Here is a 53325-nt window from a genome sequence, read left to right as displayed (position 1 = left end):
ATGCATTGCCGGTGGCGGTGGCTGACATCGAAGACATCTACCCGTTGTCGCCCATGCAGCAGGGCATGCTGTTCCACACGCTGTCCGATGAAGGCAGCGATCTTTACGTCAACCAGCTCAGCCTGCCGGTCGAGGGGCTCGACGCCGAGCGGTTCCGTGCCGCCTGGCAGCATGTGATCGGGCGTCACGACATTCTGCGCACCTCATTCCACTGGCAAGGCGGGCAGAGCGCGCCGCTGCAGGTGGTGCATCGCCATGTCGAGGTGGCGATGAGCGTGTTCGACTGGCGCGCACGCAGCTTCACCGATGCCGACCTTGAAGCGCTGGCCCGCGCCCAGCGGGGGTTCGACCTCAGCCAGGTGCCGTTGCAACGCCTGCTGCTGGTACGCACCCACGACAGCGAACACCGCCTGGTGTGGACCAGCCACCACATCCTCATGGATGGCTGGAGCAGCTCGCAGTTGTTCGGCGAGGTGTTGCAGCACTACGCCAGTGGCGAGGTGACCGGTGACAGTGGCCGCTATGGCGACTTCATCGCCTGGTTGCAGGCCCAGGACCAGAGCCGTCTGCAGGGCTACTGGCAGAAGCGGCTGCGCCTGCTCGACGCCCCCACCCAACTGAGCCAGGCCATCCACCCTCGGCACAGTGCCGAGCTGCCAGGCCACGAGGCGCTCTACACGCGTTGGGATGCGCGGCGTACCGCAGCGTTGCAGCAACATTGCCGCAGCCAGGGCATCACCGCCAATACCCTGATCCAGGGCGCCTGGCTGTTGCTGTTGCAGCGTTACACCGGACAGCGCAGCGTGGCCTTCGGCGCAACCGTGGCCGGGCGCCCGGACAGCCTGCCCAACGCGCAGAACATGCTGGGCCTGTTCATCAATACCCTGCCGGTGATCCAGACCCTGGACCCGGCGCAGCGCCTGGACCTCTGGTTGCAGCAGCTGCAGGCCGACAACCTCGACCTGCGCGAGCACGCCCATGCGCCACTGGCGGATATCCAGCGCTGGTCGGGGCAGGGCGGGCAGGCGTTGTTCGACAGTATCATCGTGTTCGAGAACTACCCCATCGACCAGCGCCTGGAGCAAGCCCAGGGCGGGTTGCGCTTCGGCGAGTCGAGCAGCCACGACGTCACCAACTTCCCCATGGACCTGGCGGTGACACTTGGCGAGACGCTTTCGATCGAATACCTGTTCCTGCGTAGCCACTTCACATCAGAGGCGGTGCAAGGTATCCGCGAGCTGATGGAAACCCTGCTGCAGTCGATGATCGAAACGCCGGCGGCGCCCATCGGCAACCTGCAGCGCCTGACCCCTGTACAAGCCCAGGCGCTCGATACCTGGGGCGCGGTGCCTGCACAGCAATACCAGCCGCTGCTGCTGCCCGGCCTGATTGCCCGGCAGGCGGCTGCGCGGCCCGAGGCGATTGCCGCTGAGTGCGCAGGCCAGGCCATCAGCTATGGGCAACTGGAGGCGCGTGCCAGCCAGCTGGCGCGCCATCTGCTGGCGCGCGGCGCAGGGCCGGAAGTGTTGGTCGGCGTTGCCCTGGAGCGTTCGCTGGACATGCTGGTGGCATTGCTGGCGGTGTTCAAGAGCGGCGCGGCCTACGTTCCGCTTGACCTGGACTACCCGGCCGAACGCCTGGCGTTCATGATCCAGGACAGCGGCATGGCCCAGCTGATCGGCCGCGCCGACCTGGGCCGGCGCCTGGCCTTGCCCGACGGGCTGGTGCCGCTGGATCCGGCCACGCTGGCCGATGCCGCACCCACGGCGCCCGCGCTGCTGCCGGTGCTGCACGAACATAGCCTGGCCTATCTGATCTACACCTCAGGTTCGACCGGCGTGCCCAAAGGGGTCGCCGTCAGCCATGGGCCGTTGAGCATGCATTGCCAGGCGATTGCCGAGCTGTACGAGATGCAGGCCGGCACCCGTGAGCTGCATTTCATGTCGTTCGCCTTCGACGGTGCCCACGAACGCTGGCTCACCACGTTGTCGGTGGGCGGCACCCTGGTGCTGCGTGACGATGAATTGTGGACCCCGCAGCAAACCTGCGAGGCTTTGGGGCATGGCCGCATCGATATTGCCTGTTTCCCACCGGCCTACCTCAAACAGGTGGCCGAGTATGTGCAGCTCAGCGGCTGCCAGGCGCCTGACGTGGGCATCTACTGCCTGGGCGGTGATGCGGTGCCGGAGCGCACCCTGGCTGAGGTGCGCACTGTGCTGCGACCACGGCTGATCACCAATGGCTACGGCCCGACTGAGACGGTGGTTACGCCGATGCTGTGGAAAGCGCCGGCAGAGGAACCCTGTGGAGCGGCCTATGCGCCCATCGGGCGGGTGGTCGGACAGCGTTCGTTGCAGGTGCTGGACGATGACCTCAATCCGCTGCCGGCCGGTTTTGCCGGGCAACTGTTCATTGGCGGCCGTGGCGTTGCTCGTGGCTACTACCAGCGCCCGTCGGCCACTGCCGAGCGCTTCGTGCCGGACCCTTTCGGCGCTCCGGGCGCGCGCTTCTATCGCTCCGGCGACCTGGTGCGGCTGCGCCAGAGTGGCGTGCTGGACTATGTCGGGCGGTTGGACCACCAGGTCAAGGTGCGAGGGTTCCGCATCGAACTGGGCGAGATCGAGGCTTGCCTGCGTCAGCAGCCCGGTGTCGTGGATGCCGTGGTCATCGCCCGCGATGGCGTTTCGGGCAAGCAACTGGTGGGCTATGTGGCAACCACCGAACCGTTGCGCGGTGACGCGCTCAAGGCGGCCCTGGCCGAGACCCTGCCGGCCTACATGGTGCCGTTGCAGGTGATCTGCCTTGAGCGCCTGCCGCTTTCACCCAATGGCAAGATTGACCGCAAGGCCCTGCCGGAACCGTCGTTCGATGTTGCCAGCCATGTGCCGCCGCGCAGCGACGAAGAACAGTGGATGGCGCAGATCTGGGCCGAGGTGCTGCAGGTGGAGCAGGTCGGCATCACCGACAACTTCTTCGAACTGGGCGGTGACTCGATTCTCAGCCTGCAAGTGATTTCGCGGGTGCGCAACCACGGGCAACTGAAGCTCGAACTCAAGTTGCGCGACCTGATGCGCTGCCAGACCATCGCCAATCTGTTCGACCAGCAGGGCGTGTCGCGGGCAACCGGCGAGCACCAGGCTGCGGTGGTGGAGGGGGCCTTCCCGCTGATTCCGATCCAGGAATGGTTCTTCAGCGCCCAGACCCACTCGCCCGAGCATTTCAACCAGGCTTTGTTGCTGCGTGCCAACCAGGCGCTGGATGTCGATGCGCTGCAACGCACGTTGACTTGCATGCTTGGCCAGCACGATGCCCTGCGCCTGCGTTTCAGCCAGCAGCAGGGGCGATGGATCCAGCGTTATCAGCCGTTGCAGGAATGCCTGCAGGGCCTTGCGCACGACCCGCTGTTATGGGTGCGCGAGGTGGCCGACGAGGACGCGCTGGAGGACATGGCCAACCAGGTGCAGCGTAGCCTTGACCTGGCTCAGGGCCCGCTGATGCGTGGCTTGCTGGCAACCTTGGGCAATGGCCAGGTGCGGCTGTTGCTGGTCATCCATCACCTGGTCATCGACGGGGTGTCCTGGCGGGTGCTGCTGCAGGATCTGCAACTGGCCTACCAGGCTTGCCTGGCGGGGCGCGAGCCCCAGCTGCCGGTGCGTACCAGCAGCTTTGGCGAATGGGCTGCCGGCCTTGCCGGGCACGCCCCGGTACTGCGCGAGCGTGAGCTGGACTACTGGCTGGGGCAACTCGACCGCGAGGACGCGCCGCTGCGTTGTGACAACCCGCGCGGCGGCAACTTGATGTGCCACCGTGACGAGGCATCGTTCAGCCTTGATGCCGTCGCCACCGGGCAATTGCTCAAGCAGGCGCCGGCAGCCTATCAAACCCAGATCAACGACCTGTTGCTGACCGCCCTGAGCCGGGCCCTGTGCCAGTGGGGCAGCACTGACTCGGCGTTGGTGTTGCTGGAGGGGCACGGCCGCGAGGACCTGTTCGAGCAGTTGGACCTCAGCCGCACCTTGGGCTGGTTCACCAGCATGTACCCGGTGCGCCTGAGCCCCGGCACGGGCCCTGGCGAATCGATCATGGCGGTCCGTGAGCAACTGGCGGCGGTGCCGAACAAGGGGATTGGCTACGGCGTGCTGCGGCACATGGACCAGCCGTGGGTGTGTGAGCGCCTGGCCGAGCTGCCGCAGGCCCAGGTCACCTTCAACTACCTGGGCCAGCTCGACCAGAGCTTCGATGCCGAGCATGCCTTGTTCTTGCCGGGCCCGGAAAGCGTCGGTGACAGCTTCTCGCAACAGGCGAGCCTGGCCAACTGGCTGGAGGTGGTTGGGCAGGTGTTCGATGGCAAGTTGTCGTTCCGCTGCATCTACAGCAACCGGCGCTTCCGCCAAGGCACTATCGACGCCTTGATGCAGCAGTTCGAGGCGCAACTGCTGCTGTTGATCGAGCACTGCCTGCACGTCCAGGGCGACTGAACCTTTTCTTTCTTGCACAGAGGCCCGGCGCAGCTGCGCCCGGCCTGGGACCCATGTCATGTCACTGAACCGCGAAATTGCCGAATTCCTCGATCTGATCGAGGCCAGCCCAGGTGATGGCCAGTCGATGGCTTTCCACCAGAGTACCCCTGCCCAGGCCCGCGAAGCCTTCGAACAAGCCTCGCTGCGCATGCGCTGGAACGTGCCGCAGGTCGACACCGAGGACCTGTACTGCCGCGCCCGCGATGGCGCGCAGTTGGCGCTGCGCCTGTATCGTCCACAGGGCGCCAGCGCGCAGCCGTTGCCGGTGCTGCTGTACTTGCATGGTGGCGGCTTCGTGGTGGGTAGCATTGCCTCCCACGATGGCGTTTGCCGCGAGTTCTGCGCGCGCACCCCGTGCGCGGTGCTGACGGTTGATTACCGGCGTGCCCCGGAGCAGCGTTTTCCGGTAGCGCTTGACGACTGCGCCGATGCCTTGGCCTGGCTTGAGGCCAATGCCTGCGCACTGGGGCTCGACGCCAGCCGCGTCGTGGTGGGCGGTGATAGTGTTGGGGCAACGCTGGCCAGTGTGCTGGCGATCGATGCTGCGCGTAGCGGCGGGCCGATCCAGCCGCGCTTGCAACTGCTCTGCTACCCGGTGGCCGATGCGTCGCAGTGCGCCGAGTCACGCACCTTGTTTGCCGAGGGCTACCTGCTGGAAAGCGCGACCCTGGAATGGTTCTACGACCACTATGCCCGCAGCCCGGAAGATCGCGCGCAGTGGCGCTTCTCGCCGCTGCTGGCCACCGGCCTGCAAGGCGTGGCGCCGGCGTACCTGGGGCTGGCTGGGTTCGACCCTTTGCTCGATGAAGGGCAGGCGTACGCCCAGCACCTCAAAGCGCAGGGTGTGACGGTGTGCTGTGAGGTATTCGAGGGGTTGGTGCACGACTTTCTGCGCATGCGTCTGGTAACGGCAGAAATCGATGAGGTGTACGAAAGGTTGGTGCACGTCGTGCGCGAGGCGCTGCGCTGAGTCGCTACGGGGGAAGCTGCACTGTGCATGTGCCTCCCCGGTTCAAGGCGTTTGTCTTGAACCGGGGAGGCAAGTGCAAGCCTTGGTTCAGAACTTGTATTGCACGCTGGTCATGAAGTTGCGCGGCGCGCCATAGACGCCCCAGGCATCGACGTAGGAATAGTACTTGCGGTCGAAGACGTTGTTCAGGTTCAGCGAAGCACTCAGGTTCTGGGTGATGTCGTAGCGTGCCATCAGGTTGGCGACGGCGTAGCTGCCCTGGGTGAACGTGTGCAGGTCCTGGCCAGTCTTGCTCTGCCAGTTGACCCCGCCGCCAACGGTCAGCTTGTCATCGAAGATGCCAGGCAGGCGATAGGTGGTGAAGGTCTTGGCGCTGTGGCGCGGCGTGTTGGTGACGATGCGGTTGTCATCGGCGTCGGTGCTGACACTGTAGGCGTAGCCTGCAAAGGCTTGCCAGCCCTCGGCCAGTTCACCATTGAGCTCCAGCTCGACACCGTCGGTGGTGGTGCCTTGCTCGGCTCGGTAGATATCCGGCGCGCGCTCATACACCGCCAGGTTGTCCTGGTCGATGCGGAACAGCGCAAGGCTTGCGTTGAGCTTGTCGTCGTTGAAGCTACCCTTCAGGCCCACCTCGTACCCGGTGCCCTCTTGGGGATCGAGCGGCTTGAAGTTGGCGTCGCGCACGCCATAGGGCTGCGGGTTGAAGATCTTGGTGTAGCTGCCATAGACCGACCAGGTTTCATTGAGGTCGTAGACCACGCCGGCGTAGGGCAGGAACACGCCGTGGCGGTTCTCGTCGCTCTTGGTATCGAGGGTTGGGTCAACCCAGTTCTGGTAGTCGCTGGTCCGTCTCCAGTCGGTGACGCGGCCACCGAGGATCACGGCCAGGTCGTCGGTGACATGGAAGCGCCCGGTCATGTAGGCAGCGTACTGGTTTTCCTGGATGTAGGTCTTGCCCTTGGTGGTGGTGTCGGGGCGCGCGCCGCTGCCATCCCAGTCCCAGATATTGCCGATGGTGCCGTCGTAGCCGGTCCACGGGCCGAACCAACCGCCATGGTCGGGGGTATTTTCGGTGTAGCGCGACAGGGTGACGCCGGTGATCAACTCATGTTCGCGGCCAAACAGGCTGAACGGGCCGGACAGGTAGGCATCGAGGTTGTTCTGCCGAGGCTTGCCAGACCAGCGGTTGGGGTACAGGTACGCGCCCGAACCGTCGACTGCGCTGATCGAGCCGTTCATGTAGGTGATCAGCTCGTCGAAGTCCATGACGCTATGGCTCACTTCGACCTTGCCGCTCCAGCCGTTATCGAACTGGTGCTCCAGCGAGGTGAACACGTTGGTCTGCTTGCGGTCGTTGTACGACCAGTTCGCCGCGCTGTTTTTCGAGCGGCTGAAGTCAGTCTTGCTGCCATCGGCATAGCGCACCTGGAAACCGGTACGCAGCGGGTCATCGACCTGGCTGTTGAGGTAGCTGAAGCCGACGGTGAGCATGGTCGCTTCGCTCAGGTCGAACTCGGAAATGCCGTAGACCAGCTGGGTGTCTTGCTCCAGGCGGTCAACGAAGGAGTTCTGCGTCTTGTAGTCCACCACCAAGCGCGCGCGGATGTTGCCCGTCTCGGTGAGCGGGCCGGAGACGTCGAAGCCGGTGCCGTAGCGGTCCCAGCTACCGGCCTCGGCGGTCACGCTACCCTGGAAGGTTGCGGTGGGGCGCTTGCGGATCATGTTGATGGTCGCCGACGGAGTGCCGGTGCCGCTGATGAGGCCGGTGGCGCCGCGCACGATCTCGACGCGGTCGTACATCGCCGTGCTCTGGGTGGTGTTGTCCAGGCGTGGCGAGGTCGGTACACCGTCGACTTCGAAGTTGTTGATCTGGAAGCCGCGCGACCAGTAGGTATCGTTCTCGGCGCCGATGCCGGTACGCAGAACAGTAATACCGGGTGTGGCTTCCAGAACTTCGGTCAGGTTGGTGAGCTTCTGGTCGTCCAGGCGCTGACGGGTGACCACGGTGACCGACTGCGGGGTTTCCTTCTGGGTCAGGTTCAGGCGCGTCGAGCTACTGGACATGTAGGTGGTGTACAGACCGGTGCCTTCGGTGACCGAACCTGGCGCCATGCCGGAAATCGACGTCGGGCTCAGTTCCAGCGCAGCCTCCCCGGCAGTGGGCGGAGCCATCAGCAGGACGGTATTGCCATCGACCCGGTAGGACAGGCCGCTACCCTGCAGCAGGCGCTGCAGGGCTTGCTCGGTGGACAGCGACCCGGAAACCGGCGCGGACTTCAGGCCCTGCACCAAGTCAGGGCTGTACAGGATCTGCAGGTTGGTCTGTTGACCCAACTGCTGCAGGGCGCTGGACAGCGGCTGTGCGGCGATATTGACCGAGACCTGTTCGGCGTGCGCGGCGCTGCTCCCCAGCAGCATCAGCGCAAGCACGGCGCCAGGCAGTACCGCGCGGTGGCTGCGCGATGAACGTAGGGCTCGGGCCAGTGGGGACAAGTTCAGGTGAGACATGAGTGGAACAACTCCTGAAGGAAGCGGGCAGTTTTTCTTCTAGATTGACCAGTAAGTGATAATTAGACGCATCACGATGTAAAAACCGGAAAACACAACTGCACGGGCCGTGGACGCTCGTTTGGCAGTAGGGCTGCAGTGCAGCCCCGGCGAGGGCTGCAGTCAGGCCGGCACGCTCTGGGTGATGACCCGACCGGCTTGCATGCGCACCAGTTGGTCGGCGATGTCGAAGTAGCGGTCATCGTGGGAAATCACGATGATCGTCTTGCCCATGCGTTTGAGGTCCGGCAGCAGCTCGGTGTAGAAAATCCGGCGGAAGGTCGGGTCCTGGTCGGCTGCCCACTCGTCGAACACCAGCACTGGACGCTGCTCCAGCCAGGCATTGACCAGCGCCAGGCGCTTGCGCTGGCCGGTCGACAGGTCGGTGGTGGTGAACTTGCCGTCCTCGACTCTGACCTTATGCGAAATCTCCAGCCGCTCCAGGTACTGGTTTGCATCTTCGGGGATGGATTGCTCACCCTGGATGACATCGTCGAACAGGTAGTAATCGGCGAAGATGGTGGTGAACAGTTGCCGGTACTGGTCCCGGTCACTGGCCTCGATCACCTGGTCATCCAGCAGTACCTGCCCCTGTTGCGGCGCATACAGCCCCAGCAGCAGCTTGATCAGCGTGGTCTTGCCACATCCGTTCTCGCCGACGATGAAGATGATCTCGCCCTGTTCGATGCGCAGGTTGACCGGCCCCAGGCGAAACGGCGCGGCATCGCCCACTGGCGCGAAGGCGTAGGTGACGTCGACCAACTCCAGGCTGCGCACCGAGGCGGCAGGCGCCGGTGCGTCGCTGAGCAGCAGGTGCGGTTCCGGCGAGGAAAACTGCCGGGACAGCTCGGCAATACGCTGGAACGCGATGCCGGCGCGGCCGACGATAGGCAATGTGCCGATCAGGTGTTCAAGCGGCCCTTTCATGTACAGCAGCACCAGCACGAAGCCACTGATCACCGCCTTGTCCTGGCCTGGCCCTGAGGTGTGCATCATCAGCGCCACGCCGATCACCACGAAGAACAGCATCGAGCCAAAGGTCTTGGCGATGACGAAGGTATTGATCGAACGGATCTGCGTCCTGCAGATGAAGTCGGCGGTGGCCTGGATGCCGTGGACGAACATGCGGTGGCGGCGCGGGCGATGGATGCGCAGCTCCTTCGCGCCGCCTGCGACCGCGTTGTACTGGCGTTGCAGATCGTCCTCGGCGTCGCGCGCGGCCATGAAGCCGCGCACCCCGACCGACTGGGCGAAATACTGGGCGGTGGTGCCAATCGCAATCGCCGCCAGCATCAGCAGGAACATCGGCCATGACAGCATCGCCAGGTAACCGAGGCACCCCAGTGTCACCGTCAGCGAGATTGCCAGCGGCGCGAAGGCGAAGGCAAAGTCGCTTATGGTGTCCACGTCGTGGGTCAGCACCGGGATCAGCCGGTGGCTGCGAAAGCGTTCAATCTGCTCGATGGGTGCGGCGAGTACCTTCTCGCCAAGCGTCTTGCGTAGCTTGGCGATGATGTGCTGGCCGACATAGTTGGTGCCGATGTCCGACAGAATCGTGCTGACCAGCGCCAGCAGGCACAAACCGGCGAAGCCCAGCATCAAGCTGTGCCCCAGGTCGCCTTCGGCATGCAACGCGCCGTTGATGGTGGCCAGCAGCGTTGTCACGCTCAGGCCGCCGAGCATGCCCAGGGCAATGGATAGGGTGACGATCGGCCAGAACGGCTTGAGCAGGACCAGCAGCTCGCGCAGGGCCCCACGGTTGGAAGTGCTCATCGGTGGGTTCCCGTGGTCAGGCGCTGGTTGCGCGCAGGGCGGCCGGGGCGTTGCTGGCCTGGTTGCCGAGATGCTGGTACAGCGACTGGCCAATTTCCAGGGCGCGGGCCGGCAGTACCGAAAGCAGCGTGTCGGAAAGCCCGTGGGAGGCCTCGCAGAAGCCTTGCAGGTAAACGCCGGCAGCGAACTCGGGGCTGGCCAGGGCGCGGTAGTCGCGGTCCACCTCGAAGTCCTTGAGGTGCTGTTGCAGCGGCGCCAGCAGCTCGCGGTGCGAGCGGCGCTCGTAGCCGGTGGCCAGAATCACGGCGTCGTAGCGGTGGGTCTGGCGCACATCGGTGGCCAGGTCGCGCAGGGTCAGCTCGATACCTTCGGCAGTGTTGACCACTTGTTCGATATCGCGTCGGCACAGCACGTGGTGGCGGTACTGATGGGCGACTTTCTGGCGATACAGAATGCCGTAGATGCGCTCGATCAGGTCGACGTCGACCACCGAATAGTTGGTGTTGTGGTACTCGTTGACCAACTTTGCCCGCTCGGCGTGGGGCTGGTTGAACACCAAGTCGGTGTATTCAGGGGCGAAGATTTCGTTGACGAACGGGCTGTCGTCGGCAGGCTTGAGTGCCGAGGCGCGCAGGATCATGTCGACCTTCACCGACGGGAAGCTGTCATTCAGGTCGATGAACGCTTCGGCGGCGCTCTGGCCGGAGCCGATGACGGCAATGCGCATGGGCTTGCCCTGGGTGCACGGCAGTTTTTGCAGGCCGGCCAGGTATTGCGAGTGGTGGAATACCCGCGGGTCATCCTTGAATGCGCGGAACGCCTCTGGGATTTTCGGCGTGCCGCCACTGCCGACTACTACGGAGCGGGCACGGCGGGTGTATTCGCGGCCTTGCTGGTCACGCGAGACCAGGCGCAGGTGGTCGACCTTGCCATCGTTGAGTGCCGGCTCGATGCGCAGCACTTCTTCGCCATACACCGCCTGGGTGGCGAAATGGTCGGCGGCCCAGCGCAGGTAGTCGTTGAACTCCAGGCGGCACGGGTAGAAGGTGCCCAGGTTGATGAAGTCGGCCAGGCGCTGCTTCTGGTGCAGGTAGTTGACGAAACTGTAGGGGCTGGTGGGGTTGCGCAGCGAGACCAGGTCCTTGAGGAAGGAAATCTGCAGCTCGCTCTGGGTGGCCAGGGTGTTGCCGTGCCAGCGGTAGTCGGTCTGCTTGTCGATGAACAGTGCGTCGAGGGCGTGGCCGTTGGTTTCGGCAAGCTCTTCCAGGGCGATGGCCAAGGCCAGGTTGGAGGGGCCGAAGCCGACCCCGATGAGGTCGTGGATGGTGTCGGGCGAAGCTGTCTGGCTCATGGTTGCGGTTCCTTGGATGGTCGAATGGGCGCCGCGAAAGGGCGCCCGAGTCCTGCGCAAGTACACCGATAGGAACGAGCCAGAGGGGGCAGAATTTAGCGCTGCCTGTTGCTTCAGAGCTCGCGGATCACACGAAAACCAAGCCAGTCGCCACGGTCGTCGCGCACCGTGGTATTGCGGTTGCCTGAGCGCGAGAAAATCGGCGCCTCGCCCCAGTCGTTGCCACGAATCACGATCTGCCGGCAGCCAGGCTCAGTGCGCGCGCTGCCGTCGGCCGGGGCGCCGCTGTAGCTGTCGTGGTAGCAGTCGGCAACCCATTCGTAGACGTTGCCGTGCATGTCGTAGACGCCGAACGCGTTGGCCGGGAAGCTGCCGACCGGAGAGCTGAAGCTGAAACCGTCCTTGGGCCCGTAGACGTTGGCGTACTGGCTGATTTCAAAGTTTGCGTCAGGCTCGAAAGGGAATGGGCCGGTGCTGCCGGCGCGGGCTGCATATTCGCGCTGCGCTTCGCTGACCATGGCGTAGCGCTTGCCGGTGCTGCGCGACAGCCACTGCACGTACTGCTCGATCTCCGCGTAGCTCATGCACACCGCTGGTTGGCGCGGGCCCTGCTGGTAGCTGGGCTTGCTGGCGGTACAGCGCCGGCCTGGGCGGTCATCGCCGTCGGGGATCTTCACCCCGGTGGCCTTGAGGTAGGCGTCCCATTCCCCGGCAGTCACCTGGAAGCGGCTGATGGCAAAAGGCTTGGCGAAGGTTACCGGGTGCTGTGGGCTTTCGTCGTCCTGGCGGCCCATTTCATCGTCCGGTGTGCCCATGGTGAACGTGCCTGCGGGCAGCACAACCATTTCCGGGCATGCCTTGCTGCAATCGCGAAACACGGTGCCGGGTTTGCCGGCAGGTTGTGCAGCCAGGGCTGGCAGGCTGCATAAGGCCACTGCGGCGGCCAAGGTCAGTCGATACAACGGTGCGTTCATGATGCTGCCTTGTTCAAAGTTGCTGGGTGATCAGGGCCATGGCGCGGTCGATCTGCTGCTCATCGTTGAGCAGGCTCGGCGCCAGGCGGATGACCGGGCCGACATCGCGGTACACCGCATCGCACATCACCTTGTTGGCGGTGAGGTGGGCGGCGACGGCGTCGGGGTCACGGTCCTTGATGCGGAAGAAACTGAAGCCTGCCGAGTAGCGTTCGCTGCGCGGCGTCACCACCTGGATCTGCCGGTGCTCGCTCAGGCGCTCCTTGAACAGGCCGTTGAGTTGGTGGATGCGCTGCTGCACATCGGCCTTGCCCAGTTGCAGGTGCAGCTTGAAAGCTTCGCCTGCGGCCCAGCGGTGTTCGAAGGCGTGGTAGCCGCCTGGGGTCATGATGGTGGCGAAGTCTTCGTCGCGAGAGAACGTGGCGATGGTCGGCGTAAGGTGCTCCATGCCGGTCGAGGCCGCGCAGATGATGCCGGTGCCGCGCGGGCCGAACATCCATTTGTGGGTGCCGGCAATGAAGTAGTCGCACTTGAAGTCGGCAAAGCGCGCGTTTTCGACCCCAAAGCCGTGCACGCCGTCGACCACATACAGAATGCGCTCGGCTTCACTGCGGTTGCGGTTGTGCTGGCGCACCAGTTCGCCGATCTCGCCCACCGGCAGTTTGACGCCGCTGCCCGAATGCACCCAGGTCATGCCCAGCACCCGGGTGTGGGGTTTGATGGCCTTGTCCAAGGTGCTCAGCACCTGGTCGGTGGACACCGTCCAGGGGTCGTCGAACAGGCGGATGCTGCGCACTGCGGTGCCTTGGCGCTGGGTGCGGAAGGCCAGGGCCTTTTGCGCTGAATAATGCTCGTGCTCGGTGACCAGAATTTCCTGGCCAGCGCCGACTTGCAGGCCGCCGTAGATCAGCGCCAGGCCCTCGGTGGTGCTGCCGGTCAGCGCGATCTGCCGCGGGCCGACTTCCAGGTAGCGCCCGGCCCACTCGCGCACCTCGTCTTCGCGCTGCCATTCGTACTGGCTTTCCCAGTCCATCAGCGCCGCCGGGTTGCGGTCCAGGTCGGCGCGGTGACGGTCGATGGCCGCTTGCACCGGGCGCGGGTGAGCGGTGACCAGAAAGTTGGCGAAGTGGGCGATGCTTGGGTCCAGCGGGAACAGTTCACGCAGGTTGCGCCACTTGTCTGCGCCGCTCAGCGGTTTGCTGGCAGGGGTTTGCCCATGGGCCAGCAATGGCAGGCTTGCGGCCAGTACGCTTGCCTGTTTGAGAAAGGTACGGCGGTTGCTCATCGGGTAATGCTCAGCGGTTGGCGACGGGGCGGGCGGATTTTTGTACCTGTTCCCAGGTGCGCAGAAAGTTGCCTGCCCAGAGCTTGGCGATGTCGGTTTCGCTGTAGCCACGGGTCAGCAGCTCGGCGGTGACATTGCGGATTTCGCTGACGTCCTTCCAGCCTTCCAGGCCGCCGCCGTCGTTGAAGTCCGAACTGATGCCGACGTGGTCGATACCGACTTTTTTCACGGTGTAGTCGATGGCATCGACGTATTGCTTGAGGGTGGCCTTGGGTTCTTCTTCAAGGATGCCGTACAGGGAGCCTGCGTATTCGCCAAAGCGCGCCTCGGGCCAGATGGCGATGACGGCATCGCCTGGCATCAAGGCATTGGCCAGGCCTTGCAGCGGTTGCAGGTCAAAGCGCGCGCGCAGCGCGTCGAGTTTGTCCAGCACCGGCTTGCTCAGGGGCTTGAGGTACTGGCCGAAACCGACCACCTGGATCACGCCGCCGCTGTCGCGGATCAGCTGCATTTCCTTGTCGGACAGATTGCGCGGGATGTCCACCAGGGCGCGGGGCGCCGAGTGCGAAGCCACCAGCGGCGCGCGCGACAGGCGGGCGACGTCTTCAAGGGCCAGCGTGGACATTTGCGAGACGTCGATGATCACCCCAAGGTCGTTCAGCCGAGCTACCGCCTGCTCGCCCAGCGGCGACAGCCCGCCCAAGGCGTCGGCGGTGTCGTTGAAGAACGGCAGCGGGCGCGACGAATCGGCCCAGTCATTGTTGCCGGTGTAGCTGAAACCGAACATGCGCATGCCGCGCGCAGCCCACAGGTCGAGCTGGCTCAGGTCATGGCCCAGCGGGTAGGCGTTGAGCATGCTGATGAAAATGGCGAACTTGCCTTCGCCATTGAGGCGGCGCAAATCTGCCGGGGTGTAGGCAATGCCGACCTGGTTGGGGAAGTCGCGGACCATGCCGGTGATGATCTTGTAGCGCACTTCCTGCTCGTGCCGGGCGGCGTCGACAAAGCCCGGGGTAGGGCGGTGCGGGGCGTTCTCGCCGTTCCAGATTTCCGGCCAGCCAAACACCGTCAGCGCGGCCCCCGACAGGCGACCACGGCCAGCCTTGACCAGGTCGAACTGGCCTGGCCCGTCCTTGTCCAGCTCGTTGCCGGCGCTGCCCAGGTCCAGCGGCACGGTAACGTGGCTGTCGAACGACAGCATGTGCTCATGCAGGGCTGTGGCCTGTTCGACGATCTTGTGCGGGTAGCCGGCGTCCTTTTGCTGCCAGTAGAGGTAGCCGGCGGCGCTGCCCAGGGCAACCGCCAGGGCCAGGGGCAGGCCTATGTACAGGGCTTTGCGGGAACGGGTCTTGGTCATTGCCATCTCGTGCTGGGCTGATCGGAGCGCCCGGCCGGGGCCTTGACGGCACCCGGACAGGGCTTGGGTATCAGGTGGACGAATGGGCGGCTGGCAAATTTATCGCGCGCTGGCGCTCAAGCCTGGCGTGGCGCTGCCGATAGTGCGCTTATCGACACGTCCAATTTACGGAGATCACGGGCATGGCAGGTATCAGCGGTATCAGCATCAGCAACCCGGCCGCCACCCAACCGCTCACCACAGCGGCTGCGGATGACAGCAGCGAAGGCAAGCAGACCTCGTTGCAGATTGACGGCACCGCGCTGGCGCTGGGGTCTTCGGTGACCGAGGCGCAAAAGAAGGCTGCGGCCAGCGAGCCGCAAAGCGACGAGCCTGCGCACATCAAGCAACTGCGCGAGATGATCAAAGAGTTGCAGAAACAGATGGCCGAAGAGCAGAAGCAACTGGCAGCGCTTATGGCGCAGAAGGTCGATGACAGTATCAAGCTGCCGCAGGTCATGGCCAAGCAGGCCAGCATCGCCACCTTGAGCGGCCAGATCCAGGCGGCCACAGCGCAGTTGCTGGAGGCCCTGGTCAAGCTCGGTAGCGCCAGCTCGGGCAGTATGGTCGACACCCAGGCCTGAACCCGCCAGGCGGCGCCAATGACCGGGTTCAGCAACTGGCCCGGTCAGGCCCGCCCGTCCGTGAGTATCAGCGCTGCAAACACCCAGCAACACTTCCCGGCAAAAATCCCGGATAATGCGCGGCATTTTCCGCCCCGCTTTCTGGTACCCCTTCGCATGGAAATCAAGGTCAATTTTCTCGACAACCTTCGTCTTGAAGCCAAGTTCGACGACTTCACGGTAATCGCCGACCAACCCATCCGCTACAAGGGCGATGGCTCGGCGCCTGGGCCGTTCGATTACTTCCTTGCCTCCTCGGCGCTGTGCGCGGCGTACTTCGTCAAGCTGTACTGCCAGACCCGCGATATCCCGACCGAGAATATTCGCCTGTCGCAGAACAACATCGTCGACCCGGAAAACCGCTACAACCAGATTTTCAAGATCCAGGTCGAGCTCCCCGAGGACATCAGCGACAAGGACCGCCAGGGCATCCTGCGCTCCATCGACCGCTGCACGGTGAAGAAGGTGGTGCAGACCGGCCCCGAGTTCATCATCGAGCAGGTCGACAACCTCGACGCCGATGCCCAGGCGCTGCTGATGCCGGTGTCCGACACGCGCACCTGCATCCCCGGCAAGGACCTGCCGCTGGAGCAGACCATCGCCAACATGTCGGCGATCCTGGCCGGCCTCGGGATGAAGATCGAGATCGCCTCGTGGCGCAATATCGTGCCCAACGTGTGGTCGCTGCATGTGCGCGACGCACAGTCGCCGATGTGCTTCACCAACGGCAAGGGCGCGACCAAAGAGGCCGCGCTGGCCTCGGCGCTGGGCGAGTTCATCGAGCGGCTGAACTGCAACTTCTTCTACAACGACCAGTTCTGGGGTGAGGACATCGCCAATGCGGCGTTCGTGCATTACCCCAACGAGCAGTGGTTCAAGCCCGGCCCGAAAGACGCGCTGCCGGCGGAAATTCTCGATGCCTACTGCCTGGAAATCTTCAACCCCGACGGCGAGCTGCGCGGTTCGCACCTGTACGACACCAACTCCGGCAACAAGGAGCGCGGCATCTGCTCGCTGCCGTTCGTACGCCAGTCGGACGGTGAGACGGTGTACTTCCCGTCCAACCTGATCGAAAACCTCTACCTGAGCAACGGCATGAGTGCCGGCAACACCCTGGCCGAGGCGCAAGTGCAGTGCCTGTCGGAGATCTTCGAGCGGGCGGTGAAGCGCGAAATCCTCGAAGGCGAGCTGTGCCTGCCGGATGTGCCGCAGGAGGTACTGGCCAAATACCCTGGCATCGTTGCCGGTATTCAGGGGCTGGAGGAGCAGGGCTTCCCGGTGCTGGTCAAGGATGCGTCGCTGGGCGGGGAATTCCCGGTCATGTGCGTGACCTTGATGAACCCGCGCACCGGTGGCGTATTCGCCTCGTTCGGCGCCCACCCAAGCCTTGAAGTGGCGCTTGAGCGCAGCCTCACCGAACTGCTGCAAGGGCGCAGCTTCGAAGGCCTCAACGACTTGCCACAGCCGACCTTCGAAAGCCACGCGCTGACCGAGCCGAACAACTTCGTCGAACACTTCATCGACTCCAGCGGTGTGGTGTCGTGGCGCTTCTTCAGCGCCAAGGCAGACTTCGAGTTCGTCGAGTGGGACTTCAGCGCCAGCGGCGAAAACGCCAATGCGCAGGAGGCCGCCACGCTGTTCGGCATCCTCGAGGAGCAGGGCAAGGAGGTGTACATGGCCGTCTACGACGACCTGGGCGCCACTGCGTGCCGCATTCTGGTGCCGGGCTATTCGGAAATCTACCCGGTCGAGGACCTGATCTGGGACAACACCAACCGCGCGCTGGGTTTCCGCAGTGACATTCTCAACCTGCACAAGCTCGACAACCGCTCGCTGAAGCTGTTGCTAAAGCGCCTGGACAACGCCGAGGTGGACGATTACACCACCATCACCACGCTGATTGGCGTCGAGTTCGACGACAACACGGTGTGGGGGCAACTGACCATTCTTGAGCTGAAGCTGCTCACGCACCTGGCCTTGCAGCGCTTTGACGATGCCAAGGAGCTGGTGGAGATGTTCCTGCAATTCAACGACAACACCGTCGAACGCGGCCTGTTCTACCAGGCGCTGAACGTGGTGCTGGAGGTGGTGCTGGACGACGATCTGGAAATGGCCGACTACGAAGCCAACCTGCGCCGCATGTTTGGTGATGTGCGCATGGACGCGGCGTTGGGTTCGGTCGATGGCAGCGTACGCTTCTATGGCCTGACCCCGACCAGCACCAAGCTTGAGGGCCTGGACCGCCACCTGCGCCTTGTGGAGAGCTACAAGAAACTGCACGCAGCGCGGGCCAGGGCTGCCGGTTTGCACAGCTCGCGCTGAGCTTGGCAAGCTCCCATAGGCCGCAGCCCGCTGCGACAGTGATGGATGGCGCAAAATCGCCATCATCTCTGTGTGGCGAGCGGGCTTGCCCCGCGTTGGGCTGCTAAGCAGCCCTGATGGCCTCCCGGTGGCTACCGTAACGTTACTGCCCGGTGCCCCACCCCAGCGATAAACTGTGCCCAGGCGCCAAGACTGCAACTGCGCACGCAGGTGGGTGCGGTTGCTTGCCGTTGCTGGGATGCCGTATGGCAACAACGCAGATACACGGATGTAGCGAATTCAGTCACACGGCATGCGCACCATTTTCCATGTAAGGACGCAGAGGAAATTCATGCCATGGCTGATGCACATCTAACGTGTATTGGACGCGATCGCGTTGCCGTTGAAGACATCCGTGCGGCCAGGGACGCGCTCTTGGCCAGTGATACGTTTCACAAGTCTCCGCGAATGAGCCGGTTGTTGGCGTATCTGGTCGAACGGGCCATTACCGATTGCGCCCGGGACACCAGCGAATACGCCATCGGCATCGGCGTTTTCGACCGCGATCCGCTGCACTACAGCCCCGGCGAAGACCCTGTCGTCAGGGTGCAGGTCGGGCGCCTGCGGACGAAACTGAAAAACCACTATGCAGCCCCTGAATGCCTGGCATGCATTGAAATCGTGGTGCCTCTGGGCTGCTACATGCCGGTTTTCCAGCGCAGGCGCGCCCCCGCGCTCAATCGGCCTGATGCGGGTGCATTCGCTGTCAGCCCGTTCAAATGCGTGTCCGCGGATGCCCATGGTGAGTATTTCGCCCTCGGGCTGCACGAGGAACTGACCCACCTGCTGTACAAGAATCTCGGCCGGCGAATCATCATCGAACACGGTAGCGAGCGGGCGTTGGAGGACAAGTCTTGCCACCGCCTTGAGGGCAGTGTGCATGTCGATGCCGAGCGGGTTCGGACCTGTGTGCGGGTGATCGAGGTGCAGTCCGGTTGCCTGGCCTGGTCAGAGCAGTTCGACGGCGCCGCGCACCTGGCGCTTACCCACCAGCAGGCCATGGCGTTGTCGATCTGCGACGCCTTGCAAGCGTTTCTCAACGCGCCCACCCACAGTGCGCAGGCGTTACGGTAACGCTACTTATCCCGCTGCATGACGCTTGTTAGGTTTGCTCTCGAGCCCACCGGTCTGGCCAGGGAAGGATGTAGGCCAGGCGGTGGTTCGATCGTCAGCCAGGAGCAATCAAGGGCTGGCAAACCTCAATGTGTTAAGGATCGACAGGTGACGCCATGACTACATTCGCGATGAATTTCGACTTCAATTCGGCCCCGGAAATGGAGGTGCTGGAGCAGTTGCAGAAGCAGGGTTACTACTTGCTTGGCTTCAAAGGGGCAGAGGGGCCCAACCAGCTCACTGCCGGTGTACCCACCTGGTTCTCGGTGCCCTTTGGCGATATCTTCGGCAAGGTCGCTATCGAATACACCCCCAAGTACAAGCTGTACGTGACCACTCAGCGTGATATCGCGGCCAATACCACCATCGAAATGGAGAAGACTTCCGGCGAACTGTCGCTCGGCAATGCCCAGACGTTCAATCCCAGCGGCGGCTTCGTTTCGGGTGGCGTGACGGGCGTACCGGCTGACAGCCTGGGGTTGTTCAACAACCGCCCGGCCGGCACTCCGCCACTGACCGTGGGGCTTGCAGGGTTGGTGGCGACTCCTCAGGGTGACAAGTACCTGCCGTTCTGTGCATTCACCCTGAACCCGCAAGGGTCCATTGTGATGAAACCACTGGATAACATTTTGCTCGTGGCCGCGCAGAGGTCCCTGAAGTCCGGCAATGTGCAGGCAAGCGTATCGGCGCCAGGCTGCACCTTCGCTTTCTCTGCCAGCGCCATCAAGTATGAGCTGCAGGTTCTGCCAAGCACCTATGCCATCAGCAACCGGCCTGGCGCTGCGTCGGTGAACCCGGTCAGTTCTGGGTCGACCATCGGCACCATCATCAACTCGCCGCGCTGATCGGCCTGTTGTGTTGCAACGACACCCGTATACGCCTGGGGCGCATACGGGTGTCTTTCTTTCGGGCAGAGGTGTGCATGTCTGTTTACCGGCTGCGGATTGCCTTGCTTGCCTGGTTTCTGCTGAGCCCGGCAGGCATGGCGGCGCCCCTGCAACTGACCTTGTCTGTCAACGATGAGGCCAGGCAGTTTCTCATCGATACAGGGCAGCAGATCATCGTGGTGCTGCCGGAACCGTCGTCGCCAACCGAGGCGATGGTGGTGGCGGTGGCACTGGAGTTGCCACTGGTGGACAGCGCCGAGCTGATATTGGAACTCGATCGCGAGCTGTACGTTTCCAACCAGTGGGTTTTGCCCCTTGGGGAGGTGGTCATGAGCGCCTCCCATAGCGCACAAACTGGCCGTGCCTACCGTTTCGATGGCCGAAGCATCAGTGAGGACGGGGCCGGCTTGCCTGGTTACCTGAGCCTGTACTTCGACGCGCCGCCCAATGCGCGGCCCGTGCAGGCTGGCCTTGCCGGTTTTGTCTACTGGAAAGCGGCGGGCCGGGCCGAGCACCCCTCGCCATTGCGCTACTTCACTGCCCAGCGGATGCAGACCCAGATCGTGGCCAGCACCGAGCCGCTGCTATGGGTGTTCGTGGGCAGCGGAATCGGTAATGGCAGCACGCTGCCACGGGTTCTGCTGAGGCCGGCCGCCCCCGTATTGACCAGCGCCCCGCGCGTGGCGGCAAGGCCGACAAGCCTGCAATTCGGCCGTTATGCCGCGGTGAAGCCGAGTGCCGGTAACACGACCATCCTGCATTTCGACCTGGCCCTTGGGGCGTTCGTTGAAGGCCCGTATCCCCAGACCCCCTGAGGGTTACGGTAACGCTACTTCACCGGGTTGCGGCAACTCGATAGCGTGAGGATGTGGGCCAGGGATGCGCGGGCGGAGTCAGCGCCAGACGGAGCTCCGGAGACCCACAGCTACCTAACTTGACTGGAAGGAAACCAACATGACGACTGAAATTTATGACTCGAGTGTGCCCGCTGTCATCGCCACAGGGCTAACTGGCCGCAAAAACAATGGGGTCTGGGAAGTGGATAACTGTGTGGCCGTGCCCCCACATGCCGGCGTTCAACCGAATGGGTGGTACATGCTGCGGATGCAGGATGGTTACTTGTCCATATCGGTGATATGCACCGGTGTGGGCATTCCCGGTGCCGTCCCGGCAACGTTCGTAGAACGCTGACCTGAGTGAAGGCTGGCTTGGTATGCCCGGTGGCAGGCCTACCAAGCCAGCTTATTTGGTTAGGCCTGGCGGGATTCGATTGAGGATGATTGATTCGCGTGAAGACCAGCTACCACCTCAGCTGCGGTAGTGACCTGGCCGAAATGGTGCTTCCACAGGTCGATGCCGATCTGGCCGGAGCGGTCCAGCGACGAGCCCATGGTCAGGTCGGTCACCAGCGTGGGGCACAGCCCTGCATCGAACAGGGCAAAACCTGCGGCGAGCACGCAGGTTTCGGTTTGCAGCCCGCACACCAGCACGCGCTCCACCCCCAACCCCTTCAGGTAGGCAATCGCTTCCGGGCTTTGCCCGTAGCCGTGTTTGACGAACACCTGGTCGGCTTCCACCAGCGCGATATCGTCGCTTGCCGGGTGCCAGCCAAGCTGGCGCTGGAACGGCGTGACCTGCTCGTCATGCAGCTCGATGGAGGCGATGGCGGGAATGTTGGCCGACAGTGCGCGGATGCCATCAACCAGTTTTTCCGAAGGGCTGAAGGTGGATTGCACGTCGACAATGAGCAGGGCTTGGCGCATGGAGAGGGCGGGTCCGGGTTGAAGAGGCCGCCGAGTATACCGTTGTCTGCGAGATCGAGCGCCGCTGCGCAGCGCATCGCAGGCTATCGCCAGCTCCCACAAATACTGCGCCAGCCCGAGATAGAGATATCTGACTGACATCCTGTGGGAGATTCTACGGTTTTGTACAAGCCCGCTCGTCACAATTGCCTATCATTTCCCACAGGACTGGGTCCAACCAGCAATGTTGCGGTTGAGCACGGTCTCTGTGGGAGATTCTATGGTTTCGGGCAAGTTGCTTTTGATTGTGTAGGAGCGGCCTTGTGTCGCGAAAGGGCTGCAAAGCAGCCCCAGCGATTCTGGTGGTTGCTCAGATCCTGGGGCTGCTTTGCAGCCCTTTCGCGACACAAGGCCGCTCCTACACTGACCGCGTAGACGGCATCGATATGGGGATGGGCGAGCGCTGTGTCTCAACAACGCCTCAAGCAGCCAACCGGCCGCTGGCAATGGCCTCCGAAGCCGCCAGCATCGCCCGCAGCAGCACCGCACAGCCTGCCGCCAGGTCCTGCGGTGTGGCGTTCTCGATTTCGTTGTGGCTGATACCCCCTTCACACGGCACGAAAATCATCCCCGCCGGCCCTAGCTCGGCCAGGAATATTGCGTCATGCCCTGCACCACTGACGATGTCCATGTGCCCCAGGCCCAGCGCGCTCGCCGACTCGCGCACCGCATCGACACACCCTCGGTCAAAGTACAGCGCCGGAAAATCAGCAGTGGGTACCAACTCGTAGCTCAACCCATGCTTGGCTGCAGTCGCCTCGATGACGGCTTGTACTTCGCTGATCATCGCTTGCAAGTGCTCGCTCTCGAGGTGGCGAAAATCGAGCGTCATGCGCACCTCGCCGGGGATCACGTTGCGCGAGCCTGGGTAGGCCTGCAGGCAGCCGACCGTACCGCAGGCATGCGGCTGGTGGGCGAGGGCGGTGCAGTTGACTGCCTCCACCACGGCGGCAGCGCCAACCAGGGCGTCCTTGCGCAGGTGCATCGGGGTGGGGCCGGCGTGGGCCTCGACGCCGCGCAGGGTCAGGTCGAACCATTTCTGGCCGAGGGCGCCGAGCACCACGCCGATGGTTTTTGCCTGGTCTTCAAGAATCGGGCCCTGCTCGATATGCGCCTCGAAATACGCACCCACCGGGTGGCCCAGCACGGCGCGTTCGCCGGCATAGCCAATGGCGTTGAGCGCCTCGCCAACGCTCACGCCCTGGGCGTCGCGCTTGGCCAGGGTTTCTTCGAGGGTGAATTTACCGGCGAACACCCCCGAGCCCATCATGCAGGGCGCAAAACGTGACCCTTCTTCGTTGGTCCACACCACCACCTCCAGCGGTGCCTCGGTTTCCACGCCGAGGTCGTTGAGCGTGCGCAGTACTTCAAGCCCAGCCATTACCCCGAAGCAGCCGTCGAACTTGCCGCCGGTGGGTTGGGTGTCGATATGGCTGCCGGTCATCACCGGGGCCAGCTTGGGGTTGCGCCCCGGGCGGCGGGCAAAAATGTTGCCCACCGCATCGATGCTGACGCTGCAGCCGGCCTCAGTGCACCATGTCACGAAGAGGTCGCGGGCCTGGCGGTCGAGGTCGGTGAGTGCCAGCCGGCACACCCCGCCCTTGGGCGTGGCGCCCAGTTGCGCCAGGTCCATCAGCGATTGCCATAGCCGAGCGCTGTTGACGTGGTGTTCGGTGGACTGCAAGACGTGCTTGGCGGGAGTGCTCATGGGTGTCTCTCCTCAGGCTGTTTTTATCTGCAAAAGCAAATGCGCGTTAGGGTCGGCTGTTGATCAGGGCAGCGGCTTGGCCACTGGCACCGGCCCGCGCACTGCGAGGCGACCGAGGGCGTAGTACAACCCGCCACCGAGCAAGGAACCGGTGAACCAGCCGTAGTCGTAGAACCAGCTGAAACGGGCGTTGCCGATAGCCAGCACGGTCAGTGCCACCGGCACGGCAAAGGCGATAAACCCTGCGCGGTTCCAGGCTGGGTACACGTCGTCACGGTACAGCCCGGCCAGGTCCAGGCGCTGGCGGCGAATCAGGAAGTAGTCCACCACCATGATCCCGGCGATGGGCCCAAGCAGGCTCGAATAGCCCAGCAGCCAGTTGGAGTACACGCTCTCAAGGCTCAGGTCGGAGACGATCCAGCCGAGTTTCTTGAGCAGCTCATGGCCCATCAGCGCCAGGCCGATGAAACCGGTCAACCACACCGCACGGGTGCGGCCGATCAGACGTGGGGCGATGTTCTGGAAGTCGTTGGTCGGCGAGACGATGTTGGCCGCGGTGTTGGTCGAAAGCGTGGCGATGACGATCAGCGCCATGGCCAGCGCCACCCAGCCTGGGCTCTGAATGCGGCCAATCAGGCTGACCGGGTCGGACACCGTTTCGCCCACCAGCGACGCCGAGGCGGCGGTCATGATGACCCCAAGTGCCGCGAACAAAAACATGGTCAGCGGCAAACCGAAAATCTGCCCCAGAATCTGGTCTTTCTGGCTTTTTGCGTAGCGGCTGAAGTCGGGGATGTTCAGCGAAAGCGTCGCCCAGAAGCCCACCATGGCGGTAAGCCCCGCGCAGAAGTAACTGACCACGCTGGCGCCTTCCGGGCGCTTGGGCGGCTGGGCCAGCAGTTCAGTCATCGACATGTGCGGCAATGCCCACACCAGCAGGCCAAAGCCCACCGCCACCAGCAGCGGTGCCGATAGCGTTTCGAGCCACTTGATCGACTCGGCGCCGCGCAGCACCACCCACAGGTTCAAGGCCCAGAACAGCATGAAACCGATCACCTCGCCAGTGCCGCCCAAGGCCTTCCATTCCGGCGATATCGAGCCCAGGAACAGGTGAATGGCCAGCCCGCCGAACATCGTCTGGATACCGAACCAGCCGCACGCCACCACGGCGCGAATCAGGCACGGTACGTTGGAGCCGATGATGCCGAACGAAGAGCGCAGCAGCACCGGGAAGGGGATGCCGTACTTGGTGCCCGGGAAGGCGTTGAGGGTCAGCGGGATCAGTACGATCAGGTTGGCCAGCAGGATAGCCAGCAACGCCTCGCCCACGCTCAGCCCGAAGTAGGCCGTGAGCACGCCGCCCAGGGTGTAGGTGGGCACGCAGATGGACATGCCTACCCACAGCGCGGTGATGTGCCACTTGTTCCAAGTGCGCTGGTGCACCTTGGTGGGGGCGATATCGTGGTTGTACCGAGGGCTGTCGAGGACGTCGCCGGCGGCGTCGAGCTCGAACAGGCCGTGCTGCTCGATCACTTTCGATCTGCTCTGTTGCATGGGGCTCTCCAGGTTTTTCTTATCGTTGTCGCTCATCGGGCTGTTGCGATGGCCGGAGTACACGCACCACAAATACTGCACCTCCAGTCCGGCCATGGCGGTTGGCCTGCGCCTTCAACAAACGTGCCGGGTTGGCAATGGCCTTCCCGGCGCACTGCCGCCGACCGGAGGTAACTCACTGACTTGCAATCAAATTCAGCATCGCTGGCAAACGCACCGGATCACGGGCCGGGTGCTTGCTGGCCGAATGGGCCGCCACGCTGTGGTTCAAAGCGGTGCGGCCGGTAAAACCTCAGGCGTGATCTGCGCCTTGCCGAAGGTTTTCAAACAGCTGAATTTGCGTAGAAAATCTTGCTCATTTTGGCTTCCTGTCAAGTGCGTCAAAATGGTGAGGGCCTGCTTCGTTTTGGTGATTTGTATAAATATTCCTTGTTTATCAGTTAGTTATCTAAATTGTAATTTGCTTATATTTTTTCTTGATCAATATCCGATCAGCAACTAGCCTCGAATCTTGTCAGGCCTGACAGGATTGCTTCGAGCCCCCAGGCACTGGCAGAAAATTCCAAGAACCGGCCAAGACCGGTCAGCCTGCGAGGAAGACGGCATGTCCCTGTTGATCCGTGGTGCCACCGTGGTCACCCACGAAGAAAGCTACCCCGCCGATGTTCTGTGTGCCGACGGGCTGATCCGTGCCATTGGTGCAAACCTCGACGCCCCTATCGGCTGCGAAGTGCTCGACGGCAGCGGCCAGTACCTGATGCCCGGCGGCATCGACCCGCACACCCACATGCAGTTGCCGTTCATGGGCACGGTGGCCAGCGAGGACTTTTTCAGCGGCACCGCTGCAGGCCTTGCCGGCGGCACTACCTCGATCATCGACTTCGTCATCCCCAACCCCCAGCAGTCGCTGCTCGAAGCCTTCCACACCTGGCGTGGCTGGGCGCAGAAAAGCGCCAGTGACTACGGATTCCACGTTGCCATCACCTGGTGGAGCGAGCAGGTCGCCGAAGAAATGGGCGAACTGGTGGCCAACCACGGGGTGAACAGCTTCAAGCACTTCATGGCCTACAAGAATGCCATCATGGCCGCCGACGACACCCTGGTGGCGAGCTTCGAGCGCTGCCTGCAACTGGGTGCGGTACCAACGGTGCATGCCGAGAACGGCGAGCTGGTCTACCACCTGCAGAAAAAACTGATCGCCCAAGGCATGACCGGCCCCGAAGCCCACCCGCTGTCGCGCCCGCCGCAGGTTGAAGGCGAGGCCGCCAGCCGCGCCATCCGTATTGCCGAAACCCTCGGTACGCCGCTGTACCTGGTGCATATTTCCAGCCGCGAGGCGCTGGATGAAATCGCCTATGCCCGGGCCAAGGGCCAGCCGGTATACGGCGAGGTGCTGCCAGGCCATCTGCTGCTCGATGACAGCGTGTACCGCGACCCCGACTGGGCCACTGCCGCCGGCTACGTGATGAGCCCACCGTTCCGCCCGCGCGAGCACCAGGAGGCGCTGTGGCGCGGCCTGCAATCGGGCAACCTGCACACCACCGCCACCGACCATTGCTGCTTCTGCGCTGAGCAAAAAGCCATGGGCCGCGATGACTTCAGCCGCATCCCCAATGGCACCGCAGGTATCGAGGACCGCATGGCGGTGCTGTGGGACGCAGGGGTGAACACCGGGCGGCTGTCGATGCACGAGTTCGTTGCACTGACCTCCACCAACACGGCGAAGATTTTCAACCTGTTCCCGCGCAAGGGCGCCATCCGCGTGGGCGCCGATGCCGACCTGGTGCTGTGGGACCCGCAGGGCACACGCACCATCAGTGCAAGCACCCACCACCAAAAGGTCGACTTCAACATTTTCGAAGGCCGCACGGTGCGCGGGGTGCCCAGCCACACCATCAGCCAGGGCAACCTGCTTTGGGCCGATGGCGATTTGCGTGCCACGCCGGGCGCTGGGCGTTACGTGCAGCGCCCAGCGTACCCCTCGGTGTACGAGGTGCTGGAGCGGCGCGCCGAGCAGCAGCGCGCCGTGCCGGTCAAGCGCTGACCAGGCACTGCGCCACCCCATAACAATAGAGCTACCCCTGTTGACTGCCATCCCCCAACAACGGACGGGCGGGTAACCGCCGCCTGTACCCATAAAAAAGAGAGAGGCTAACAACCGTGATCGACGCCCTGAACCATTTGCCGCGCCCCCGGGCCGGCGCCGACCAGCTCGCCGAGGCCTTCAGCGACCTCGCGCCACCGCTTACCGCCCGCCAGGCCGCCGTCGAGAGCGCCCGCTGCCTGTACTGCTTCGACGCCCCATGCGTCAACGCATGCCCCAGCGAGATCGATATCCCGTCGTTCATCCACCGCATCAGCGATGACAACCTGCAAGGCGCTGCCGAACGCATCCTTTCGGCCAACATTCTGGGTGGCAGCTGCGCCCGGGTGTGCCCCACCGAGATTCTCTGCCAGCAAGCCTGCGTGCGTAACAACGCCCAGGAGTGCGCGCCGGTGCTGATCGGCCAGTTGCAGCGCTACGCCATCGACAACGCAGGCTTTAGCCAACACCCATTCCAGCGCTCCCCGGCCACCGGCAAGCGCGTTGCCGTGGTGGGTGCTGGCCCTGCCGGGTTGTCCTGTGCGCACCGGCTGGCCATGCACGGCCACGAGGTGGTGGTGTTCGAGGCGCAGGAGAAGCCAGGCGGCCTGAATGAATACGGCATCGCCCGCTACAAGCTGGTGGACGACTACGCCCAGCGTGAAGTGGAGTTTCTGCTGGGCATTGGCGGCATCGAAATACGCTACGCGCAGCGCCTGGGCGCCAACCTCACCCTGACCGAGCTGCATCAGCAGTACGACGCCGTGTTCCTTGGTCTGGGCCTGAACGCCGTGCGCCAACTGGGCCTGCCCGACGAAGATGCCCCGGGCTTGCTGGCGGCCACCGACTATATCCGTGAGTTGCGCCAGGCCGACGACCTCAGCCGCCTGCCGCTGGCCGACCGTTGCCTGGTGCTGGGCGCCGGCAATACCGCCATCGACATGGCCGTACAGATGAGCCGCCTTGGCGCCCGTGATGTGAATGTGGTGTACCGCCGTGGCATTGCCGAAATGGGCGCCACCGCCCACGAGCAGGATATCGCCAAGCATGACCAGGTGCGGCTGCACACCTGGGCGCGTCCAGACGCCGTGCTGCTGGATGACCAGGGCCGCGTGTGCGGTATGCGCTTTGCCCGCACGCAGCCGGTGGCGGGGGGGCTACAAGACACCGGGGAAACCTTCGAGCTGGCGGCCGACGCGATCTTCAAAGCCATCGGCCAACGCTTCGACGAGGCCAGCCTCAGCGACCCGCTGGCGGCGCAACTGGGCCGCGATGGCGAGCGCCTGCGCGTTGATGCGCAGTTGCGCACCAACCTTGCGGGTGTCTATGCCGGCGGCGACTGTACAGCGCTCGGGCAGGACCTCACCGTGCAGGCGGTGCAGCACGGCAAGCTGGCCGCCGAGGCCATTCATGCCCAACTCATGCTCAACGTGGAGGCTGCATAAATGGCCGATCTGTCCATCGTGTTCGCCGGCATCAAGGCCCCGAACCCATTCTGGCTGGCCTCCGCGCCACCGACCGACAAGGCGTACAACGTGGTTCGCGCATTCGAAGCGGGCTGGGGCGGGGTGGTATGGAAAACCCTGGGCGAGGACCCGGCGGCGGTCAACGTGTCGTCGCGCTATTCGGCGCATTACGGCGCCAACCGCGTGGTGCAGGGCATCAACAACATCGAGCTGATCACCGACCGCTCGCTGGAGATCAACCTGCGCGAAATCACCCAAGTGAAAAAGGACTGGCCCGACCGCGCGCTGATCGTGTCGCTGATGGTGCCGTGCGTGGAAGAATCGTGGAAGTTCATCCTGCCGCTTGTGGAAGCCACCGGCGCTGACGGCATCGAGCTCAATTTCGGCTGCCCCCACGGCATGCCCGAGCGCGGCATGGGCGCCGCCGTTGGCCAGGTGCCGGAATACGTGGAGCAGGTCACCCGCTGGTGCAAGACCTATTGCTCGCTGCCGGTGATCGTCAAGCTGACGCCCAACATCACCGACATCCGCCAGTCAGCCCGCGCCGCCCATCGCGGCGGTGCCGATGCGGTGTCGCTGATCAACACCATCAATTCGATCACCAGCGTCGACCTGGACCGCATGGTGGCCCACCCCATCGTCGGCGACCAGAGCACCCATGGCGGCTACTGCGGGTCGGCGGTCAAGCCGATTGCCTTGAACATGGTGGCTGAAATCGCCCGCGACCCGCAAACCCGGGGCTTGCCGATTTGCGGCATCGGCGGCATCGGCAACTGGCGCGACGCCGCCGAATTCATCGCCCTGGGCAGCGGCGCCGTGCAGGTGTGCACCGCGGCGATGCTGCATGGGTTCCGCATCGTCGAAGACATGAAAGACGGCCTGTCACGCTGGATGGACCAGCACGGCCACAGCAGCCTCGAAGCGTTCCGCGGCCTGGCCGTGGGGCACACCACTGACTGGAAATACCTGGACATCAACTACAAATCGATCGCCCACATCGACCAGGACGCCTGCATTGGCTGCGGCCGTTGCCACATCGCCTGCGAAGACACCTCGCACCAGGCCATCGCCAGCACCGTCAAACCCGACGGCACACACCTCTACAGCGTGATCGAAGAAGAGTGCGTGGGTTGCAACCTGTGCCAGATCACCTGCCCGGTAGAAAACTGCATCGACATGCAAGCCCAGGACACCGGCAAGCCTTACCTGAACTGGACCCAGGACCCAAGAAACCCCTATAGAGAGGCGAGTTGACAAGCCGAAGAGGAATCTACGGCTCTACGCATGCAGGGATTTCAGCGTGGCCTGTGGGCGATTCCAGGGGGGGGGCGTACAAGCCTGTGCCGGCCTCATCGCAGGCTATCGCCAGCTCCCACAGTGGCCCCGCACAGCCACATTATCGAGGTCTGGCCCGGAGCCCTGTGAGAGATTCTATGGTTCTGTACAACCCTGTCCTGGCCTAATCGCAGGCTGTCGCGAAGCCAGGTCAGGCCTCGATAGTGTGGCTGTGCGCAGTCTCTGTGGGAGCTGGCGCCAGCCTGCGATGAGGCCGGTACAGGCTTGCGCAAAACCATAGAATCTCCCTTGGTTTACAACCCGCAAACGAGTACGTTGCCCGATCACCCAATCCCTCAGCGAATTTCCAACGCCCTCCCAGATCAGAATGCCTGCCGCGCTTTGCCAAGCCCAAGCGATTGCCCTAGTATCGCGCCATGGCCAGATGCTGCCAGCCGCTCGCGCCCCCAGGGTTCGGTGAAAGCATCGCCTCATCCCCGTCACTACACACCTCTATAGGCTGTCGAAGACTGGCAACGCGAGCACCTGCAGGCTTCGACCAATGGAGGCAACATGACGTCCATCGCCCAGGCCAAGCACATGGCCAAGCGCTTGCGTGCACACTACGCAACCCACAACCTCACCATCAGCCATAGCGCGGCACTGGAACAGGTGGCCGATCAGCTCGGCTACAAAGACTGGAACACCGCCGCCGCCGCGCTTGATGACACGCCCGTCGCAACCGCCGTGAGCTTCGAGCGCTGTATCGCCATTCTGCGCATTTTCGATGAAGCCAAGGCGCGCGAGTTCTACTGTGATTTCCTGGGTTTCAGCGTCGAGTTCGAGCACCGGTTTGCGCCGGACCTGCCGCTGTACCTGGGCATCGAGCGGGCCGGGTTGAAGGTGCATCTGTCCGAGCACCACGGCGACGCCAGCCCCGGCACCACGCTGTTTGTCCCGACCCTCAATATCCACGCGCTGCGCGATGAACTGCAGGCCAAGCGCTATGGCTATGGCCGCCCGGAGCTGGTGGAGCAGGGGTGGGGGCAGGTGCTTGAAGTGCATGATCCGTTTGGGAACCGGATACGGTTTTGTGAGGGGTGAGTCGCGGTGGGCTGTATGCCTGGCTACCGCGTCTGGACTAAGGTTTTGCATGACTAGACGCGCTGCTTATCGGCCTTCTTTCGACGAGGGCCGCGGCGCGTTAGGGCTGCCTTGATATCAATCTCGTTGTTGCCCTCCGGCCCCGTCTCGAATGCTTCAGGCGGTGCCGGGGCGGCTTTTATATTGAACATCCGGCAGATTGCGTACCAGAAGACCGCGACCGATAGGTTGTAGGGAAATAGCACTGCCCAAAACGGTAGTTGCCAGCACTTCTTGCCTTGCATCTCACCCCGTTCACCAGTACGCCACGGTGCATAATGGCGCCACGCTCGGGCTGGGGTCAGGCAAACGGCGTCGAGTGGAACGTACCACCAGTTGGGCTCCCTGGCAGGGGGGAGCTGGTCAGGGCCGTGCGCCATGAATTGACGAATGTATTCCCAGACTTCAGCTACGTGAATGATGGAAGACTTGGTGGGCTGATTGCTCTCGATCCAGATGCAGTCATTTTTGGGGAGACTGCCATCTGCTCGGGGCATGGCAAGTGCGAGTGCGTAGTTATAGAAGGCGGACCCATTCATCCTCGCGGGGATGCCGAGAATACCTCCTGCTGTTAGGTTCCAGTCAAGTGTCCTTAGCTTGCGCCCACGTTGAAAATATATTTTCTGTGTGTCTCGGTTGAAATAGAGGCTGGATACATTTTTTATTACCCAAATACGAATTGCTAGGAATGGCGTGAAAGTAAGTGGCGCGAGGAGCATTCCGATGAATAGGAGTGTGTCTAGGGCATCATCGTCCCAGGCTATGTTGGAAAACACGGTTGGGTAGAAAAATATCATAAGTAATAATAACCATGCGCAGAAAAATTTTGCGTCGAGCACAGAGTCACGTATCCATGGGTTTCGTAGAATCAGCATGGATTTGGAAAGATGTTCCAGTTGTCCGTGAATTGCTGGTACATGTGGCGAACGCACCAATGGGGCAAAGATCCAGGTCACTGACATGATCAAAGGTCCAATCAAAAGCATTGTGGATTAAGAGTTTTTACTAAGGACATCGCTACCGTTAGCTGTACCGATTGCCTCGAACGCTTCCGGAGGCGCTGGCGCTGCCCTTACGTTGAACACCCGGCATATCGCGTACCAGAACACCGCGACCGAGAGGTTGTAAGGAAACAGCACGGCCCAAAACGGTAGTTGCCAGAGTTTCTTGCCTTGCATCTCACCCGGTTCACCGGTACGCCACGGTGCGTAATGGCGCCACGCTTGGGCTGGGGTCAGGCAAATGGCGTCGAGTGGAACGTACCACCAGTTGGGCTCCCTGGCAGGTGGGAGCTGGTCAGGGCCGTGCGCCATGAATTGGCGAACGTATTCCCAGACTTCAGCGACGTGAATGATGGAAGACTCGGTGGGCTCGTTGCTGTCGATCCAGATGCAGTCATTTTTGTGAAGACTACCGTCTGCTCGGGGCATGGCAAGTGCGAGTCCATAGCTAATGGCGGTGGAGCCATTTACCCTCTCGGTTATGCTGAGAATACCTCCTGTTGTTAGGCTCCAGTCGAATATCTTTAGCTCGCGGCCACGTTGAAAATATATCTTCTGGGTATGCCGGTTGAAATAGAAGCTTGATGTATTCTTGATTGACCAGATGCGGTGCGCCAGGAAGGGGATGAAAATAAAGGGGGCGTGCAGCATGCTGACGTATAAAAAGATGGCAAGAGTGCTATCGTTCCATACCCCATCCGAAAGTAGGGGTGGGTAGAGGCATATAAGTATCAAAAGTGTGCATGCACAGTAGATTTTCCCCGTGAATACAGAGTCTGGTGTCCATGGGTTTCGAAGGACTAGAACTTTGCTAGATAAGTGTTCTAGTTGGCCGTGAATTGCTGGTGCATATGGCGAATGCACCATTGGGGTAAAAAACCACATCACCGACACTGTCAAGGCTCCAGTAGAAAAGTTGAGTTTATTTGAGTGTGCACGTCCCAGGCTTGGTTTAGGCTGTATGTGACGTGTAGCTGGGTTTCATCCTGAAGTCGTGTTTCTTTCTTTATGTGTATGATTAAACCGGCTGCTACAGTCCAGCATGATGGTTCAATCAAGAGGTTCGTTTTGTTTCCGACATCGTCAGCGCGTGTTAGGGTCGCGGACCAAATGCTGATGCCGATTAAAAAGTTGGGGAGTAGCACTGAGAATTGTACCGTTGCTTTGCCCGCTGAGAGTCTGCTTGCCGCTGTGGTGCCCCGTGCTAGAAAACCTTGCATTCCTTGCCGGTGAGCTCCTGTGTCGATTCCAGCGACACCCAACTTGAGTGCATCTTCAGCCGATAATAGTCGTGGCCTATAAGTCTCTTCATGCCAAGCGCGGACTTCATCATGTAATGTCCTGAATGCTGGTATTTTCTTTGCCTCGTCAAGGGTTATTTCGTCTCTAATCTCGCCATCATTCATACGATTGCCAAAGATGCAGCGAGCAGCCCAAAGCTCGATCGGAGTGAATTGGCGCTCATATGCTTTAGCGTAAAAAAATAGACCTCCTGCGATAAGTAACGTCCCTGTTAGAATCAAACCTGCAGTTACCCACCCTGCAAAGGGTACTGCTGAAGTGGAGATGGCTAGCCCGAGTCCTGTCCTCAGAATTACAAACGCACCAATATTCATGGTCATTGTTGCAGCAAAGGTGTATGTTGCCGATATGTCATCACCGTTCTGTTGCTGGCGTCGCGCTTTCATTGAATCTGATAGGAAACCAAGTGCTATTGCGGAGTAGCCGGATGCCTTGATAAAGAGTTTCGATGTTAGGAATTTTATAATCCCATTTCCAAAAGCCACCCCCGGCGCTGTCGGCCTCAGTTTCAACATTGCAGCTGTATACAGGGACCGAGTGCCGACTAATGCTGCAGCCGCCGCCCCAATCACCCCAAATATGGAAGCCGCAAACCCCAGCGTATATTCCGGCGCATCACTCTTCTGTAGATTGTGATAAGCCACTTTCAACGAAATTATGTTGAACCATAATATCGCTATATTGGCGCCGGTACCGACGCCAGTACGTAGCATCCCAAGTGCAGTCGGCGCGGCGTGCAATCGAGTAGTCAACTCCAGAGCTATCGTCCGCGTGCCTTTGATGCTCAGCTCTCTGGTTTCAACAACACTCGCCATCCCTCGATCAAGGAAGCCTCTGACCTCCCGGCTGAACGGATCACTGCGAATGCTCTGGTTAGTCACGCTGTAACGAGCGGCCAATAACCCCAGCGCTTTTTGCGCATTGGCTTCACTTGCAGCCATCAGCACCTGCTGTTTCAGACCGTGACTCGCATTCCAACGTGTTTTCCCACGCAGCCGTTTGAGCACCACGGTAAGCACTGTCTGCGCAGTGAGATCGGTGATCCCGACAATGGGCGGGAACCGTGGGGTGATCTGTTCAATCACCTCATCCCCCGCACCCAGCAAGCTACCGACCGCATCCGCCTTGTCCTTGAACGGGTTGAATGGGGCCAGGGCGGTGTACAGCGGACTGTCGTGCTGGTCGAGCCAGCGTTCCAGGCGATTGAAGCGCAGGTCATCCGCCTCGGTGCCGGGGGTGGGCTGGCTCATTGGCTGAATCAGCAGTGCGAGGGATATCTCCAGGCCGCGCGCGGAGGTAATGTCGTCGCGGTCGTAGCTGGCCAGCGCTGCCGCGAGGCTGTACGGGTCATCGATCTGCGCAGGCTCCGCGCTGGCCAGCCAGATGTCGTGGTCGTCGCTGGCCTGCGAGGCACGTTCGCGCAAGGCGACGATGCGCTTTTCGAGCGCCTCGCGCTCAGTGAGAAATTGCAGGTACTTGTCGGTGTCCAGGCGCTGCCCGAGGCGGGCACCGTTGGGCGAGTAGTCTTTATGAGTGAACGCGCGAAACCTGGCTTGCGCCGCGCTGGGCGCAGGGCCGCGATGTTCAAGCCGATAGCCCACTGCCTCCGGCGGGGGACCGTTGGCTGGCCACATGCTCTCCAACGTTCTGTCGAGCAAAATGGCCGTCAGGTTGCGGTGATGGAAGTCGCGGCTTTTGTGGCTCATGCGCTCGGTGTCCAGCCGGTAGCACAGGGGCGTCTGCTCTTGTTCGGCATCCGGGGCCGATGCCTGCGGTTGCAACTGCTCGCTCGGGATCAGGTCGTTCAACTGATGCTGGTAAGCCGCGACCGACAGGCTCAGGTCCAGCGCCAAGCCTTCGGCATCGGCCAGCGCGACTACCACCGGGACTTTGGGTTGGGCGCCCGGGTAGTCCCTGGCCATGGCGATCAGCCTGCCGGTTGGCAGCGTTTCACTGAACGGGTGGCTGCTCCAGTCGAGGAACATGCGCCGGCCTTGGGGTTTGTAGTCTTCGACCCAGTCTTGCAGCGCGCTGACCGGCAGCACATGGGGTTGGCTTGAGGGCAATTGATTGCCAGCCAGCAACTCGGTCATATCCAGCTGGCGCATATGCCGTTTGCGCTCATTGGCAGAACCGGTAATACGCGCCGTCACCGCATTGGTCCAAAGGTGCGGGCTGTAGCCGATCCACACCTCCTTGGCGCTGGCCTGGCAGACGTCTGCCCACACCCAGCCCATGCTCTGGCCGGACAGATAGCGGTCGCGCTGGTTGTAGCGGTCCAGGCCTTGGTAGCGCAGTTCTTTGTACAGCCCTTGGCCGTCGTATTCATGGATGACCAGCTTCTGGCCCGAGTCGCCCTTCATGAACACGTAGATGTAGCCGGGGCGGATCGCCCTTAGCGTGTAGGACGAATGCTGTAACGGGCTGAACCCTTGTTCCAGGTTGAAGCCCGAACTTGCGTAGCGGCATGCAGGCATGACGCCCGTGCGCGGCACGATGGCGTAGCGCACCGGCAACACAGGTACCCGCACGCTACAGGTGGGGGCAGCGATGGCGCTGCCGGGATAGGTATCAGTCATGCAGTGATTCCTTGCGGCGCAGCAGCATCTGCAGTTCGTACAGGCGAGCCTGGGGTGGCTCTTGAAGATTGGTGTAGATATCGACGGCGCGGTCGTCGCTCAGCAGCCACATGTGACGGGCTACCAGGCGGATGAACTGGCCGATGACTTCCTCACTGCGGAAGTTGAGCGCTTGCAGTTGCACGTGCAGGGTTTCGATCCATGTGCGCAGGTCGGCCAGGTTGTGGGTGTGGTGGTGTGGCATGGCCAAAACCTCATGGGCCAGGCTCAGCACGAAATGCTCGTGCAGGCCTTTGTTCAAACTGTCCAGTTCGCTGGGGCCAAGCGCCAAGGGTGCATCTGCGTACGAGCGTGATTCGCTCGGGCTTTGTCGCAGGGTCTTCCACGCGTACGCCGGCCCCCAATTGGCCCGCCACGCAAGGTGGCTTACCGGCCCAAGCCAGGTTGCGCGCTGGTCGTCGTCCAGCGCCTGCAGCCAGGCGGCAAGGTGGTCTGGCTTGATGTGATAAGTCGCGCTGCTTTGGTCGGGCAGGGTGATGGGCATCAGGCTGGTGAAATGCTCCGCAAGTGCTGCCAGGCTCACATTGGCGTCCAGCGCGACAGCGGCGCCGATTGGCATCCAAGTGTCGATTGCGTAGGCCAGCAGCTCCGGTGCTTGGGCAACGTCTACCAGCAGCGGGCCGAATTGGTATTGGTCGTCCAGTGTGCTGCGCTTCCATAGCCAGGCATGCCGGGTGTTGCGGCTTATTGGGTTGATCAGCTCCAGTACGGATGGGGCATAAGCTGGCACCGGCTCGCCTTCCTGGGGGATGGGGCGCAAGGCCCAGTGCTCAATTTCGATGGTCATCAGCAATAGAAAGCGGCACTGCTGGGCGAACCCGTGCTCAAGGCCCGGCTGGTAGGTTGCTGCACTCATTGGCTGGGCCCTGCCATGCAGCGGCAATCTGCGAGGGCGCAACTGCCGTCGGGCTGCCGACCGCACTGGCGTTGCAGGGGTTTTGCGGCGCCTGGGGCGCTGGGCATGGGCAGTGGGTTGCTGCCGGCTGCGGCCGTGACCAGCAACTCGCCGTTGATACGGACCAACAGCCCCTCCAGGGTGATGCCGGTCTCATCGATCCGGATCGAGCCGCCTGGGCCTTGGATCGTCACCGTGTGCGCCGCGCGAAGCTCATAGCGTTGTGTGCGCCTGCCAATGAGCGCGCCGGCTTCGAGTTCCGCTCGGCCCTGAACCTGCTGCTCCAGGTTCGCGCCGATGCTGATGTGGTAATCTGCGGCGATGGTTTCCTGCCGGTTATTGCCAGTAACGAGCACATGGTCGTTGGCGATGTTGAGGGTGCGGTTTCGGCCAACCTCAAGGCGTGCGTCCTGGCCTACAGACACGTGCACATCGTTACCCACTTTGTCTGAGCGGTTACGGCCAATATTGCGCGCTTCATCCTGGCCGATTTGCTCGTTGCGATTTCGGCCAATGCTGGAGGTCTGGTCGTGCCTGACTTGCGTGTTGTGGTCTTTCTGGGCATGGACGAATACTTCTTCGCGCCCCAGCTCATCTTCGAAACGCAATTCATTGAAGCCCTCGCCCTTGTGGGTCTGGCTCTTGATGGTCATGCGGGTCTTGTGTTCAGGCAAGTCATAGGGTGGTAGCTGGTTGGCGCAGTAGGTGCGGCCCGTGATCACCGGCTGGTCGGGGTCGGCATTGAGAAACTGCACGATCACTTCCTGGCCGATCCTTGGGATTGCCATCGAGCCCCAGCTGCCACCGGCCCAACCCTGCGAAACGCGTACCCAGCAAGAACTGAACGCATCGTCGCGGCTTTCCCGGTCCCACGGGAAGCTCACCTTTACCCGGCCCCATTCATCGCAGTAGATCTCTTCGCCCGGTGGCCCGACCACAGTCGCCATCTGCGGGCCGTCGATATGCGGCTTGGGCAGCGGGGCAGGGCGCCATTCGGCCATGCCGGGCACCAATATTGCGCTTTGCTGATAATGCGAGCCGCGCTCGGCGCCAGCGGCTTCTTCGGCCAGGCATGCGTATTGGCTGCCCTCGTGGGTGACGCTGATCGCCCGCCAGTGCGTATTCAGGCTCTGGCGAGGATGCCCGGTCAGATTGAAACCAAGCCCTGGCTGCACGCGCACATCGTCGCCTTCAACGCAGGCTGTGCGCGCGTCGTGCTGCAGGGCTGCGGCGCGGGTGTTGACGAAGGCTTTGCCAACCACGTCGCGGTTGTAGCGGCCGGGGTAGTCGAAACGCTCATATTCGTTTCGGTGCCATTGGCTCAGGTGTGGCACGCCGACATGCTCTTGACGGTAAGCCGGCCTGAGGAAGGTATAGTCGCGTTGCACTTGGCGTGTGCTGCGCACTTGCTCGCTGTAGTTCAGGCGCCGAAGGCAGGGCACATTTGACGGGCCATCGGGTATAGCGAGATAGAGCACGTCGTACGCCGTGTTTTGCTCCCGCTCCGCGTCAGTTTCTTCGGCTTTAATCGTACCCATCGATAAAAGGCGGTCGGTAATCAGCAGCTTGTGGTGGCTAGGGGTGTGCTCGAAGCTGTAGACGAAGCCCTCTTCGGCTGCGAGGCGGGTGATGAAAGCCAGATCGGTTTCGCCGGCTTGTACGCAAAACTCGCGGGGCTGATGAGCAACGCTTGTGGTGAGTTCGAATTGGGTCATGCCTTGGCGCATGAGCATCAATTCAAGAATTTGCGGGACGCTTTTGTGCTGGAAAATACGCCAGTTGGAACGCAGGCTGGCCCGGGCCAGTTGCGGTTCGACCCGCGCGTGGTAATAGGTACGGGCCAAGCCACTTTCAGCTTGGCTGAAGCAGCTGACCAAACCGTGCACATAACGCGTAGGCCGGTCGTTGTGGAGAATGGTAAAGAGTACGGGCTGGTCGAGCAGGTCGCTAAAGCCAATATCGTCTTCGTGACTGGCTAATTGAACTTGCAACTCGAAGACCTGGCTCAGCCCTTCATTGAGGCTGAATGCAATGACGTCAAACTGGGCGCCGTCCCGTAACGCGCTGAAGGTATAACGCAGGTGAGAATGTTCAGGCATGTGCAGCCTTTGTTAAACGTTGAATTCATGCTGCGCGGGCAGCCGCACTGCCCGGAGCAATGAAGGGGCCGCGGATCAATCTTTTTTAGGCTTATTCCATGCGTGCGTTCCTTCCGTGGACGCAATGACATGGCGTTCATTGATTTTGTGGTAGGAGAACCAAAGCTCCATCTCTTGAGTTGCCGGTGTGGGGTCGTTATTTTGTACGTAAGGCTGAACCGTTTTCATTCTGACGAGGTAGGCGCCGGTCAGTGTCGTTTCGTAATAAAGTTGCTTGCCCTGGTCGGAGGTAAAGCGGTAGTGCTCGATAGAGACTTGCTCAAAGCGTGTCAGTTTGGATATTTCTTCCAGCAATAAAGGCTTGCAGCGATTTACCGCACAGATGATCTTGTAGGGGTTGAACAGGCATGCCCCGACGGGTTCGCCGCTCTGGGGGTTAGTATTGGTCAAGATTTCATGTTCGATTCTGAATATTCGGATCTTGTCCTTGTGCTCTTCTTGATACGCATTGCCCATGGAGGCTTCATCACTCGCGTTCTCGGTGAGGTTTTTTCCATCGGATGTAATAATCGTCATGTAGGCAGGTACATTCATCTGTGTGGCTCCATTTTGATGTGGTTTTCTCTGGCAATAGTGTCTGCTCATTGCCAGCGTAGAGGGCGGCGGTCAAGCGGCCTGCAATGCTCATTGTTGAAGTGTTAGATGTGCAATAAGTTTTCTAGTGACTGCAAAACTTCGGCGGTAATGAGTTGCAGGCGGTAGCTGTAAATGCTGTACGCCACTCCCATTACCCCCACACTTAGGGTCAGCGGGCTCCACCACGGCCACTTTCGCGCCATGCGAAAGTTGCGTTTAGCAACATGGGCCAGCGGTGTGCAAACTTCTAGCGGCACCGGCCCGCGCAACTCACGAATCACGCTGTACACTTTCCTGATTAACGCATTCAGCGCTTCATCCCCCCTCGGCGCGATGGCGTACTTGCCTTTAAGGCCAAGGCACAGGCACAGGTGCATGAGCTCAAGGACGTCCTGATAACGCTCGGGCTCGTGCATCAAGCGCGATAGCACGGTAAAAAACTTTTCTCCTCCCCAGGTTTCATGGTGAAAGATGCTCAGTAGTGGCTCATGGCTCCAGCGGCAGTTTCTGCCCCACGGCCTGTCCATGACCGCTTCATCGATGAACAGGCACAGCGCATACGAATAGGCCAACAACAGGGCGGGTTCATAGCTGTGCTGGCGCATTTCTTCGAGCACGGTGTCGATCTGGTTGCGCACCTGCCTGTGCACCTCGTCGATGTGGGGCAATTCATCCAGTGTGCGCAGGCGTATCACCAGGCCGAACAGCGGCATGGCGGCGTCGACCAGCGGGTTGGCATAGCCGCCGCGAAGCTGGAACTCCGGGTCCGCGGGGTACTGCTCGTGCTCCTCGCATTGGGTTTTGATGGGTGTTTGCGGGCGCGTGCGCAGCCCCGTCAGTTGCCCTGCGTCAGGGCGGCCATGATCCATGTCATTGCCCCCTGACAGCCCAGAACTGCAGTTCCAGCCCCGGGAATTCGCCTGCTATGTGCAAGCCGAAGCCGTTGGCGTCTTGCATGGCCTGCCACCCAGGGCTGCGTCGGTCCAGTTCGAAATAGCTGAAGCCTGCATGAAAAGGCAGCTCCCGAGGCGCTACTGGCATGGGCACCAGCCTTATGCCAGGCAGTTGTAGCGGTACCAGTTCGTTCAACGCCTCCAGCGAGGTGACCTTGGCCTTCTGGATGAGCTGCTGCTGCAAGGCCTGGGCAGGCAGGTTGCTGCGCACGGCCAGTATGAAGTCGGCGTCTTCGAGCAGGCGTCGGTCTTCCAGCAACGCGGTCATCACGCCGAAATCCAGGTGGCTGAGCGGGATGGAAACCGCCCGAGGCTGCAACACGGTGCTCAAGGCGCGACGCAGAGTGACCTGCAACGGCCTGAAGGACGCATGTGGCGCGATGTGATGGTAGGCGGGGTAATCGTCCGGCAGCCGGCTTGGCTCGGTGAAGGTGACCAACTCGCCGCATGCCTGGCTCATGCTCAGGTAAAGCTGTTCGGGGTGGGTATGTGCCTGGCGAGCCATGTGCTGAAACCCGGGCCACCAGCGGTTTAACGCTTGCAGCAGGTTGAAGTCGCGGATGTCTGCGATCCCCGACTGGCCGGCCGAGCCCAGGCGTGCTGCAAGGTTCTGTGCTCGTTCGCGCAAGGTGTGGGTGATTTCTTCAACAAACCTTTGCAGCGCGGGTACGGCGCGCACGGATACGCTGGTGGGGAAGAACGTCTCGTCCAGTTGCAGGCTGCCGTCGGGGCGGATTTGCTGGACCCGTGCCAGTGACAAGCAGGTGTAGGCGCCGGTGTTGTCGGCCTTGCGTTTGAGCTGCAGGTTAGGGGCTGCGACGTCTATGTGAACCACGTCACCGTCGGTGCTGTGGGTGTCCTTGGTTTCATGCGTCTGGGCCAAGTAGCGAAAATTGGCTGCATTGTCTGGCCAGCTCACCTCGCGCCCACCTGCGCTGCGCAAGGGCAGGCACAGGTAGACGTCGTTGTCGCCTGCGCCTGTGTTGTCGATCTGCAGCGGGGGTGGCGCGGGTAGATCCGCCGGAATGTCGAACACCGTGCCGTCCGGCATGATGCCCCGCGCTTTGGTGATGGCGATTTTGCCAAGGCTCAGGTATTCGTCGTTCAGTTGCAGTTCGCTGAAGCCGTAGAAGCTTGCATGCAGGCTTTCTATGCGCTGATGGATCGCCGCCTCGCTGGCTCGCGCTGCTTGCTGGAAATGTTGCGGCTTGACGAACAGCCCTTCGGGCCACAGAACCGGGTTGCGTGAACTCATGGGCGTTTTACCTTGGGTGCGAAAGCGTAAAAATGCAGGCAGTTGGTAGTTGGCATCAGTCTTCTTCCCTGAGCAGCAGTTGCCCTTCGTTGAGCAGCACAGACAATGCTATTTGCCGGCCGCGCGGCGGTATGCGCAGCACCTGCTGCCAGGTAGCGTCTTGCTGGTTTCGGTAGTCGCCGACCACTGCCACGAAGCGGGTGTCGGCATGAAGGGCGACGAAGGGGACGAACTTGAACTGGCCGGGGCGCAGCAGGTAGTCGTCGTGGCTTATGTAAGTGCTACGCAAGGCCTTGGCGGGGTTGTTGTCCAGCGACTGGTAAAGGCTGTTGCGCAGCAGCGAGTCGTCCCGTAGCTGCAGGATCTTGATGGCAATCGGCGCAGCGGCCTGCACCGGGTTTGCTGTGGTGGGGCGGGGTAGCGTAAGCAGCACTGCCGGGTCTTCGTAGCGGCCTGGCGTGCTTTCCTCCAAAGGCGAGCGCGGCAAATCCTCCTCGCCCTCTGTATCCGGGGGCACTGGCGACATGGCAGGGAATTGCTCGTGCATGAACGTCAGCAGCGTGGTGAGTTTGTCGGTGAGCGCATAGGGGTCGCCAGCGCTGAGGGTTACTGCGTAAGGGCTCGGCTCCAGCGTCGATGGCTGTCCAGTCATGACATCGAGCTCATCGGGGGCGGCATTGAGCGCAGGGCTGGCGTTGATGCTGAAGGCAATCTGCGTCGGGTGGTCCGGCGGTGCGCCAATCGGCAGCGACGGGTCGAGCAACACTTGAGCCATACGGTTTACAGGTGTGCAGGCCGCCAGGCCTATGGCGGCCATCAGCATTGCAGTGGCAGCGCATGCAGGGCGCGTCATCGGGCTTCCCCCGCCACTTGGGTCTGCTGTGCCCCGGTTCCCAATGCAGTCAACGGGTCGGTTTCGATGCGCTGCGCGAAGACTTTGCAGATGTCCACTGCCTGCAGCGGGCGGCTTGGCGCTGCCGGTTCGGCAGGCACAAAACCGTCAGCGAGTAACGCATCCAGCACCGGCGGCCAGGCAGCAAAGCAGTCTTTCAGCGCGCCGCCCTGGGCATGCTCGCCGGGGAATCGAACCTGTACCAGGTAAGGGCCGATGCGCATGACATCGCCGTCGCGCAAGCTACGTGGCGAACGCTCCCCCACGCACAGCGGTTCTTCGTTCAAGTAAGTGCGGTTGCAGCGGTCAATGATGCAGAACCGGCCTTCGAGCCAGCGAATCTCGCAATGTACCGGGGCAACAAGGCCTGCGCTGTCGCTCAGTAACCAGTGCGCGCCTTCGCTGCCGATGGTGCCGCCGCGCCTGTCGAAGCGATGCCGGGCGATCACGCCGTGCTGCAGTTGTTGGAGGTTGCAGATGCTCAAGGTCAGCGTGTTCATGCGCGCCCCCTGACTCGCACGACCGGGCCCGACTCGCCGTCGCGATTGGGAACGAAGCTGGTCCAGCCCAGATGTGCGCCGTGCTCACAATGCAGGCAAAACGGCGCCAGGGCGTTGCGCTTGAGGTGCAGCTCCAGGTCGTAGGCAAGGCCATCGCGCAGCAGAAAATCGATCAGCGCACGCACGCGGTTGAAGTTCACCCCGCTGGGCAGCAGATCGCGCAGTTGTGCGTGGTCGAGATCGCTGATCACCAAGGTGAATTTGCTGCTGCGGGTACGGGTGCGGCTGCCAACCATGAATGTGCTGCCAAGCACGCCGTTGGCGCGCCCCAGGCACAGCAGTTGTGCGGCGGCGGTGGGCACCTGGCGGGTATCGAATTCGCGAATTCGCACATGCTTGAGGTCGAAGCAGTGGCCAATGATGCCGGCTACGGTTCCAGGCGCCCGGCTGCGCCCAGCGATCACACCGGCAAAGCTCAATAACCGGCTCCAGGGCAGCGCGGTATCGCCGCGCAGCTGTTGATCGTTGAGGCCGATTAGGGCGAATACGTATTGCGAGAACTGGTCGTTGGCGCCCGCCTGGAAGCGGATGTAATAGCGGTATTTGCGCCAGATCCGATGCAGCAGGCTGAGCAGGTAGTGGTTGAAGAAGTCCAAGAACGCCGGGCGTAGCCCGATGCCGTGAGCATGCTCGTAGGCAAGCTGTTCCAGGTAGTAAGTCGGCAGGGGCGAATCAGTGCCGTGCAGCCCCATGAAGGTCGTGCACACGCGGTAACGTTCTGGGCTGCCCGGCATGCGCGTTGCGGCACGCACATCAGCGGCAGGGAAGGTCAGGCGTGGATCACAGGCCAGACGTATCCGTTGCCGTGTAGCGGGGGCTGGCCAGCGCGGTTCGAGGTCGTCACCGTGCAGGCCGTGCAGGGTTTCCAGCAACGGATAGAAGTTGTACTGATGGGCGTCGGCGAGCAGCGTGCCGACTAAATCAGCGGCTGCTTGCCGGTCTGTAGTGGCCATGTGTAGTGCTCGTTGTTGGTGGTGTTGATCACTTCCAGCATGTGGAAGGAATTGATGCTCGCGTACAGGCCAAAGAATTGCGCCAGCACACAACTGAACAGATACAGGTCGCCCTCGCCGAGAAAGCCGCTTTCGGCCAGTTGCAGTTGCGTGCGCAAGCCGCGAATGGGCTGCCCTGCGATCAGCCAGTCAAGCGGTGCGGTGTTTACCGCGTCGATGGCATCGAGGCGTTTGCGTGTGGTGCGTGCATGCTGAATGTCGTGCAGCGCGGCAAAGTCATACGCGCGCAGTACCGCTTTAAGGGGTTCTGTGGAAAGCAGCGACAGGTAGTTGAGCGACAGATTCGACACCAGCGCCCACTGCAACTGGCCGTCCAGCACAGGCCGATAGGGGCGAGTAGGGGCGCGTAGATTGCGGTAGGTCACCAGCGGCGGGGTGGTTTCGGTCAGCACATCGATATCACCAATGCCCAGGGCCAGCGGCAGGTCGCGATTGGTGCAGGTGAGTTCGATGGAGGCTGTCTCCAGCTCGCCTATATAAGCGCTAGCGTCGGCGCGGACGAAGGCGATGTTGTGGGTGACGCCATCACCGTGCAGCGACTCTTCGACCAGGCATCGGTAATACAGCGCGGTCCGGCCTTGGGCATGTTCGATTTCGTGGGCGAAGGACTCGAATGGGCGGAAGATGCGCAAGCCTTGTTCGGCGGCGCCCGCGGTGCCCGCCCGGGCGCTGCTGACCTGGTCGACACTGAATATTTCATAGGCAAATGGCTGCCTGCCGCTGGGTGTCACCCGTGCGTGCGTGTGCAGGCCATTCAGGTCGATGGGGTCGGCACTGTGCTTGAACAGGTTCACCGCCGGTGTGCAGAACAGCGCAAAGTCTTCGCTGCCGACACGCATCCAGGTAGGCAGTGGGCGGCTGCAGTGAAACTCAAGCAGCACCTGCTTGCAACTGGCCGCAGGCCAGACCTGGCTCAGCCCATTAACTTTGAAAAAGTGAAAACGCTGCGGGAAGACGAAGTATTCCTGCAGGACGCGATAGCCATCGAACACGTTCTGCGGGTATGGCAGCAGCGCCTCTTCAGGTTTGAACCCCGGAAATCCGATGCAGCTGGCCGGCAAGCGCTGCGCGTGGCCATCGATGGTCACGCTGACGTGCTGCAGATACTGCGCAAGCCACAGGTACAGGGTGCGAGCGCTGCGGTCATCGCCACTGAGGTGAAACTCCAGCGCATCGCACCTCAGCGTATCCAGAGGCCGCTCGACCAAAGGCTCGAGACTGATGCGCACCACCGTGTGGTCTCGGGTCTGAGTGGCGCTTGCAGCCTGGATCGCGAAGGGGTGCAACGCCACTTCGGTACAGCTGCGGTATTCGCAGGCAACTCCATCCACGGGGCGCGAAAACAGCCGGGCACCCTTGGCGACGCGCTGCGATTCGCTTAGCGCCTGCTTGAGCGGGGTGAACTGGATAATCGTGGCGCTCGGCAGCGGCCGCAGGTAGTTCGGCCACAACAGCTGCAGCATTGGGTGGGTGAGTTCAGGCAGGTCGTCTTCAAGCTTCAGCCGTAGTTTGGCGGTGAGAAAGGCAAAGGCTTCGATCAGCCGCTCCACGTCAGGGTCGCTGCTGCTCTGGCCCAAAAATCGGGCCAGTTGCGGGTTGTCCTGGGCGAAGTCTGCGCCGAGCTCGCGCAGGTAGCGCAGTTCTTCACCGAATCGGTCTTTCAACGACATGGCTTACCTCACCTGCGTGTAGCGGCTGTGGCCGTTGATCAGCAGTTCGAGCTGCAACTGCTCGGCGCGGTCGTTGACCTGCACGTGGCACTCCAGCACTACGTGCAGCTCGAGCGGGCAATCGGCATCAGCCACGGCTCTCAGTGCGCTGACACTGATGCGCGGTTCGAAGCGCTGCAGGGTCTGGCGGATGTCGCGGCTGACCTGCTCAAGCAACTCGCCGCCGCTGAGGTCGTGCCCATTGAAGTCGCGCAGCCCCAGCGTAGGGCTGCTCTGTGAGCAGCCTTGGCGGGTGTTTAGCAAGGTTTCCAGATGGCGCTTGATGGCGGCGAACTTGTGCGCGGCGTTTTCGCGGCGCGTCGCCTGTCGGCTCATCTGCGGCGCCGTCAGGCGCTCGAAGAGGCTGTTCATTGGGCGTCAAGACGCCCGACCAGCGAGATCTCGAAGTTGGCGCCCATGTACTTGAAGTGCGGGCGCACAGCCAGCGAAACCTGATACCAGCCAGGGTCACCGGGCACATCCGATACCTCCACCCTGGCCGCGCGCAGGGGCCGCCGGCTACGCACGTCGGTGGATGGGTTTTCCTGATCGGCGATGTACTGCCTGAGCCATTTGTTGAGTTCGGACTCAAGGTCGCCGCGCTCTTTCCAACTGCCGATCTGCTCGCGTTGCAGCACCTTGATGTAGTGCGCCAGCCGGTTGACGATGAACAGGTAAGGCAGTTGCGTGCCCAGCTTGTAGTTGGTTTGTGCCTGCAAACCCTCTGGGGTTTTCGGGAATACCTTGGGTTTCTGTACCGAGTTGGCCGAGAAGAACGCGGCGTTGTCGCTGTCCTTGCGCATGGTCAGGGCAATGAAGCCTTCCTCGGCCAGTTCGAATTCCTTACGGTCGGAAATCAGTACTTCGGTGGGGATTTTCGCCTGCAATTGCCCCAGTGCCTCGAACAGATGCACTGGCAAGTCTTCGACGGCGCCACCTGATTGTGGGCCAATGATGTTCGGGCACCAGCGGTAGCGGGCAAAACTGTCGTTGATGCAACTGGCGAGCAAAAAGGCGGCGTTGCCCCACAGGTAGTTGTCGTGGCGCCCGTCGATGTTCTCGTCGTAGTTGAAGGCGCGAATGGGCTGTTGCTGGTGGTGGTAGGCCGAACGCAGCATGAACCGTGGCCCCACCAGCGCGGTGTAGCGTGAATCTTCACTCTCGCGGAACGAGCGCCACTTGGCATGGCGTGGCCCTGCGAAGAGGTCCTTGACCTCCTTGAGGTTGGGCAACTCTTCGAAACTTGCGAGGTTGAAAAACTCAGGGGAGGGCGCAGTCAGAAATGGCGCATGCGCCATGGCCCCGACCGACGCCATGTAACTTAACAGTTTGATGTCGGGTGACGAGGGGCCAAAGGTATAGTTACCGAGCATGGCCGCAATCGGTTCGCCGCCAAATTGGCCATAACCTGCGGTGTAGACATGCTTGTAGATACCGCTGCAGGTAATGTCGGTCGCGTTCTCGAAGTCCTCCAGCAAATCATCTTTGCTGATATGCAGCACATCGAGTTTTATGTTCTCGCGAAAGTCAGTTCGGTCGACCAGAAGTTTAAGCCCACGCCAGGACGACTCCAATTGCTGAAAGGCAGGCTGATGCAAAATGGCGTCCATTTGTTTGCCCAGTACCCGGTCGACTTCCGTGATCATCTGGTCAACACGGTGCTTGTTGATCAGTTGTTCCGGTTTGTCGCTTTTAAGCAGTTCGGCGATAAACGCTGATACGCCGTTGCGAGCAACTTGGTAACCCTCGTCAGCTGGCATCAGACGTGTTTCGGCCATTATCTGGTCGAGCAGCGTGGTGGTGCCGAGGGTTTTGCTGTCCGCCTTGGGTATGAGTTGCGGCATCAGGAGGCTCCGTGGCTCGGATTGGGTTCGGGGTCATCAATGGCCAGCTCCAGTTCATGCGCCAATTGCTGGCGCGTGTGCTTGTCATTGAGCAGGTGCTGCAGTTGCTGGCGGAACGCGGGCAGGTTGCCCAGAGGGCCTTTGAGCGCCACAAGCGCCTCGCGCAGTTGCAACAGCTTGTTCAGTTCCGGCACCTGGCGGGCGATGTGCTCTGGGCCGAAGTCGTTGATCGAACGGAGCTGCAGGCTGATGGCAAGCTCGGCGTCGGCGGCAGGGTTCAGCAAGGATGGTACGGTCATGTCCAAGCGCACGCCTGAGTCATTCAGTACGTTGTCGAAACTGTGCTTGTCGATGCGCATTGCCGGCCGGTCTTCAAGTGCTCGGCAATCTTCCAGACCGAAGTCACCGATCACTAGCATCTTGTGGGGGAGTTCGACCTCTGCCGTTTCGTCGCCGGTGGCAGGCCGATATCTGATGTTGATGCGCTCTTTTGGCGCAACGGAACCCAAGGTTTTTATCACTGTTGTATTGCCCCGTCTGCATGTGGGATTGCTATCGATTAGACGGTATTTATCGTGGCTTCGCCTGTAGGAGAAATCTCAGTGTGTGGCCCGAATTTTACGCTTCCCGTTAATTTGCCGGGGCTGAGCGTGAAAGGGTTTGGCTGGAAGCGAGCTCTGCTGTAAGTGCAATGTGTGAGCAAATATTTGTTTGTAGGTTTTAGTTTGTCTGTACTAGTCTCGGCTCGTTTTGGATTTCAGATAGCACCCAATAATTATTACAACTTTGCAGTCAGAAAATTCGTGCACTGTTTTGCCGAAATCAGAGTATTGAAAAGGACAAATCTCGACATGAATTACCGTTGCGCCTATGGCGCGAGTTTATTGTCTTTGCTTGTTGTCGATGTTGCACAGGCCGGCGCCGGGCGTGACTGTCGGCACATCGTATCGAGCCTTGAACGCCTGGCCTGTTTTGATCAAGTAGCAGGTACGCGCGGCCGCATGGCGCCGCCGCAACGCGCGGTTGCCGAACTCCATGCGCCCAGCTATTCGCGTGTAATAGCCAACGAGGGCAGCAGAGGCGAGCACGACCTGACCTTCCTCAGCAATGCAGCAGAACCAGGCGCTACCGATGGCTTGATGATCTCGGCGCCCGCCATTGCTTCGGCAGCGCCTCACACTTATCTCGCCATTAGCTGCGTGCAGAACATTTCGAGGCTGCAACTGATCAGCGGGCGGCCGGTTGATGCAAGGTGGGTCAGGGTGCAACTGCAAGGGGAGCGCAACGCCACGACCGCTACCGCTTGGCAGGTGATGGAGAACGGGCAGGTGCTTGATGCTGGGCGTGGGCTGCCGGCCATCGAGCAGATCAAGCAACTGATTGGCGCTCATCGTATTCGGGTGCACAGCGACAACCCACAAGTAGATGGCCTCACGTTCGATGCACAAGGGCTGGACCCCTTGATCAACCAGGCGCGCTCAGCATGTCGCTGGTAATGGCGGTGCCGTCATCGCCCGTCGACCGATTGCTGCTCCCAATCGATCCGCGCGCCCCGGCCGGTCTGTTCGATTCTGAGGATGAAACCTTTCAAGCCATTGATCAGGAGATGGTCAAGCTTGGAGGGTTGCAGACTGCCAGCATTGATTGGAGCTTCGTGGAAGAGGCGTCATGCCAATATCTGGAGCGCAGTTGCAAGCACTTCAGGATCGCAGCCCACCTGAGCGCCGCCTGGTTGCGCAACCCAGGCTGGGGGGAATGGGGCAATACCGCTCGGTTATTGGCGGGCATGGTGCAGGCTTACTGGGAGCCCGGCTACCCCAAACCAGGGCCGACCGGGTTCATTGGCAAGCGCAGGCTGGTAGAGCGGGTGGCCAACCGGCTGGCTGAAACACTGCCAAAACTTGAGCGCGGCAGCTACAGCCCAGCGGCTGCGCAACTGGCGCAAAATGCATTGGCCCAGTTGCAGCAGGGTCCGGCGCAATTGGCGGACGCGGGTCTTGGCGAGTTGCAGAGGTTGCTGGCGCGGTATCTGGAGTGCGCCAACGAACCTCAGCGGTGCGCAGCCCCCATGGCTGCTGTTGAGGTTGAGCCTGCGCCCGTACAGGCGGTTATTTCCGCCGTCAGGCCGAGCAGTGCCAGCGACAACCCACGCGAAACCCGGCGCGCCCTGTTGAGCATGGCAGACCTGGCAAATCAGCATGATCCCTATGACCCCGTGGGGTATCAGCTTCGTCGTTTTGCCATGTGGGCCCATATCGATGCCGCGCCAAACTGCCAGCCCAACAACCGTACACAGCTGCTGGCCATTCCCCCTGAGCTTTCCAGTGGCTATGTCAACGCCATGGCCGGGAAGGCCGTCGAGCTCGGCTTGCTCAAACGGATCGAAACCAGTGTTGCAGCTTCTCCCTATTGGTTTCGCGGCAGCTTCATGGCTGCCAGCGTCGCGTCGCGTCTGGCCATGGACGAAGTGGCTGAAGGTATTCGCAGTGCCACCGCTCGCTTTGCCCAACGGTTACCTGCCCTGCAGCAACTGTGCTTCAGCGACGGCTCGGTGTTCATGGATGAGCAGACCTTTGCCTGGCTCAAGAGTACGCCAGAAGCCGCTAACGCTGGCGGGTGCGCACAAGCGTTCGCCGAGTTGCGCAAACAACTGCTCAGCCAGCTCGAAGCCGGTGGCGTGGAGCCCGTGCTGTTTCACCTGCAGTCGTTGCAACGCGATCTGCGTACCCCGCGTGAGCGCTGCCACACAACGCTTATCGCAGCCGAGCTGCTGGCTGCGCGCGGCATGCCGTGGCTTGCCCAAGACTTGTACGCCGGTATTGCCCGGCTGATGCAGGAAACCACCGCAGATGCCTGGGAGCCCGATGTATTTCGGCTACTCCAGCAGCCCGCTGCGCGCCCGGCTCAGGCCGACCATGACAAGGGGCAAAAGCCTTGATGAATCAACTATGGACCTTGTTTCTGCGCTGGGGCCTGCCGCTGGCAGGACGCGTTGCAACGCTGATGCCTGTGCTGCTCGCGGCCTGTGCCGTGCTTGTGCTGGTAGCCATCTGGTGGCTCGGGCCACACTGGACCTGGCGCGGCCAGCAACCGCTGGCTGCACCTTCCCATCGTGCGGTGCTGAGCCTTGCGTTGGTATTGCTGGTATTGGCAGCGTGGCTCGGCGCATTGCGTTCAGGCATGCGGCGGTTGCAGGCGCAACGTCGGCGCGAATCCGAGCTTCATGACGACCCATGCCTTGAGTTCGTCCATGCTCAGGAGCGGGCGCTCAACCGCAATCTAGACCACTACCTTGACAATGCCGGCGGCGGCCGTGCGTTGTATCGCTTGCCATGGTACCTGGTGCTGGGTGATGCGCAGGCTGGCAAAAGCAGCCTTGTTGACCGTTCGGAGCAGTGCTTTTCGCTGACCCGGATAGGCCAAGACCAGGCCCGGGTGCGCGGCGCGGTCGAGCAGGGCTACTGCCCAGGTTGGTGGGTGAGCAGTGATGCCGTCATCATTGATCCGCCAGGCGAGTTCATCAGCCAGGGCCCGTCGCTGCCCGCATTACCTGAAGGCACTCAGGCCAGGCTGTGGGAGCATCTGCTGGGTTGGCTTTTGCGCAAGCGCAGCCGTAGAGCGTTGAACGGGCTGTTGCTGGTCGTTGATCTGCCGGCCTTGTTGCACGCAGCGCCCGAGCAACGCCTGGAACTTACCCGTGTGTTGCGCACCCGCTTGCATGAAGTCAGCAGCCAGTTGGGTTCACGCTTGCCGCTGTACGTAGTGCTGAGCAAATTCGATTTGCTCGACGGCTTTGAGCAGCTCTACGGGAGCATGGCCGCCGCGCAGCGGCGTCAGTTGCTCGGATTCACGTTCACGCTCGACGCCGTCAGTGCCCCAGATGTGTGGCTGGACGAGCTTGACGCGGCCTATGACAACTTTCTTCACCACTTGCATGAGCAGGTTCTGGAGCAAATGCAGGCAATCGACAACGCGCCGGGGCGTGCGCGGCTGTTGTCGCTGCACGTGCAACTGGTGGGTTTGCGCCCGGTGCTGGCGAACTTTCTGCGCGAAACCCTGGCCAGCGACAGTTTCACCACGCCAGCGCTGGTGCGTGGCGTGTATTGGTCTTCCGTCACCCAGCAGGGCGATATGCTCAATGCCTTCGCTCGCGAGGCTGCGCAGCCCTACGGCACGTTGGCGCCACTTCGCGAAGGTAAGGCGCAGGGCAAGGCACTGGTCTACTTCATCCAGCAGGTGTTCGACCAGGTGATCTACAAGGAGGCGGGGCTTGCCGGGGACAACGTACAGGTCGCGCGGGCCAAGCGGCGCCTGCTGTGGGCGAGTTGTGCGGTGGGCCTGCTGGCCTGCGCTGTCGCAGTGGCCAGCTGGCATCGCTATTTCGCCATCAACCAAGGCAAGGCCATCGGGGTATTGGCCAGAAGCCAGGAGTACAGCCGTCACCAGGTTGATCAGCGCCTGGACCCGACCGGGCGCAACCTGCTGGAACCGCTGGATCAGATCCGCGCAGCGGTGAGTGTGTTCGGCGACTACCGCGCAGCCTGGCCGTTGGTGGCTGACGTGGGCTTGTACCAAGGCCGGGTCATAGGGCCGCGGGTCGATGAGGCCTATCTGAATTTGCTGTCGCGCCGCTTTCTGCCGGCCCTGGCCAGTGGCGTCGTCGAACAGATGATGGCCGCAGCGCCCGGCAGTGAACAGCAGTTGGCAGCGCTTCGGGTCTATCGAATGATCGAAGACCGACGCAATCGACGAGCGCAGTGGGTGGAGGAATGGATGGCTACGCAATGGCAGGCCGCGTTTCCAGGCCAAGGGGCTTTGCAGCGTGATCTGATGCGCCATCTGAAATACGCCCTGGCTTATGCAGATGCCGACCTTGCGCAGTACCGCCAGCGGGTCGCGCAGGTGCAGCAGGTCCTGCGCCAGGTGCCGCTGCCTCAGCGTGTGTATGCCGGGCTCAAGCAGCAGGCTAGCGAGAAGCTGTACGGGGCGCTGAGCGTGCGCCAGCAGGTCGGCCCGGCGTTTGACGTGGTCTACCAGCCAGCCTCAGACATGGATCACATGGAAGGGGCTGTACTGCTGGCGCCCCTGCTGACGGGCAAGGGCTTGGCCAGTTATTTTGAATCGCGCAGCCAGCAATTTGCCGAGATGGCCATGCTCGACCAGTGGGTGCTGGGCGAGCGCGATGACCTGGATTATTCCGACGCCGATCGCGATGCTTTGGCCGAGCGGGTGCGCAGTATTTACAGCACCGATTATGTCGACAGCTGGCGGCGAGCCCTGAATGCGTTCGAGGTGGTGGATTTCCACGGGCTGGACCATGCCGTGGCGGTGTTGCAGCAGGTCACAGGGCCCGCGGCGCCGCTGCTGCGGTTGTTGGAGACGGTCAGGGACAACACGTCGCTACCGCGCCCCGCGTTGGCTGAAGCTGCGCCTAGCAGCAATGGCGTCAAGGCGACTGGCGCGCCAGAGGATGTGCATGCGATGAGCATTCGCCGCGCGTTCTCGGCGTTGAATGGAATGCTGCAGGCCAATGCCGAGCGCCCCAGTTACTACGATGAAACCCTGCAGGCAATCACTGCCGTGCACGACTACGTCAAAGCCGTGCAGGACAGCCCCGACCGGGGCAAAGCTGCGTTGCATCTGGTCCTGCAGCGCTTTTCCATGACCGCCCACGACCCTATCGGCAACTTGCAGCG

The 53325-nt window shown here is 61.8% G+C and carries 39 protein-coding genes (1 of these 39 cut by a window edge); 15 read left to right on the top strand and 24 right to left on the bottom strand.

Annotated features, from left to right (window positions below):
- The coding region (locus HU720_RS01510) for a non-ribosomal peptide synthetase (RefSeq protein ID WP_186516711.1) at positions 1–4478 on the top strand (4478 nt) is incomplete at its 5' end.
- 58 nt (positions 4479–4536) lie between these two features.
- Positions 4537–5490, top strand: coding sequence for an alpha/beta hydrolase (locus tag HU720_RS01505; RefSeq protein WP_186516710.1), 954 nt, complete (start codon positions 4537–4539; stop codon positions 5488–5490).
- A gap of 87 nt (positions 5491–5577) precedes the next feature.
- Here the strand turns inward: HU720_RS01505 and HU720_RS01500 are convergent, their stop codons facing one another.
- The 6 genes from HU720_RS01500 to pvdM form a co-directional block, all read right to left on the bottom strand.
- Positions 5578–7998: a TonB-dependent receptor gene (locus HU720_RS01500; protein WP_186516709.1), complete on the bottom strand. Its 2421-nt coding sequence runs from the start codon at positions 7996–7998 to the stop codon at positions 5578–5580.
- A gap of 162 nt (positions 7999–8160) precedes the next feature.
- Positions 8161–9810 carry a cyclic peptide export ABC transporter gene (locus tag HU720_RS01495; protein WP_186516707.1) on the bottom strand — a complete coding sequence of 550 codons (1650 nt, stop codon included), beginning with the start codon at positions 9808–9810 and terminating at the stop codon, positions 8161–8163.
- A 16-nt stretch (positions 9811–9826) separates the two neighbouring features.
- On the bottom strand, positions 9827–11161 hold the full coding sequence (locus tag HU720_RS01490) for a SidA/IucD/PvdA family monooxygenase (RefSeq protein WP_186516705.1): 1335 nt from the start codon (positions 11159–11161) through the stop codon (positions 9827–9829).
- A gap of 113 nt (positions 11162–11274) precedes the next feature.
- Positions 11275–12135: a formylglycine-generating enzyme family protein gene (locus tag HU720_RS01485; RefSeq protein WP_186516702.1), complete on the bottom strand. Its 861-nt coding sequence runs from the start codon at positions 12133–12135 to the stop codon at positions 11275–11277.
- Between the two features lie 13 nt (positions 12136–12148).
- Positions 12149–13420 carry an aminotransferase class V-fold PLP-dependent enzyme gene (locus tag HU720_RS01480; RefSeq protein WP_186516700.1) on the bottom strand — a complete coding sequence of 424 codons (1272 nt, stop codon included), beginning with the start codon at positions 13418–13420 and terminating at the stop codon, positions 12149–12151.
- A 10-nt stretch (positions 13421–13430) separates the two neighbouring features.
- A complete protein-coding gene (pvdM, locus tag HU720_RS01475; protein WP_186516698.1) occupies positions 13431–14777 on the bottom strand; it encodes a pyoverdine-tailoring dipeptidase-like protein PvdM in 1347 nt (448 codons plus the stop codon).
- A gap of 182 nt (positions 14778–14959) precedes the next feature.
- Between pvdM and HU720_RS01470 the strand changes: the two genes are divergently transcribed.
- From HU720_RS01470 to HU720_RS01445, 6 genes are all read left to right on the top strand, one after another.
- Positions 14960–15400 carry a hypothetical protein gene (locus tag HU720_RS01470; protein ID WP_186516696.1) on the top strand — a complete coding sequence of 147 codons (441 nt, stop codon included), beginning with the start codon at positions 14960–14962 and terminating at the stop codon, positions 15398–15400.
- A gap of 156 nt (positions 15401–15556) precedes the next feature.
- Positions 15557–17761 carry an OsmC domain/YcaO domain-containing protein gene (locus tag HU720_RS01465; RefSeq protein ID WP_186516721.1) on the top strand — a complete coding sequence of 735 codons (2205 nt, stop codon included), beginning with the start codon at positions 15557–15559 and terminating at the stop codon, positions 17759–17761.
- 447 nt (positions 17762–18208) lie between these two features.
- Positions 18209–18874, top strand: a complete 666-nt coding sequence (locus tag HU720_RS01460; RefSeq protein ID WP_225917352.1) for a hypothetical protein — start codon at positions 18209–18211, stop codon at positions 18872–18874.
- A gap of 155 nt (positions 18875–19029) precedes the next feature.
- Positions 19030–19758 (top strand): hypothetical protein, encoded by a 729-nt coding sequence (locus HU720_RS01455; RefSeq protein ID WP_186516691.1) that lies wholly within the window; start codon positions 19030–19032, stop codon positions 19756–19758.
- Positions 19759–19835: 77 nt separating this feature from the next.
- Positions 19836–20615, top strand: coding sequence for a hypothetical protein (locus tag HU720_RS01450; RefSeq protein ID WP_186516689.1), 780 nt, complete (start codon positions 19836–19838; stop codon positions 20613–20615).
- 139 nt (positions 20616–20754) lie between these two features.
- On the top strand, positions 20755–20991 hold the full coding sequence (locus HU720_RS01445) for a hypothetical protein (protein WP_186516687.1): 237 nt from the start codon (positions 20755–20757) through the stop codon (positions 20989–20991).
- A gap of 59 nt (positions 20992–21050) precedes the next feature.
- Here HU720_RS01445 and HU720_RS01440 read toward each other — a convergent pair whose 3' ends face one another.
- From HU720_RS01440 to HU720_RS01430, 3 genes are all read right to left on the bottom strand, one after another.
- Positions 21051–21563: an isochorismatase family protein gene (locus HU720_RS01440; protein WP_186516685.1), complete on the bottom strand. Its 513-nt coding sequence runs from the start codon at positions 21561–21563 to the stop codon at positions 21051–21053.
- Between the two features lie 460 nt (positions 21564–22023).
- The gene (locus HU720_RS01435; RefSeq protein ID WP_186516684.1) at positions 22024–23310 is read right to left on the bottom strand and encodes a Zn-dependent hydrolase; all 1287 of its coding nucleotides are present in this window, start codon (positions 23308–23310) and stop codon (positions 22024–22026) included.
- 63 nt (positions 23311–23373) lie between these two features.
- Entirely contained in the window at positions 23374–24864 is a 1491-nt protein-coding gene (locus HU720_RS01430; RefSeq protein ID WP_186516683.1) for an NCS1 family nucleobase:cation symporter-1, read from the bottom strand.
- A gap of 604 nt (positions 24865–25468) precedes the next feature.
- On the opposite strand from HU720_RS01430, the gene hydA reads away from it, so the two are divergent.
- From hydA to HU720_RS01410, 4 genes are all read left to right on the top strand, one after another.
- Positions 25469–26908: a dihydropyrimidinase gene (gene hydA / locus HU720_RS01425; RefSeq protein WP_186516682.1), complete on the top strand. Its 1440-nt coding sequence runs from the start codon at positions 25469–25471 to the stop codon at positions 26906–26908.
- Positions 26909–27024: 116 nt separating this feature from the next.
- On the top strand, positions 27025–28392 hold the full coding sequence (locus tag HU720_RS01420) for an FAD-dependent oxidoreductase (protein WP_186516681.1): 1368 nt from the start codon (positions 27025–27027) through the stop codon (positions 28390–28392).
- Entirely contained in the window at positions 28393–29667 is a 1275-nt protein-coding gene (gene preA, locus HU720_RS01415; protein WP_186516680.1) for an NAD-dependent dihydropyrimidine dehydrogenase subunit PreA, read from the top strand.
- A gap of 594 nt (positions 29668–30261) precedes the next feature.
- Positions 30262–30792, top strand: a complete 531-nt coding sequence (locus HU720_RS01410; RefSeq protein WP_186516678.1) for a glyoxalase superfamily protein — start codon at positions 30262–30264, stop codon at positions 30790–30792.
- Positions 30793–30845: 53 nt separating this feature from the next.
- Here HU720_RS01410 and HU720_RS01405 read toward each other — a convergent pair whose 3' ends face one another.
- The 15 genes from HU720_RS01405 to tssB form a co-directional block, all read right to left on the bottom strand.
- On the bottom strand, positions 30846–31793 hold the full coding sequence (locus HU720_RS01405) for a DUF6708 domain-containing protein (protein WP_238337591.1): 948 nt from the start codon (positions 31791–31793) through the stop codon (positions 30846–30848).
- Between the two features lie 30 nt (positions 31794–31823).
- Entirely contained in the window at positions 31824–32483 is a 660-nt protein-coding gene (locus HU720_RS01400) for a DUF6708 domain-containing protein (RefSeq protein WP_346656544.1), read from the bottom strand.
- Between the two features lie 245 nt (positions 32484–32728).
- Entirely contained in the window at positions 32729–35713 is a 2985-nt protein-coding gene (locus tag HU720_RS01395) for a T6SS effector BTH_I2691 family protein (protein WP_186516677.1), read from the bottom strand.
- A complete protein-coding gene (locus HU720_RS01390) occupies positions 35706–36629 on the bottom strand; it encodes a DUF4123 domain-containing protein (RefSeq protein WP_238337590.1) in 924 nt (307 codons plus the stop codon). The genes HU720_RS01395 and HU720_RS01390 overlap by 8 nt, the downstream gene beginning before the upstream one ends.
- Positions 36626–38767, bottom strand: coding sequence for a type VI secretion system tip protein TssI/VgrG (tssI, locus tag HU720_RS01385; RefSeq protein WP_186516674.1), 2142 nt, complete (start codon positions 38765–38767; stop codon positions 36626–36628). The genes HU720_RS01390 and tssI overlap by 4 nt, the downstream gene beginning before the upstream one ends.
- A 75-nt stretch (positions 38768–38842) precedes the next feature.
- A complete protein-coding gene (gene tssD / locus HU720_RS01380; RefSeq protein WP_186516672.1) occupies positions 38843–39361 on the bottom strand; it encodes a type VI secretion system tube protein TssD in 519 nt (172 codons plus the stop codon).
- 104 nt (positions 39362–39465) lie between these two features.
- Positions 39466–40272, bottom strand: a complete 807-nt coding sequence (icmH, locus tag HU720_RS01375) for a type IVB secretion system protein IcmH/DotU (RefSeq protein WP_186516670.1) — start codon at positions 40270–40272, stop codon at positions 39466–39468.
- A gap of 1 nt (position 40273) precedes the next feature.
- On the bottom strand, positions 40274–41611 hold the full coding sequence (gene tssK, locus HU720_RS01370; RefSeq protein ID WP_186516668.1) for a type VI secretion system baseplate subunit TssK: 1338 nt from the start codon (positions 41609–41611) through the stop codon (positions 40274–40276).
- A gap of 55 nt (positions 41612–41666) precedes the next feature.
- Complete coding sequence (gene tssJ / locus HU720_RS01365) at positions 41667–42464, bottom strand: type VI secretion system lipoprotein TssJ (protein ID WP_186516666.1); 798 nt, start codon at positions 42462–42464, stop codon at positions 41667–41669.
- The gene (locus HU720_RS01360; protein ID WP_186516665.1) at positions 42461–43003 is read right to left on the bottom strand and encodes an FHA domain-containing protein; all 543 of its coding nucleotides are present in this window, start codon (positions 43001–43003) and stop codon (positions 42461–42463) included. Before HU720_RS01360 ends, tssJ begins: the two co-directional genes overlap by 4 nt.
- The gene (gene tssG / locus HU720_RS01355) at positions 43000–44016 is read right to left on the bottom strand and encodes a type VI secretion system baseplate subunit TssG (protein WP_186516664.1); all 1017 of its coding nucleotides are present in this window, start codon (positions 44014–44016) and stop codon (positions 43000–43002) included. Before tssG ends, HU720_RS01360 begins: the two co-directional genes overlap by 4 nt.
- The gene (gene tssF / locus HU720_RS01350; RefSeq protein ID WP_186516663.1) at positions 43980–45746 is read right to left on the bottom strand and encodes a type VI secretion system baseplate subunit TssF; all 1767 of its coding nucleotides are present in this window, start codon (positions 45744–45746) and stop codon (positions 43980–43982) included. Before tssF ends, tssG begins: the two co-directional genes overlap by 37 nt.
- 3 nt (positions 45747–45749) lie before the next feature.
- Positions 45750–46157, bottom strand: coding sequence for a type VI secretion system baseplate subunit TssE (tssE, locus tag HU720_RS01345; RefSeq protein WP_186516662.1), 408 nt, complete (start codon positions 46155–46157; stop codon positions 45750–45752).
- Positions 46154–47629, bottom strand: a complete 1476-nt coding sequence (gene tssC / locus HU720_RS01340; protein ID WP_186516661.1) for a type VI secretion system contractile sheath large subunit — start codon at positions 47627–47629, stop codon at positions 46154–46156. The genes tssE and tssC overlap by 4 nt, the downstream gene beginning before the upstream one ends.
- The gene (gene tssB, locus HU720_RS01335; protein ID WP_186516660.1) at positions 47629–48150 is read right to left on the bottom strand and encodes a type VI secretion system contractile sheath small subunit; all 522 of its coding nucleotides are present in this window, start codon (positions 48148–48150) and stop codon (positions 47629–47631) included. Before tssB ends, tssC begins: the two co-directional genes overlap by 1 nt.
- Positions 48151–48324: 174 nt before the next feature.
- On the opposite strand from tssB, the gene vasI reads away from it, so the two are divergent.
- The 3 genes in view from vasI to tssM are tightly spaced (each overlapping or abutting the next) and all read left to right on the top strand, a layout consistent with a single transcriptional unit that may run on beyond the window.
- Positions 48325–49125, top strand: a complete 801-nt coding sequence (vasI, locus tag HU720_RS01330) for a type VI secretion system-associated protein VasI (protein ID WP_346656543.1) — start codon at positions 48325–48327, stop codon at positions 49123–49125.
- Positions 49113–50567 (top strand): type VI secretion system protein TssA, encoded by a 1455-nt coding sequence (gene tssA / locus HU720_RS01325; RefSeq protein WP_186516657.1) that lies wholly within the window; start codon positions 49113–49115, stop codon positions 50565–50567. Before vasI ends, tssA begins: the two co-directional genes overlap by 13 nt.
- Positions 50567–53325: the 5' portion of a type VI secretion system membrane subunit TssM gene (gene tssM, locus HU720_RS01320; protein ID WP_186516655.1), read on the top strand. 823 nt of this gene lie beyond the right edge of the window; only the first 2759 of its 3582 coding nucleotides appear in the window; it begins with the start codon at positions 50567–50569; the stop codon falls past the right edge of the window. The genes tssA and tssM overlap by 1 nt, the downstream gene beginning before the upstream one ends.

The organism is Pseudomonas sp. SWRI51 (genome assembly GCF_014268825.1).
GTDB classification, from domain to species: domain Bacteria; phylum Pseudomonadota; class Gammaproteobacteria; order Pseudomonadales; family Pseudomonadaceae; genus Aquipseudomonas; species Aquipseudomonas farsensis.
The sequence above is the reverse complement of the archived record's forward strand: the minus strand, read 5'-3'. Positions and strand labels throughout refer to the sequence as shown.

What these genes read in the sequence shown, in the direction of transcription:
- pvdM (WP_186516698.1), bottom strand. Translation starts at nt 14,777, where the DNA reads ATGACCAAGACCCGTTCCCGCAAAGCCCTGTACATAGGCCTGCCCCTG.
- tssE (WP_186516662.1), bottom strand. Translation starts at nt 46,157, where the DNA reads ATGAACAGCCTCTTCGAGCGCCTGACGGCGCCGCAGATGAGCCGACAG.
- HU720_RS01470 (WP_186516696.1), top strand. Translation starts at nt 14,960, where the DNA reads ATGGCAGGTATCAGCGGTATCAGCATCAGCAACCCGGCCGCCACCCAA.
- HU720_RS01400 (WP_346656544.1), bottom strand. Translation starts at nt 32,483, where the DNA reads ATGCTGCACGCCCCCTTTATTTTCATCCCCTTCCTGGCGCACCGCATC.
- HU720_RS01505 (WP_186516710.1), top strand. Translation starts at nt 4,537, where the DNA reads ATGTCACTGAACCGCGAAATTGCCGAATTCCTCGATCTGATCGAGGCC.
- HU720_RS01460 (WP_225917352.1), top strand. Translation starts at nt 18,209, where the DNA reads ATGAGCCGGTTGTTGGCGTATCTGGTCGAACGGGCCATTACCGATTGC.
- HU720_RS01500 (WP_186516709.1), bottom strand. Translation starts at nt 7,998, where the DNA reads ATGTCTCACCTGAACTTGTCCCCACTGGCCCGAGCCCTACGTTCATCG.
- HU720_RS01435 (WP_186516684.1), bottom strand. Translation starts at nt 23,310, where the DNA reads ATGAGCACTCCCGCCAAGCACGTCTTGCAGTCCACCGAACACCACGTC.
- tssK (WP_186516668.1), bottom strand. Translation starts at nt 41,611, where the DNA reads ATGAGTTCACGCAACCCGGTTCTGTGGCCCGAAGGGCTGTTCGTCAAG.
- HU720_RS01390 (WP_238337590.1), bottom strand. Translation starts at nt 36,629, where the DNA reads ATGAGTGCAGCAACCTACCAGCCGGGCCTTGAGCACGGGTTCGCCCAG.
- tssC (WP_186516661.1), bottom strand. Translation starts at nt 47,629, where the DNA reads ATGCCGCAACTCATACCCAAGGCGGACAGCAAAACCCTCGGCACCACC.
- HU720_RS01440 (WP_186516685.1), bottom strand. Translation starts at nt 21,563, where the DNA reads ATGCGCCAAGCCCTGCTCATTGTCGACGTGCAATCCACCTTCAGCCCT.
- HU720_RS01410 (WP_186516678.1), top strand. Translation starts at nt 30,262, where the DNA reads ATGACGTCCATCGCCCAGGCCAAGCACATGGCCAAGCGCTTGCGTGCA.
- tssF (WP_186516663.1), bottom strand. Translation starts at nt 45,746, where the DNA reads ATGTCGTTGAAAGACCGATTCGGTGAAGAACTGCGCTACCTGCGCGAG.
- hydA (WP_186516682.1), top strand. Translation starts at nt 25,469, where the DNA reads ATGTCCCTGTTGATCCGTGGTGCCACCGTGGTCACCCACGAAGAAAGC.
- tssG (WP_186516664.1), bottom strand. Translation starts at nt 44,016, where the DNA reads ATGGCCACTACAGACCGGCAAGCAGCCGCTGATTTAGTCGGCACGCTG.
- HU720_RS01430 (WP_186516683.1), bottom strand. Translation starts at nt 24,864, where the DNA reads ATGCAACAGAGCAGATCGAAAGTGATCGAGCAGCACGGCCTGTTCGAG.
- HU720_RS01445 (WP_186516687.1), top strand. Translation starts at nt 20,755, where the DNA reads ATGACGACTGAAATTTATGACTCGAGTGTGCCCGCTGTCATCGCCACA.
- tssD (WP_186516672.1), bottom strand. Translation starts at nt 39,361, where the DNA reads ATGAATGTACCTGCCTACATGACGATTATTACATCCGATGGAAAAAAC.
- HU720_RS01480 (WP_186516700.1), bottom strand. Translation starts at nt 13,420, where the DNA reads ATGAGCAACCGCCGTACCTTTCTCAAACAGGCAAGCGTACTGGCCGCA.
- HU720_RS01490 (WP_186516705.1), bottom strand. Translation starts at nt 11,161, where the DNA reads ATGAGCCAGACAGCTTCGCCCGACACCATCCACGACCTCATCGGGGTC.
- HU720_RS01395 (WP_186516677.1), bottom strand. Translation starts at nt 35,713, where the DNA reads ATGACTGATACCTATCCCGGCAGCGCCATCGCTGCCCCCACCTGTAGC.
- preA (WP_186516680.1), top strand. Translation starts at nt 28,393, where the DNA reads ATGGCCGATCTGTCCATCGTGTTCGCCGGCATCAAGGCCCCGAACCCA.
- HU720_RS01495 (WP_186516707.1), bottom strand. Translation starts at nt 9,810, where the DNA reads ATGAGCACTTCCAACCGTGGGGCCCTGCGCGAGCTGCTGGTCCTGCTC.
- HU720_RS01465 (WP_186516721.1), top strand. Translation starts at nt 15,557, where the DNA reads ATGGAAATCAAGGTCAATTTTCTCGACAACCTTCGTCTTGAAGCCAAG.
- tssI (WP_186516674.1), bottom strand. Translation starts at nt 38,767, where the DNA reads ATGCCTGAACATTCTCACCTGCGTTATACCTTCAGCGCGTTACGGGAC.
- HU720_RS01485 (WP_186516702.1), bottom strand. Translation starts at nt 12,135, where the DNA reads ATGAACGCACCGTTGTATCGACTGACCTTGGCCGCCGCAGTGGCCTTA.
- HU720_RS01455 (WP_186516691.1), top strand. Translation starts at nt 19,030, where the DNA reads ATGACTACATTCGCGATGAATTTCGACTTCAATTCGGCCCCGGAAATG.
- HU720_RS01450 (WP_186516689.1), top strand. Translation starts at nt 19,836, where the DNA reads ATGTCTGTTTACCGGCTGCGGATTGCCTTGCTTGCCTGGTTTCTGCTG.
- tssA (WP_186516657.1), top strand. Translation starts at nt 49,113, where the DNA reads ATGTCGCTGGTAATGGCGGTGCCGTCATCGCCCGTCGACCGATTGCTG.
- HU720_RS01360 (WP_186516665.1), bottom strand. Translation starts at nt 43,003, where the DNA reads ATGAACACGCTGACCTTGAGCATCTGCAACCTCCAACAACTGCAGCAC.
- icmH (WP_186516670.1), bottom strand. Translation starts at nt 40,272, where the DNA reads ATGGATCATGGCCGCCCTGACGCAGGGCAACTGACGGGGCTGCGCACG.
- tssJ (WP_186516666.1), bottom strand. Translation starts at nt 42,464, where the DNA reads ATGACGCGCCCTGCATGCGCTGCCACTGCAATGCTGATGGCCGCCATA.
- HU720_RS01405 (WP_238337591.1), bottom strand. Translation starts at nt 31,793, where the DNA reads ATGTCAGTGACCTGGATCTTTGCCCCATTGGTGCGTTCGCCACATGTA.